Here is a 52,991-nt window from a genome sequence, read left to right as displayed (position 1 = left end):
CGAGCCTGGCGCCCGTTCTCAGCCCGTTTGTCCGGCCTCCCCCGTGCAGAGAGAAAGTTACGCGGACAGCCCAGCGAAGGCAAATCAGGGTTCATCACTGGTTCGGGCCACGATCACGCAACCGCCCCCGGCCCAGCCGAGGACGTGGGCCGCCTCGACGTGCCAGAGTGTCAGTCATGGATGAGTCCGGGCACGGGGCCAGGGTGTTCGCCGAGGAGGCGCTACTCGGCCTCATCGGGCCGTTCTGGCAGGTGGTGATCGGTGCGGTCGTGCTTGTCGTACTCGTGCTCTCGGTGGGACGACTGGCCCGCCGGGGTAAGTCCCGGATGACCACGGCCCTGCTGGTCACCGCGGCGGCCATCGCCGGGTTCGCGGTGATCGGCGTCCTGCTGGAGGGCTGAGGCTCAAAGCCGGCGGTTGGCCAGGCTGGGCAGCTCGGCACGGACCGTTGCGAGCCGGTCGAGGTCCAGGTCGACGACGGAGACCCCCGGACCGTCCGGCACCTGGGCGATGATCGTCCCCCACGGGTCGACCACCATGCTGCGGCCGAAGCAGGTGCGACCCGGCTCGTGGTCGCCGGTCTGGCCGGCTGCCGCCACGAAGCACTGGTTCTCGATCGCCCGGGCCCGCAGCAGGACCTCCCAGTGGTCCCGCCCGGTGTGCATCATGAATGCGGCCGGAACCACAAGCAACTGCGCGCCGCCATCGGTGGCGAGCAGCCGGTACAGCTCCGGGAAGCGCAGGTCGTAGCAGATCGACAGGCCAACCCGCAGGCCCTCGACGTCGACCACCACCGGTTGGACCCCAGGCGCGACACTCGCCGACTCCCGGTAGGAGACCCGACCGGGGATCTCCACGTCGTACAGGTGGATCTTGCGATAGCTCGCGGCCAGACTGCCGGAACGGTCGAAGACAAGCGACGTGTTCCAGGTGTGTTCCGGGTCCGGGCCGGCCTCATGGAACGAACCGGCCACCAGCCAGATCCCGAGCCGCCGGGCGATCCCGGCGAAGAAGCTGCCCACTTCCCCGTCCACCGGCTCCGGTTGCGGCAGCCCGGCGGCGGGACCGAGGTAGTCGACGTACTCCGGGAGGACGGCGAGATCCGCGCCGCCGGCGGCGGCGCGCTCAAGTAGGGCCTCCGCGGCCGCCAGATTGGCCTTACGGTCGTCCCGGGCGTTCAGCTGGCAGACGGCGACACGCATGAGCCAAGGGTACGGCTGGAAGGCCGCACGCGGACAGCGTCAAAGTTCGACCAGCGCCGGCTGGAACGCGGCCACGATGCCCGGCTGGTGGCCGGCGGCACCCGCCGAACACGATCACGCCGGCCGCATCAGGACTGAGCGGCCGGCGTGACGGTGCGGAGGATCAGGCGGACTTCTCTTCGCGGTCCCGCCGGGCCCGACGCCCGGTGAACTCACGCGGCACGATCGTCGGGTTGACGTTCTCCAGGACAACCTCGCGGGTGATCAGCACCCGAGCGGCGTCGGGATTGCTCGGCACCTCGTACATCGCGGAGAGCAGAACCTCCTCGATGATGGCCCGCAGACCACGGGCACCGGTGCCCCGCAGCATCGCCTGGTCGGCGATGGCTTCCAGCGCCGGCTCGTCGAACTCGAGCTCGACACCGTCCAGCTCGAACAGGCGCTGGTACTGCCGAACCAGGGCGTTGCGCGGCTCGGTGAGGATGCGCACGAGGGCGCTGCGGTCCAGGCTGCGCACGTTGGTGATCACCGGCAGCCGGCCGACGAACTCGGGGATGAGCCCGAACTTGAGCATGTCTTCCGGCATGACCTGGCTGAAGATGTCATCTGTCGACCGCTCGGACACCGATCGGAGCCGAGCGCCGAAGCCGGTGCCGCCCTGCCCGGTGCGGGACTCGATGATCTGATCGAGGCCGGCGAACGCGCCACCGCAGATGAACAGCACGTTCGTGGTGTCGATCTGGATGAACTCCTGGTGTGGGTGCTTGCGGCCACCCTGCGGCGGCACGTTGGCCACCGTGCCCTCAAGCATCTTGAGCAGGGCCTGCTGCACGCCCTCACCGGAGACGTCTCGCGTGATCGACGGATTTTCCGACTTACGGGCGATCTTGTCGACCTCGTCGATGTAGATGATGCCGGTCTCGGCGCGCTTGATGTCGTAGTCGGCGGCCTGGATCAGCTTGAGGAGAATGTTCTCCACGTCCTCACCGACGTAGCCCGCCTCGGTCAGGGCGGTGGCGTCGGCGATGGCGAACGGAACGTTCAACATCCGGGCGAGGGTCTGCGCCAGGTGGGTCTTGCCGCACCCTGTCGGGCCGAGCAGCAGGATGTTGGACTTGGCCAGCTCGACGGCGTCATTGCCGGAGCCCGGCGCGCCCGCCGCCTCAGCCTGGATCCGCTTGTAGTGGTTGTAGACCGCGACGGCGAGCGCCTTCTTGGCCTGATCCTGACCCACCACGTAGGTGTCGAGGAACTGGCAGATCTCCATCGGCTTGGGAAGCTCTTCCCACTTCACCTCGCCGGACTCGGCCAACTCCTCTTCGATGATCTCGTTGCAGAGATCGATGCACTCGTCGCAGATGTAGACCCCTGGGCCCGCGATGAGCTTCTTGACCTGCTTCTGCGACTTGCCGCAGAAGGAGCATTTCAGTAGGTCGCCGCCGTCACCGATCCGTGCCACCTACGTTCTCCCTGCACTCATCGGCCGGAGACCCGGCCCTGACCTGCGGACGCTGCGTGCCGCCCGGCTTAGTTCGCCCCGCCGGCTCAAGCGGCGAAGCGGTACGGACCCGACGTTACCCGCTGGCGAGGCATTCTCCGACCCCCAAAACGGGTGTGTCAGAGGTCGGCCGGGAACGAAAGCCCCGGCCAACCTCTGACCCGATGCTGCTCAGCGGGCGGCGTTGGCCGCCAGCAGACCCTTCTTGCGACTGGTCAGGATCGTGTCGACCAGCCCATACTCCTTGGACTCCTCGGCCGTCATGATCTTGTCACGGTCGATGTCCTTGCGGACCTGCTCGATCGGGCGGTTGCAGTGGCGGGACAGCATGTCCTCCAGCTGCGTACGCATCCGCAGGATCTCCCGGGCCTGGATCTCGATGTCCGAGCCCTGCCCGTAGCCGCCCTCGGTGGCCGGCTGGTGGATGATGATCCGCGAGTTCGGCAGAGCCATCCGCTTACCCGGGGTGCCCGCCGAGAGCAGCACCGCCGCCGCGCTGGCCGCCTGCCCGAGGCAGACCGTCGAGATGTCCGGACGGACGTACTGCATGGTGTCGTAGATCGCCGTCATGGCGGTGAATGAGCCACCCGGCGAGTTGATGTACATGATGATGTCGCGGTCCGGATCGGTGCCCTCGAGCGTCAGCAGCTGGGCCATCACGTCGTTGGCCGACGCGTCGTCCACCTGGACGCCGAGGAAGATGATCCGGTCCTCGAAGAGCTTGTTGTACGGGTTGGATTCCTTGACCCCGTACGACGTGCGCTCGACGAACGACGGCAGCACGTAACGGTTGTGCACGGCCGCGAACTGGGGCGGCAGGCTCAGATCGGTCATCGTCAGCTCCTCAGCTCAGGGTCCCGGCGCCATCCGGAACCTGAGCGGCTCCGATGATCACCTTGTCGATGAAGCCGTAGTCCATGGCCTCCTGGGCGGTGAACCAACGGTCCCGGTCCGAGTCGGCCTCGATCTGCGACTGGCTCTGGCCGGTGTGGTGCGCGACCCGCTCCTGGAACATCCGCTTCGTGTAGAGCATCTGCTCCGCCTGGATGGCGATGTCGGATGCCGTGCCGCCCAGACCACCGGACGGCTGGTGCATCATGATCCGTGCGTGGGGCAGGGCGTACCGCTTGCCCTTGGTGCCCGCGCAGAGCAGCAGCTGACCCATCGAGGCAGCCATGCCCATCGCCACGGTCGACACGTCGTTGTCGATGAACTGCATGGTGTCGTAGATCGCCATGCCGGAGTAGACCGAGCCACCCGGCGAGTTGATCCACAGGTTGATGTCGCGGTCCGGGTCCTCCGCGGCGAGCAGCAGCAGCTGCGCGCAGATGCGGTTGGCGACCTGGTCGGTCACCTCACTGCCCAGGAAGATGATGCGTTCCTTGAGCAACCGGTTGTAGACCGAGTCGTCGAGGTTGCCAATGGAGTCGCCACCGCGCGCGTCAATCGCCCGGAGCGACTTCTTGGGGATGTGCATGTCGGTCATGGCAGCCCTTCGCTCTCCGTACCGTCTTTCCCGACAGTAACCGCTGTGCGGGGCGGCAGAGTCCCGGTCGGGGCAGTGTTCGCTCTCAGCGCAGCTATGTCGGGCGTACCCGCGGCGCGGGCTTCCGGGCCGTACCCCGGAAAGGGAAACGGCCGCCGTCTGCCGCTCAGCGGCGGACGGCGGCCGCACCCGACGATCAGTGGTTGTGCTCTGCCTCGTTGGCGGCACGCAGCGCGTCGAGGGTGACCTCGTTGCCGGCCGAGTCCTTGATCGTGATCTTCTCCATGACGGCAGCGAGCGCCTTGCCCCGCCGCACGTCGCCGAAGACCGCAGCCGCCGCGCCGGAGCGCACCAGCTGGTCGTAGTACTGCTGCGGGGCCATCCCGGCACGCTGCGCCCGGTGCACGATCTCGTGCCCGAACTCGTCGTCGGAGACCTGCACGTCCTCCGCGTCGGCCAGCGTGTCCAGCAGGAGCTGAACCTTGACGCCCTCGGTCGCCGCCTCGGTCAGCTCGGCGTCGATCTGCTCCTCGGTCTTCTCCTCGGCCGCGAGGTACTCCTCCAGGGAGGCGCCGATCCGCTCGAGCTGGTCGATCATCGCCTGCTTGCGGCTCGCGACCTCCTCGCGGACGACACCCTCCGGGGCCGGGATCTCGGCGGCCTCGACCAGCTGGGCGAGGGCCTTGTCCCGAGCGGCGTAGATCTGCTCGACCTGCTTGCCCTGGTTGACCCGGGCCCGCAGGTCGCCGCGCAGCTCCTCGATCGTGTCGAACTCGCTCGCCATCTGGGCGAACTCGTCGTTCAGCTCCGGCAGCTCCTTCTCCTTGACCGTGCGCACGGTCACCGCCACCTCGGCGTCGCGACCGGCGAAGTCGCCGCCGACCAGCTGGGTGGTGAAGGTGGTGTCGTCGCCGGCGGCGAGGCCGACCACGGCCTCGTCGAGGCCCGGCAGGAGCTGCTTGCTGCCCACCTCGTGGGAGATGTTGCTCGCCTGGCCGCCCGGCACGTCCTCGCCGTCGACGGTGGCGTTCAGGTCGATCTGGACGTAGTCGCCCTCGGCGGCGGCCCGCTCGACGGTCTTGAGGGTGGCGAAACGCTCCCGCAGGTTCTTCACCTGCTCGTCGATCTCGCTCTCGTCGATCTGCAGCTCGTCGACGGTGACCTCGATGGTGGCGGCGTCCGGAATGGTGATCTCCGGACGAACGTCGACCTCGGCGGTGAAGTTCAGCGAGTCACCATCGTTGAACTCGGTGATCTCGACCTCGGGGCGCCCCAGCGTCTTCAGGTCGTGCTCGCGCACCGCGGCGAGGATGTTCTCCGGGATGGCCTCCTGGACCGCCTCGTTGAGGACGGTGCCCCGGCCCACCCGCTGGTCGATCACCGCGGTCGGCACCTTGCCCCGGCGGAAGCCCGGAACCTGGACCTGCGAACCGATCTCCCGGTACGCCTTCTTGAGGCTCGGCTCGAGCTCGACGAACGGCACCTCGATGGCGAGCCGCACGCGCGTCGGGCTCAGAGTCTCGACGGTGCTCTTCACAGGCGTACTCCTTGACGGATCTCAGTTGAGTCTGGGCGTGATTCAGCCCATCGAGTGTAGGCGAGCCGGCCTGACGCTCCGGCATCGCCCGGGAGCCGCACTGGGCGGCACCCGGAGCGGCCCGGTCGCGGACGACAGTCGGGGTGGCGGGATTTGAACCCACGGCCCCTCGCTCCCAAAGCGAGTGCGCTACCAAGCTGCGCCACACCCCGTGGCGACGTGCAGTCTATGCCGTCGCCACGCCTCAGTCGGTGCCGGGGCATCCTCCACCCGGATAGAACTCCCAAAAGCTACCATTCCACCCCACGCTTCGGGCGTCAAGATCCGCACAGTTTCAGGGATGTGGGGGCCTCACGGCGCGAATCTTGGGTGCTGTGACGCGGCGCTGGGGACCGGGCGGCCACCGCGGGGCGGTGGCGCGGTTACGCGTCGGGCAACGGCATTGGGTACGCTGTAGGCGCGTCCCGTTTCGGCGGGGTGCAACGCGGGCGTAGCTCAATGGTAGAGCTTCAGTCTTCCAAACTGACTACGCGAGTTCGATTCTCGTCGCCCGCTCCACGCACGAAGGCCCAGGCAGACCGCGTTCGCGGCACCTGGGCCTTCCGCTTCTCCCCCAGCTTCGACCGTCCGGGTATCCGCGTGCCATTCAGCGGCGTACGGCCCGCCACAGCCGGCGGTAGAAGTCGAGGTACGTCTCCTCCACGTGCTCGGCGTACCGGATCGTCTCGGGGTGTCGGGCCGGCAGTTGGCTGATCGGCACGTTCATCGCCGCGTGGTGCTCGATGTGCAGGTTGTTGCCGTTGGTGAACCAGGTGCTGAACCAACTGCCACGGATCGAGCGGGTGTTGCGCAGCACGTCCGTGCTGTCGGTGTCGCAGAGCACGTGTTCCGGAAGCTCCACCAGGAAGTGCGCCGGCACCGCGAGCAGGAGGGGCAGCAACCACAACCGGAGGACCTGCTCGTGGTAGCCGGCTGCGGCCAGGACGGCCACGAGGACCACCGTGGCGCCGAGGATCACGTGCTCGGTGACGACCCGGCGACGCATCGTCGGGCTGATCTCGCCGAACTCGTAGCGCCAGCGACCCGTCGCCGCCCGGACGACGTCGCGGCCGACGTGCGCCAGCCGCGAGTAGTCGAACAACCCGCGCAGCAGCATGCCCAGGGTCAACGGCACGCGGGTGTCGAAGCCGAAGAACTCGGTGTCCTGTGGTGTGCCGAGGAACCGGTGGTGTTGCAGGTGCCGGACCCGGTAGTGGCTGTAGACCACGAACATCGGCAGGCCGAGGGGCACCCCGACGAGCCGGTGCGGCCAGGACGCCCGGAACGCCGAGTGGTGCAGGGCCTGGTGTTGCAGCTCGACCGCGTGGGTGTACATGGCGGCCAGCAGCACCACGCCGACGACTATGGCGAGGGGTTCGGGGCGCAGGGCGAGCACGCCGCCGAGGGCGGTGAGGACGGTCAGCACGGCCAGCTTGGCGATGAAGACCCGTTCGTCGACGACGGAGGTACGTGCTCGGGCGAACAGCAGCATGGGGGGTGCCACGGTTGTCATGGGGGATCTCCGTAGTGGGGCGTGCTCAGCGCCCGCTGAGCAGCACGACGTGGGTGCCGGTGAGAGATGTGGTGCGGGCGTGGCGGAGCAGCCCGGCGAGCGCGACCGACCCGGCGGCGGTGGGGTGGGCGCCGTGCTCGGCGAGCAGCGTCTGCGCGTGCAGAAGCTCGTCGTCGTCGGCGCCGTGCACGAGGCCACCGGTCGCGGCGACCGCGTCCATCGCCTCCGGCCCCTGCAGGGCGTGCCAGTTGACCAGCGGCTGGTTGTGGTCGGTGGTGGCGACGCCGTCCGGTGGCAGCATCTGGTACGGCCCGGGCCAGCAGGTGACGACCGGGTTGTTGCCGGCAGAGCCGACACCGTGGATGGGCACCGACCACCCGAGCGCGCGTAGCTGCCGGTGCACCGCGATGATCGTCGTGCCGTTGCCGACCGGGATCCACAGCGCCGTCGGCGGCTCGGGAAGCGCCCGGTGCAGGGCGTGGGCGACGACGCCGTGACCGGCGAAGACGGCATCGACGTACGGGCCGTCGACGTTGCCGTCGATCGAGCCCTCGTCAAGCGCGAGGCGGCGGGACTCGTCGACGGCGTCCTCGTAGCTACCCGGTACGAGGTGCACGTCGGCCCCGGCGGCCCGCATGAATGCGCCGCCGTCACTCCAGCCGGTCGGGAGCACCACAGTGCAGGCCATCTGAGCGGCGGAGCTGGCCATCGCCATGGCCCTGCCGTAGTTGCCACAGGTGGCGATGACGACCCGGCGGTAGCCGTCGGCCGCCGCGCGGGCCACCACCGCGCGGGCTGCGGGCTCCTTGTGGCTTCCGGAGGCGTAACGGGTCTCGTCCTTGATCAGGACACGGGTGCCGGGCACGAGTTCCCCGGCGTCGATGAGGGGCGTGCCGTACGCGTCGACGGGCGCCGCGGGCAGAACTTGGGTGGACACGAGGTTTCCTTAGCGGGTGAGCGGGGCGGCGGCGATGAGCAGGGCGTCGGCTTCGCGCTGGAGTTCGTCACGCGAGCCGATCTCGGCGGGGGGCAGGGCGTCGGGGAGGTGGTCTTCGAGCAGGCGTAGGCGGGGGGTGAACCAGCCGCGTACGGCCCAGGCCAGTTGCAGCAGCCCGCTGACGACGACCAGCAGGGCGAGCCCGCGTCCGGGGCCGGTGCCGAGCAGGTGGCCGACGGAGCCGGCGAGCGCACCACCCGGTTCGAGCAGCGGCTGGACGTAGCGTTCGGCGAGCGGTCCGACGATCAGGTAGCCGATCGGCATCGTCAGCATCATCACCGTGATGAAGATCGACAGGACCCGTCCCTGGAGTTCGAAGCCGACCTTCGTCTGCACCAGGGCGATCCAGTGCCCCTCGGCGAGGGACTCACCGAAGGTCACCAGGAACATCCCGGCCACCACGAGGATCGGCGCGTTGCCGAGGCCGACGATGGCCATGGCCAGGCTGCCGATGCCCATGAAGATGATCAGGCCGTTGGCCCGTCGGGCGGTGCCGCCCCACAGACCCATGGTCAGGCTGCCCACCAGCCCACCGAGACCGCCGGCGCCCAGGGCGAGGCCGAGCACCGCGGGGCTCTGCTCGATCAGCAGCATCGGCGTGATCACGGCGAAGCCGAGGGTGTAGAAGGCGTGGTCGATGACGAAGAACCGCAACGCGGCGCGCAGCCCCGGCCGGCGGGTGATGTACCGCCAACCGGCGGTGACCTCGGTGCGGAAGGTCTCCTCCCGGCGGTGGAACATCAGATCCGGGAAGCGGACCGCCAGCAGGGTGAGCACACCGACGGCGAACGTGCCCATGTCGATCGCGATGACGCCCGGCACGCCGATCAGCCCGACCAGCCCGGCGCCGAGCATGGGGGCGAAGACCAGGCCGATGCTGACCCCGAGCTGGCTGATGCCGTTGGCGTGCCCCAGGTACCGCTTCGGCACGAGTTGGGCGACCGCGGCGAGATAGGCGGGCCGCTGGAAGGCCCCGGCCAGAGACGTCACCGACACCGCGAGGTAGACGTGCCAGAGCTCCAGACCACCCCCGGAGAACACGACCGCGGCGAGCGCCGCCATCGCCGCCGCCGAGGCGCCGTCGCTGGCGAGCATGACGGTGCGCCGGTTCCACCGGTCGGCGACGGCCCCGGCGATCGGCCCGACGAGAATGCCGGGCAACAGACCGACCGCGTTCACCACGGCGAAGTCGGTGATCGACCCGGTCCGCTGGAAGACCCAGATGCTGAGTACGAGGGCACTCAGACCGCTGCCGATCATGGACACCAGTTGGCCCAGTGCGACAAGCGCGAACCGCGACAGACTGGGCTCGGCGGCACCGCGCTTGGGCGTGGGCTCCGGCGCCTCGTCACGCACGGTCGGCGCGGCGGGCTCGACGAACGACACGAGTGCCTGCGCGAGCGGCTCCGCGTGGCTCTTGACGAAGAAGTGGCCAGCCTTGGGCAGGACGGCCAGGTCCACCTCGTCGGCGAAATGTCCCCACTCCTGGTGGCGTTCCTGGTAGTGCTCGGTCACCCGGTCCCGGGAGCCGACGACGGCGAGCACCGGCGTACGCAGCGGGTCGGGATCGCGCTGGTACGCCGCTGTGAAGTACTCCTCGGCGTCGCGGGCGTCGTGCCGCACGTTGCGCAGGACGAACGCCTCCTGGGCCGGGTCGGCCACGTCGGTGAAGCCGCCGCGTCCGCGCAGGTACGCGAGGTACTCCCGATCGGAGGTGAAGCGGTCGGTGGGCACCAGGCGGTAGAACCAGTCGAAGAAGCGACCGGGGAGCCGAGCCGTGGGGAACCCGGCGCCCAGCGCCACGCCGACCAGCGGCACCCCCGCCTCCTCGGCCTGCCGCGCGAGTTCGACGGTCACCGCGACGCCCAGGCAGTGGCCGTACAGCAGGATCGGCCCGTCGATGTTGCGCAGCTCGGCCAGGACGAGGCCCGCCACGGTCTGCGCCGGCAGCAGGTCCTCGTCCGGCCGGGAGTGGTCGTGGCCGGGCATCTCCACCGCCTGCAACGCCCAGTTCGACGGGAGGGCGGCGGCGAGCGGCTGGTAGGCGATCGCGCTGCCCCCGGAGTACGGCACGGCCACCACCGTGACGCCACCGGTGGACAGGTCGGCGTCCGACGGCGTCAGCCGGTGCAGCAGCGTGCGCTCGGCGAGCGCGTCCGGATCGCGGTCGTGCAGCGCCGCGGCGAGTCGACGCACGGTCGGGTGCTGGTAGAGGTCGAGCAGGGCCGGGGCGGGCTCGATGCGCCGGATGACCCGCAGGGCGGCGAACGAGTCACCGCCGAGGGCGAAGAAGCTGTCGTCGATGGTGATCTCGGCGATGCCGAGCACCTCGGACCACACGGCCGCGATCTGCCGTTCCAACGGAGTCCGCGCGGCCGTACCGGCAGCGTCGGCGCTCGCGTTCGTGGGTGCGGGCAGCCGCCGCCGGTCGAGCTTTCCGTTCGGGGTCAGCGGCAGCGCCGGCAGGCTCACCAGCCGAGCCGGAACCATGTGCACGGGCAACGTGGTGGCGAGCGCGTCGCGGATCGCCACCTCGTCCACCGGCTCACCCAAACGGGGTACGACGTAGCCGACGAGCTGGGCGACGCCGGACGGCAGCGGGTGCACCGCGACGGCGCACGCGGTGACGTTCGGTAGCGCGCCGAGGGCTGCCTCGACCTCACCCAGCTCCACCCGGTAGCCGTTCACCTTGACCTGGTCGTCGAGGCGACCGAGGAAGTCGACGTCGCCGCCGAGGTGGTAGCGGGCCGAGTCGCCGGTCCGGTACATCCGGGCGTCCGGCTCCGGGGCGTACGGGTCGGGGACGAAGCGATCGGCGGTCAGCTCGGGGCGGTCGTGGTAGCCGGGCGCCACGCCCAGCCCGCCCAGGTACAGCTCGCCCACGACCCCGGGCGGCACCGGCTGGCGGTGCGCGTCCAGCACGTAGACCCGGTTGTTCGGGAATGGGCGGCCGATCGGCAGCGGCGCCTCGTCGGCGAGGTGATCGACAGGGCCGTCGAAGTAGACGTTGTCGACGGTGACCTCGGTGACGCCGTACGCGTTGACCACCCGGTTGTCTCCTCCGACCAGGCGGCGGGCCAGCTCGTACTCCCGCACGTGCCACTTCTCGCCGCCGCCGATGAGCAGGCGCACGAAGTCCAGGCGCTGCCCGGTCTGGTCGGCGTACGCGAGCAGGTTGCGCAACACCGCCGGGACCAGCTCGGTGCACTGGACCTGCTCGGAGCGCATCAGCGCGTAGAGGTCGGCCGGGTCGAGGAGGGTCTCCCGGGGTACGACGACCAGCCGACCGCCGGTGCAGTGTGCCCGCAGGGTCTCCCCCACGAACATGTCGAAGGAGAAGCTGGCCGCCTGCTGGTAGGTCCACCCGGGTTCCAGGTGGTACGCGTGCTGCCACATGGCCGCGGCGTGGACCAGGTTGCCGTGGTTGACGACGACGCCCTTGGCCTTCCCCGACGAGCCGGAGGTGTAGATGACGTACGCGGCGTCGGTGCCCGAGTTGACCAGCGGCAGGTCGGTCCGGTCGGTCGGCAGTGGGCCGCGCAGGTACTCGTCGTCGACGAAGACCACGGCCCGGCTGTCCTGGCGCATGTAGTCGAGGCGCTCCGGGGGGTACGCCGGGTCCAGCGGCACGTACGCCCCGCCGGCCTTGAGCACGGCCCACATGGCGGCGAACAGGTCGATGCCCCGGTCGAGGCAGATGGCCACCCGGTCACCCGGCCGTACGCCCTCGGCGCGCAGCCGGCGGGCCAGCTGATTGGCGCGGCCGTTCAGCTCGCCGTAACTGATCGTGGTGTCCCGGAAGGTCAGCGCGGGCGCATCCGGGGTGGCCGCGACCTGCCGCTCGAAGAGCTGATGCAGGGCGGTCGCGTCGGGCACCGGGATCGCGCTGTCGTTCCACCCGTGCACGATCCGCTGCTGCTCGTCGGCGCTGAGCAGGGCGAGCCGGCCCACCGTCTGCTGTGGTGCGTCGGCTGCGGCGTCGAGCAGGGTGAGCAGGTGACCGAGCAACGCCTCGACGCGGGCCGCGTCGAAGAGTTCGGTGGCGTAGTCGATGTTGAGCACCGGGCCGTCGACCGGAAAGTCGAGGCTGACCGAGAGGTCCACCAGGGTCGCGGCCGGCGGCAGCTCCCCCGCGTGCCGTACGCCGGGATGCTCGGCCTCCGGCACGTTGTGCACGGTCAGCACGACCGGGCTGAGCCGGTTGCGGTTGCCGCTGCCGGGCCGCCGCAACGCGTCGATCAGGTCGGGCAGGGCGAGGCCCTGGTGGTCCAGGTCGCTGAGGACGGCCTGTCGGACCCGGCCGAGCAGTTCCGCGAAGGACGGGTCACCGGCGAGGTCGCCGCGCAGCGGGAGGATGTTCAGCAGCGGCCCGACCACACCCTCCAGCTCCGGGCTGGTCCGGCCGGCCACCGGGGAGAGGATCGTGATGTCGCTGCGCCCGGTGTAGCGGCCCAGCACCGTCTGCAGGCCGGCGAGCACCACCATGAACAGGCTCGCCTGGTACGCCTGGCCGCACTCGGTCAGCCGCCGCAGCAGCGCCGGGTCGAGTCGACGGCTGATCCGGTCCGAGGCGAAGGAGCGGACCACCGGGCGTGGCCGGTCCGCCGGCAACTCCAGGTCCAGGTCGGCGTCGTCGAAACGGCTCTGCCAGTACGCCGTCAGTGTCGTGTCGGCCTTCGCGGCGGCGTACCGGCTGGCCAGGTCGGGCACGGCGGCCGGGCGGGGCAACCCCGCGGCCGCGCTGAGGTCCGCGTCGAGCTCTGGTTGGCGCACCGCCGCCTGGTAGAGCGCGGCCAGTTCGCCTGCGATGACGGTGCCCGACCAGCCGTCGTACACCAGGTGGTGGATCAGCAGGACGAGTTCGTCGTCGCTGCCGGTGCGGACCAGCACAGCACGGGCCAGCGGCCCGTTGGCCAGGTCGAACTTCTCGACGGCGATGGCGTCGACGGACGCGGTCCGGGGTGCCTCGGAGAGCGGGATCACCGCGTCCGCGTCGATGACCAGGCGCGGTTCGGCCCCGTCGTCGGGGAAGCGGGCCCGCAGCAACGGATGACGGCGGGCCAACTCGCGCAGGCCGCGAGTCAGGGCGTCGGCGTCGATCCGGCCGTCCCAGCGGAAGCGGGCGCCCAGGGTGTGCGCGGGCAGGGCGGCACAGATCCGTTCGGCCACCCAGAAGTCCCGTTGCAGGGGGCTCAGGGAGGGCGAGACGTCGGCGGGTGCAGCGTCGATCGGCGTAGCGTCGGGGTCCGACGACGCGGGGAGCAGCGCGGCGATCGCGGCGAGCGTCGGCGCGGCGTACAGCTCGCTGAGCGTGAGGTTCACCCCGTGGCGCTGCCGCAGGGCGCCGATCAACCGGATCGCGGCGAGGGAACTGCCACCGAGGGCGAGGAAGTCGTCGTCGGGACGTACCGCGCCGACGCCGAGCAGGGTGCCCCACAACGTTGCCACCTCGGCCTGTGCCGGCGTCAGCCCGGCCGCCATGACAGCCGGTGACTCGTCGACGCTCGCCGCCAACGCCCGTCGGTCGACCTTCCCCTGCGCGGTGATGGGGAACGAGTCGTGTCGGGTCAGCACGGCGGGGATCAGGTAGGCCGGCAGCCGGCTGGCGAGATCCGCGCGTACCGCCGAAAGGTCCACTGTGGCATGGGCCACGACGTGACCGACCAGACGCTGCTGCCCGTCGCGGTCCTCCACCAGGACGACCGCGTCGGTGACGTGCGCGACGTCGCGCAACGCGGTCTCGATCTCGCCCAACTCGATGCGGAAGCCGCGGATCTTCACCTGGTCGTCGGCGCGGCCGAGGAACTCCAGGGCGCCGTCGGCGCCGCGGCGGACCCGGTCGCCGGTCCGGTACTCCGGCCGGCCATCCGGCCCGGGACGGAACCGGTCCGCGGTGAGGTCCGGCTGGTGCAGGTAGCCGGTCGCCACGCTGGCACCACCGATCAGCAACTCGCCGACCTCCGCCTGGGCGCCGGAGTCGTCGACGATGCGGCAGGTGACCCCGTTCAACGGGTACCCGATCGGCACCACGTCACCGGTCCACGAGGTCAGGTCGGCGGCCGTGGCGACCACTGTCGTCTCGGTCGGCCCGTAGGTGTTGAGCAGCCGCACCGTGCTGCCGGCCACCGCCTGCCAGCCACGGACCAGGTCGGCTCGGGCGGCCTCGCCCCCGATGATGACCAGCCGAACCGTCGCGGGAAGGCTGGCCTCGCCCCGCACCAGGGCGGCCGCCAGTTCGTGCCAGTACGCGGTCGGGAGGTCGAGGACGGTGATGCCGAGGGCCGCGCACCGGTCCAGGAAGAGGTCCGGCCGGCTGATCATGTCGTCGTCGCGGAGAACCACTGTGGCCCCGCTGACAAGCGGCGGAAAGAGCTCCTCGACGCTGGCGTCGAAGCTGAGCGAGGCGAACTGCAACATCCGGTCGGCGCTGGTCAGCTCGTACCTGGTGACGGCGGCATCGCAGAAGCTGGTCAGTGCCGCGCGTGGCACCAGCACACCCTTGGGGCGACCGGTGGATCCGGACGTGAAGATGAGGTACGCGGTGTCCGAGGTCGACCGCTGCGCGTCGGGCAACGACGACACCCCGTCGTCGTCGATCACCACGCGGGGGCAGGCCTCGGCGAGCATCAACCGGATCCGGTCCGCCGGATACGCCGGGTCCAGCGGTACGTAGCCCGCTCCGGTCCGGAGGACCGCGAGGATCGCGATGATCGCCTCGCGACTGCGGGGCAGCCGGATACCGACCAGGTCTCCACTGCCGACACCTGCGCTGACCAGCTCGACCGACAGGGCCTCGACCTGCTCCACCAGAGCCGCGTACGTCACCTCGGCCGACTGCTCCACCAGCGCGATGGCAGCGGGAGAATGGCTCGCCCGCTCGGCGATGGCCGCCCAGATCCCATCCGGACAGACGCTGTCCAGCGTGATGTGGCGACCGTCGATTGCCTGACTCACGGGACCTCTTCCTTTAGCGATCAACTTCGCGCCAAAGGTTAGGGGGAACTGCCATCGGTGAACGTGAACGCTGCCCGAATCATGAGCTAAAAGGCCGGCCTCGAAATTCCGGATATCTTCACCTGTCCGGATACGCCAAGGGTGTGGCTCGAATCCCGCAAACTCCAAGGCGCGACAACGTACCCGCCATGTCGAGGGCGGTGACGGGCGCTAAGCCGATGGTGATCACAGACGTAGACGTGCTTTCATGTCAGCACGCCTGCGCCAACCCGGGACATCGATGACTGAGCAACCCACACCTGATCACCTCGTTGTGGTCGACGTGTTGACGCAGGGCCTGAGCCACCTGCTACGCGACGAGGATCCGGAACTAGCCCGATGGATCGAGGAACTGGTCGCGACGCTGAAGAGTCCCCGGCAGACGACACTGGCCGGTTGGAACAGCTTCCTCGACCCCGGAGCCGACTCCACCTGACCCGGTCGGAGTTCACCCGACTGGCCGACGGCCGGGCGGATCCGGCCTCCATCCGCGGTCTGCGGCGTGCCCAACGTAATCGCACGATGCTCGTCCTGAAGAGCCTCGCCGGCACCGACGACGCCCTGGCGGCGTCGGCGCACCTGCTGGGCCAGGCCCACCGCCTCGACCCCGACGCGGTGGACGTGCTGCTCGATCATCCGTGGCTGGCTGTCTGGGCGGTCGACCGCGTCCGGCACGGCACCACCGGCCGACCGGACTACCTCCCGTTCGCGGCGCTCGCGGCGGCCGCCCTCACCGGCTGGTCGGACGCGGCGGTACCGATAACCCCGTACCGAGGGCTGGTGCCCGTGCCAGGGCTCGGGGTGCTGCGCCGACGCGGCGGCGGGACGCCGATGACGCCGGCCGACCTAACTGGGCGGCACTGGACACCCGCCCGCTGGTGGCGCTTCACTGACCAGTCGGTCACCCTCGACCTGCGCGTCGACGACCTGGACCCCTACCGCGACTGCTTCGGGCGACCGGTCGCCGCCCGGCTCCCCCCACAGCGCGCCGCCGACCTGGAACGGTCCGTCGGGCACGCCTGGCACCTGCTCGTCGCGTACGCCCCGGAGCATGCCGCCGAGATGGCCGCCGGGATCAGCACGTTTGTGCCGCTGGCGGGCGGCACCGGGCGCGGGCACAGCATCACGCACGCCGACGGCTTCGGGGCATTCGCCGCCGACGCCGACCTCGACCCGGTGGAACTGGCCGTGACGATGGTGCACGAGCTGCAACACAGCAAGTTCAACGCCGTCCTCAGCCTGGTTCAGCTCCACGAACCGACAGATCCCGCGCGGTACTTCGCGCCCTGGCGTCCCGACCCGCGCCCGATCGGCGGGCTGCTGCACGGCACGTACGCCTTCACGGCCGTCGCCGAGGTGTGGGCCGCGCTGCGCGCGCATCCGGGCCTGGCGGTCCAGGCCACCGCGCGGTTTGCGCTGGTGCGGGCGCAGCTGGAACGCGCACGCGTGGAGTTCGCGCGGGTTGGAAGCCTCACCTCGGCCGGGCGACTGTGGACAGATCACCTGGCCGAACGGATCAGCCACCTGACCGACGTGCCGATCCCGGCCGCCGCGGTCGCCGCCGGGCGGCGGGAGGTGGCCGAGGCGGAGCGGGCGAGCCGACGGACGATCAGCACGGGATGAACTCCCGGGCCGCCGCATGGCACCGCCCGTGCGCGAGGTGTCAGGTCAGCCCGACGGTTTCGATGTCGCACTCGATGCGCCGCTGACCCCGGGCGGCGTCCACCTCCGGATGGTCCGGCCCGAACAACGCCTCCAGCCCTGCGGCAGCGCTGTCGAGCAGCTCGCGGCCCCGCGCCTCCTCGCCCACCTCGATCAGGTCGACCGCCGCGTTGACCGCACAGTAGAGCGTGTACGGATGCGCAGGCCCGCGCAGCCGGCGGGAGTCCTCAAGGATCGCCTCGGAGAGCACCTGCGCCTGCTCCAGCCGGTGCGACCGGACCAGGTTGATCGCCTGCGCGGAACGGGCGCTCAGCAGGTACGGGTGGGTGGGCGGCAGCGCCTCGCCCATCGCCTGCAAGGTGGCTGCACCCAACTCCCGCGCCTCGCGGTCGAAGTTGCGGGCCCGCAGGATCACCCCGAGGTTGACCGCCGCGCAGAGCGTGACCGGGTGCCGCTCCCCGAAGGCGGCGCGGAAGGTGGCGTGCCCCTGGGCGGCCAGGGCATACGCGTGGGTGGCGTCGCCCGCGGCGCGCATGGCGTTGGCGCAGGTCATGGCCGCCTCCGCAGCGAGCACATGGTCGGTCCCGAAGCGGCGGGTCACCAGCCGGTAGTTGGCCGCGCCCTCGGCCACGGCGGCGTCGAGCCGACCGGTCTTGCGGAGGCAGGCGATGTGGATGCAGGTGGCGCGCAGCACGGTGAGGTGCTCCTCGCCCAACAGCGCCCGCTGCACCGGCAGGGACCTGTCCAGCAACTCCAGCGCGTCGGCGTACCGGCCCAGGAGGTAGAGGTCGCGTGCCTGGGCCTCCTGGGCCAGCACCAGCGGGTAGGTGCCGTCCTCCGGGGTCGCGCCGGCATGCCGTTCCACTTCGAGGTTGAGCGCGTACGCCCCTTCGAAGTCGCCGATCAGACGAAGGTTGATCGCCATCGAGTTCATCACCCGCAGCGTGCTCGGATGCCCGTCGCCGAGCACCCGGCGGTGCACGTCGAGGTTGCGCTGGTCCAGGTCGGCGGCGGCCGCGAAGTCGCCGATCCGCCGCAGGTCCGCGCCGACGCTGTTCGCCGCACCCAGGGTGTACTCGTGCTCCTCACCGAGGCTCGTCCGCATCCGCTCCAGCGCCTCCAGGCCGAACGCGGCCGCACGCGGGTCGGCGAGCAGCCGCAGGGCGTCCGCGTACCGGCGCATCGCCAGCAGGGTCAGCGGATCGCCACTACGTTCGCCTTCTGGGCCGGGCTGGTCCCAGGCGGCCAGGATCTCCTCCGCGAAGTCCCGGCAGCCTTCGAAGTCGCCCAGGTTGTAGATGTAGCGCAGTTGGTCCATCGCCGTCCGGCGGGCGTCGAGGTCACCGTGGATCAGGCCGGCGACGCGGACGTGCGGCGCGATGTCGGCATGGCGTGGCCACGTGCTCCGGTCGTCCGGGAAGCCCGGGTTGGCGGCGGCCAGCAGCCGGCGGGCGTTCGTCAGCGCGCTGTCGTCGCCCTGCTCGGCGAGCCCCTCCCGGAGGACCGCCTGCACCAACCGGTGCACCTGCACGTGCCGGCCGGCGTTGTCCGCCTTTGCGAGCCCAAGCGACGCCAGTTGCCGAATCGCCCGGGCGATGTCGTTGCGCTCCTGCAGGCTGGTGCGCAGCGGTTCGTCCAACCCGGCACGCCGCCCCTCCCAGAGCAGGCGCATCGGGATCGGGTCGGGGCTGAGGAAGGCCAGCATCTGGATCAGCTGCGCGGCGGCGAGATTCTGCTCGCGCACCGCGGCGAGCGCCATCGACACCACAGTCAACACGGTGCCCCGGTACTGCCGGGGCTGGCCCTCACCCAGCAACTCCCGGGCGTGCTCCTTGAGGTCGACGAGGTATTCGTCGACCGACGAGAGCATGGTGAGCAGCCAACTGGCGGCCTGTTCCAGGGCGAGCGGCAGGTCACCCAGCTCCGCGGCGAGTCGGCGGGCGTCGTCGGCGGTGGTCGCCGGACGCCGCTTGAGCAGGAGCTCCACGCTCTCGGCCCGGGTGAACACATCGACATCCAGGGTCAGGGCGCTCGCCGACCAGGCCATGTTCCGTGACGTGACGAGGATGTGGCCGCGCTCGCCGACGAGGTTGGACGAGGGCATGAGCGGCGCCAGCTCGTGCGGGTCGTCGGCGTTGTCGTAGACCAGCAGCCAACTGAGCGAACTCGTCGACAGGGAGTCGAGCACCGTCCGCACGGTCTGCTCCAGGCTGGTGCTCGCCGCCAGGCCGAGCCGCTCGCCGAGCGCCGCGATCGAGGTACGCAGGGCGCTGAGATCCTCGGCAGCCATCCACCAGATCAACTGGTAACGGTCCGCGTACCGGTAGGCGAACTCGACCGCGAGCTGGGTCTTGCCGACCCCACCGACACCGCGCAGTGCCGCTTCCGGCAGCACCGAGGCCCGGTGCTGCGAGGAGAGCAGTTCGTCGAGTTCGACGAGCTGCTTCTCCCGGCCGGTGAAGTACAGGTTGCGCGGTGGGACGCCGCCCCGGATGAGAGTGCGGGATCGCTGGGGCGTCGTCTCCTCGATGATGATCGTCCTGCGCATGTCGGATTCAGGTTCCTCTCCACCGGCCTCGGCCGGTGCCGCCTGGTGCGGGGATCGTATCGACGTCCAGTGCGCCTTCGCAGCCACGCGCACATCGTCGAGGTCGGCGGTGGTGAGCCGCAGGGCCGCCGCCGCATCCCGCAACCACTGCTCCAACGGCCGCCCGTCCGACTCCAGGCCGGCGAGGACCAAACCCGCCAGCGCCACCGCGGCGGGAACCTGCCAGTCACCCACCGGCTGCCAGCCGACGGCGTCCACGAGCGCGGGCAGATCCTCCTGCGACAACGGCCGATCCGCGACGGCCGTGACGGCCGTGGTCAACACCTCGGCCGGGACGTCCGTGAGCACCTGCGCGAGGAGCCAGGAGAGGTAGACCTGCTGGGCGAGGGTGACCGCGGCGGCGCCCGGATGGAAGTTGGCGATGACCTCCAACAGCATCGCCAGGCCCCGGGGCTCCTGCGCGCAGGCGCGCACGATGCGGTAGACGTCGTAGCGGACCTCGGAGTGCCGGTGCACCGACAGTCGCTTGCGCAGCTCCCCCTCCACCTCATCGAGGTAGAGCGAACGGGTGTCGCCGTCATTTATCGAACTCATCGACAGCAGCGCGTCGCAGATGGCTTGCACCTGGGCGCTCGGCATCCGGGGCGTCGTCACCGATTGTCCTCCGTACCGGTCAGGAGTCCGAGGCTCTCGGCAAGGTCACGGAAGGCCCGCAGTGGCGTACTCCGGGACCCTTCCGTCAACAGCAGGACGCGATAGAGAGCCGCGATCCCATCCTCGTATTCTAAGCCCGTCCGAATCAGTCCGAACATGTCGAGACCCAGTGGTCCGAATGGTTTCACCATCCGACTGATGTGCGGCGGCAGCGACTGAATGACCAATTGACGACTGTCGGGGTGTCGGAGTACGGGGATTTCCTCCAGCAGACGGGCCAGCGCCATCTTCTGCGCGAACGAGAGTGGTGCGGGTGCCGGCCGGGGGGTCCTGCGGGCAACGGCCGGCAGCAGGCCGGGCGGCAGCAGGGCCGGCCACTGCCCGACCGGCAGCATCCAGCCGACCAACTGCTGGCCGACGCTCGTCCTGGCCAGCACCATGCCCACCACAGCGCCATCCGAGGCGTACACCCCGGCACCACTGAACCCGCGGTCGATCGCCGCCGTGGCGGAGGAGATTCGATCGAGTTGGCGCCAACCGGTGCTGGCGTCGACCGGGCCGACGGCCCGCGCCAGCACCAGGACCGACGCCGGGGTGTTCGCCGGGAAGCCCACGATCCGCACGTCGAACTCGTCGTCGCCGCGATCGGCCAGGGTGGCGGGGGTGGAGGGCAGCGGTGTGGCGCAGCGCAGGACCGCCAGGTCACCGTCGCCCGCCGGGCCGACACTCCGGGACCACGTCACCTCGGCGGCGACCGGCGATCCTGGGCTGCTCGGTGTGTCGACGAGCAACCCGGGCTGGTCCGGCCCAGTGCCGTCGTCGACGACATGCCAGCAGGTCAGCACCAGGTCGGCGGTCAACTGGACGCCCGCGCCGACGACCGACGGGGAGCGCCCGCCGAGTACCCGCACCCGGCCCGCGAGCGACCGGGTGCCGGTCATCCGCGCTCCGCCGACCACTCGACCCGGACGGTTGGTGGTCGGTGGCCGGCGCTGCGGTCAGCCATTCGCGACATTCTCCGCCGAACCGGACTCGTCCGCACCCGGCGACGACATCGCGGTGACGCCCGTGGTCCAGATCAGCTTGACCTTGAGGTGGCCCTGCGCGCTGGTGCGGGCGACGACGGCGCCGGCCTCCGCGGTGAGGGTTACGCCGATCTCGACCTCCACCTGATCGGGGCGCACCGACATCCCCCGGACCACGCCCAGCGCCCCGTCGAGCGCGGGCTTGACTTGGGCCAGCGCCATTTCCAGCGTTTGCCGGGCGGGGCGGATCCGATCGAGCAGACCGACCCGTTCCAGATCGGTGCCAACGTGCTCCTCGACGAGGATGACACCCTGATCAGTCTCGAAACGAAGGAGATCCGCCACGCGACAAATTCTCACCGAAAGATCGTTCGGAATCGGTGTCAGATCACTGACAGCAGTCATTGGGTGCACCCTGCGCCGACACGGGACACTTCTGCTTGCCATCCGGACAGCGGCCTGTCAGCCTGGCGGAATGCAGGACACGGCAACCTTCGAGGATCTCCTCCGCGAAGGCGCTAACGCATCCGTCGACGGTTGGGACTTCTCCTGGTTTCACGGCCGCGCGACAGAACAGCGTCCGTCCTGGGGATATTTGAAACTCATGGCAGCCCAGATGAGGGTGGCCCGCGCCGCACTGGACATCCAGACCGGCGGCGGCGAGGTGCTCTCCGAGGTGCCCGCATTTCCACCGGTGACCGTGGCCACCGAGCACTGGCCGCCCAACCTCCAGCTGGCCCGGCGCGCGCTCGAACCGCGCGGCGTACGGGTGGTCGACGTCGCCGAGGACGCTCCGTTCCCGTTTCCCGACGAGACGTTCGACCTGGTGGTGAGCCGGCACCCAAATGTCGTGCTCTGGGACGAGATCGCGCGGGTCCTCACGCCCGGCGGGCGCTACCTGGCCCAGCAGATCGGCCCCGGGTCGAACCGGGAACTTGCCGAGTTCCTCACCGGGCCCCGGCAGGTCGGCGACGAACGCAGCCCGGCCCGCGCCGCCGCCGACGCACAGGCCGCCGGCCTGGTCATCGACGAGCTGCGGCACGAGGCGCTGCCGACCACCTTCAACGACGTCGCGGCCGTGGTGCACTTCCTCCGCAAGGTCATCTGGACGGTGCCGGACTTCACCGTGGACCGCTACCGGGCCCGCCTCGCCGATCTGCACGACCACATCCGCAGCCATGGGCCGTTCGTGGCACACGCGCAGCGCATCCTGGTCCGGGCCCACAAACCCCAGCGCTGAGACGATGCTGTGGGGCTGGTCCCCGAACTGGTACCCGTCGGCCACGGATGAACTGCGGCCGGCCGGGTAAGCGGCAACCTTGCCTGGTGGGGAGACGACCGGTGTCGCGGCGTGCCGCGACCGGGCGCACGGGCGGGCGGCCCACGGCCGCCCGCCCGGCGTTCCCCGGGATCAGTTCGAGGAGATCCAGTTCCAGGCCGAGACGACCCACTCGGTCTGCTGGAGCCACGCCACACCGAGGCCGGCGAGGAACACCGCCGTCGCCAGGTGGGCACCTCGTGCGCTGCGCCGGACCCGACCGAGCTGCCGCTCCAGCACCAACCTGCCGACCAGCCGGAACAGGGCGAAAAGGCCGACCGCCACCAGCAGGCTGAGCACCAACACCAGCAGCGGGCCGCTCAGGTCACCCTGGCCGGACAGAGCCCAGATCCCCCAGCAGACGAACGCGAAGAGCCCGCCCGCCGCGCTCCACTCGCCGCCGACACGTAGCTGCGCCATCCGCGAGCTCAGCGAACGGCGTGCAGCCGGCTCGCCGGGCCAGCCGGTGCCGGTCGGCTCGTGCTCGACCACCGGGAACGGCTCGGTCCGCGGGCTGCGCGGCTGACCCACCGCAGCGACACCCCGGCGGAACCCGTCGCGCTGCGGCGGCACCCCGACGCCGGCCTGCGGTGGCACCTCCACGGTCCGCTCCGCCCACGGCTGCGTCTGGTCTGCCATCTCGTCCTCCCCCTGACCGACGGCAACAGCACCGCCTGGATTCGAGGGTAGCCAGCCGGCAAATCGGTCGCCGACCCCGGCCGGCACGCGAGGCCACACAACGCTGCCGGATCATCCCGGGCAGGGTACGGTCGGCTGATGGGTGACCCCGACCGACGACGGCGACGGCTGCGCCACCACGCCGACACCGAGCCGGCCCGGCCGGGCGCCGATGGCCCAACGGTCAGCACAGCGGGCGTGCACGACGGTGACGACCCGCCGCCGCGTCGCAGGAGTGCGGGCGGCGACGAGCGCGACGGCGAGCGAGGGCTCCGTGGGCTGGTCGGTTCCGGCTCGTCCCAGGTGGGGCTGAGCGCCGCGCTGCGGGCCCGGGACGCGGCCCGCCCCGACGACGACGACCTGGCCGAGGCGGAGGCCCGGGTGGTGGTCGTGCGTCGAAACTGGGTGCCCCGCGAGGAGCTGCCCCGCTCGCCGCGCTGAGCGCCGTCGCGTCAGGGCAGCTCGGGCAGCTCCCGGGTCCGCTCGTACTCGGCCACCTGGGCGATCCGGCGGGCGTGCCGCTCGTTGCCGGAGAACGGCGTGTTCAAGAACGCCTCGACGATGGCGGTCGCCTCGTCCAGCGTGTGCTGACGGGCACCGATCGCGACGACGTTCGCGTCGTTGTGCTCGCGGGCCAGCTGAGCGGTCTCGACGCTCCAGGCCAGCGCGGCGCGGACGCCGGCGACCTTGTTCGCGGCGATCTGCTCGCCGTTGCCGGACCCACCGATGACCACCCCGAGGCCCGTCTCGTCGGCCACCACCTGGTCGCCGGTGTGCAGGCAGAACGTGGGGTAGTCGTCGTCCGGGTCATAGCCGTGCGGGCCGACGTCGACGACGTCGTACCCCTGCTTGGCCAGGTGGTTGGCCAGGTGCACCTTCAACTCGAAACCGGCGTGATCGGATCCCAGGTAGACGCGCATACCGGGCAGTCTGTCAGGCCGTGCTCTCCGACGTCGCGGGGGCGGCGTCGGAGAGCCGAGTTCGTCACACGGTCGTGCGGGTGGCGCTCAGCGCGGCAGCTCGGCGACGACCAGACCGCCGCGCGCCTTGGGGGTGAACCAGGTGCTCTTGCGGGGCATCTTCTCCCTGGCCAGGTTGACCGCGACGAAATCCGCCACGGTCACCGGCGCGATCAGGATGGCCAGCTCGGCCCGCCCGGCGTCGACCTCACCGGTGAGCCAACTCGCCGGGTAGTCACCGCCGACGTAGGTGATCCGCTTGTCGCCCGGGTCCAGACCGAGCGCGTCGCGCAGCACCAGCCGCTCGACCAGAGCGTGGTCCAGGTTCTCCAGGCGGGCGGAGGCCGTGGCGGGCAGGCGCACCGCGTACCCCTGGCCGTCGAGGCGGAGGTGCACGGTGCCGCCGGCCGCCGGAACCTCGACCGGGCCGTCGATCGGCTCGACCTCGGCGCCCGCGGCCCGCAGCCGGTCGAGCAGCTCGGCCGGCGTGGTGGTCAGCTCGCTGACCAGCCGGTTGTACGGCTGGATGGCCACCGACGCGGGGGTCGTGACCACGGCCAGGAAGCGCGGCAGCCCGCCGGTCTGGGCGGCCAGGCTGCGGTGGTTGCCGTCCGCGACGACCAGGTCCCCGCCACCGGCGAGCGCGGTAAGCGTGGCCTGCTCCGGGCCGGGGCCGAGCAGCCAGATGGCGTGCGTGCGCCCCGCCTGGTCGGTGTCGGTCGCGGCGGGCGTGCCGGCCGTCTCGGTCGCCGACGCGAGCGCGGCGTGCAGCTCGTCGCCACGCCCGGTCTGCAGCAGGAGTACGGGTGAGAGCAGGTGGCCCAGCGCGTCGGCCAGCGCCACCCGCTCGCGGACCTTGGCGATGAAGACGTCCTCGTTGCGGATTACCAGACCCGGCTCGTCGGCCCGGGTGGAGATCTGGTCGGTGTCCACCATCGCGAACAGCCCGTACGCCGGCTCCTCGCCGGGTGCGGTGATCCGGTAGAGCACCACCACCTGCTCGGCGGGGGTGTAGCTGCCGTCGGCCTTCGCCTCGGTGAGGCGGGCCACCGCGTCCGGCAGCGCGTCGAGGAACGACTTGCCCAGGCTCTGCGGAGCTCGGTGCGGCATCTCGATGCCGAGGGCACTGTGCGGGTTCGACTCGATGATCGCGGTGATCTCCGCGTCGTCGGCGAACTCGTCGTAGTTTTGCGCGCCGGTGCCGCCAGTGGTGACCCAGGCCCGGGTGATCGGATGCACGACCGTCATGCCCACTGACGCTACCGGCGACGGTGTCGCCGCCAACGGGGACCCGCGGGGCGTCCACCAGATGAAAGCGCCCGACCGGGGCCGGAGTGTCAGCTAGCGCGGTCGGAGGTGCCCCGCCGGTGCTTACCCGCGCTCGCCGGTCCACCGTTGCCCCGCCGACCGGACCCGATCGGCCCGGTGTTCACGGCGCGGCGAGGTGACGCGGGCGGCCCCGGCACGGGACGGTCCGGGGGCGGTGCCGGCACGGGCCGCGGACTCAGCGGCGGCGTCGGCACCGGACGCGGAGGCGCTGGCGGCGGGGGCGCGGGTTCTGCCGGAGCCGCCGCCACAGCCGGCGTCGGCGCTGCTGCCGGCACCAGCGCCGACAGCGGATCGACCGACGCGGGCGGGGTGAGCCGAGAGGTCACCGGGACCCGGGCCACGCCCACCACGATGGGCGGCGCGAGCAGATCCACCAGGTGGGCGGGTAGGTCCGGGCGGAGCGTCGGCCAGCGGGAGTCGTCAACGGACCAGTAGGCCGCGCCAGGAGACTCGATCACCCCCTGCCGGGTCAGCTGATCGTCACCGGACGCACGGTGCTTGGCCATCGGGATTGCCTCCACGAACTGCGGGTGCGGCCCTGCGGGTCGCTGCGGCGGACACCGAGGGAAACGACGCCGCCCGCCTCCCGGTGACGCCACCACCGCCCGGCGACCTCGGCGCCGCACTCGGCGTCCGACGCGACGCGCCCCCGTCCGAGCTGCTGTTGCGGCACGGACGAGGGCGCGGTGATCGCCGATCAGTCGAAGATCGGGCCCTGCTCGCGGGTGCGCTTGAGCTCGTAGAAGCCCGGGGTGCCGGCGACCAACAGCACGCCGTCCCAGAGTCGGCCGGCGGCCTCCCCCTTCGGCGCCGGAGTGATCACCGGGCCGAAGAACGCGACAGGCGTGCCGTCCGGGCCGGGCGCGTGCACGACCGGGGTGCCCACGTCCTGCCCGACCGGACGCATGCCCGCCTCATGGCTGGCCCGCAGCGCCTCGTCGTAGTCGGTGCTGTCGGCGGCCGCGGCCAACGCCGGGTCCAGGCCGGCGTCGGTGAGCGCGGCGACGTAAAGCTCCGGACCCCGCTCCTGCTTGTGCAGGTGGATCCGGGTGCCGAGCGCGGTGTAGAGCTGACGCAACACGTCGGTGCCGTAGCGCTGCTCGGCGGCGATGCAGACCCGCACCGGACCCCAGGCGGTCTTCAGGAACTCCTTGTACTCCTCGGGCAGCTCGTCCCGGCCGTCGTTGAGCACGGCCAGGCTCATCACGTGGAAGCGGATGTCCACGTCACGGACCTGCTCGACCTCGAGCAGCCAGCGGGAGGTGATCCACGCCCATGGGCAGGCCGGGTCGAACCACATGTCGGCGGTGACACGATCGGTCACGGTGAGGTCCCTTCGCGACGGGTGGCGCCGGCGGTCGGCGTCTCAGGAAATCTTCACCCCGCAGCGCATCGACCGGCACCCGAATGAGAGCGTGACCTCGGCCACCGCGGGCTGCCCGTACATGGAAGACTCGAATCGGGCCAGCCGTCACGAGCGGTAGGCAGACGGGCGCCGCCGGGCGTACGGCGACATGTGGGATGGAGACGAACAGTGCCGGGAGTGCGCAACCTGACGCAGGTCGAGGCGACCGAGCGGGCACGCCTGCTCAACGTGACGGGGTATGACATCAGTCTGGACCTGTCCAGCGCCGTGCTAGCGGCCGACGGCCGCACCTTCCGGTCGACGACCGAGGTCCGGTTCCGCTGCTCCGACCCGGGCGCGAGCACATTCATCGAGCTGGCCGCCGAGTCGGTGCGATCCGCGACCCTGAACGGCGCGCCGGTCGACCTCTCTGACTGGTCGGCCGAGAAGGGCCTGACCCTCTCCGGGCTGGACAGCGACAACACCCTGGTGGTCGACGCCGACTTCGGCTACTCCAACAGCGGTCAGGGTCTGCACCGGACGGTCGACCCGGTGGACGGCGAGACGTACCTCTACAGCCAGTTCGAGACGGCCGATGCGCAGCGGGTGTTCGCCTGCTTCGACCAGCCCGACCTGAAGAGCGTCTACACCTGGCACGTCACCGTGCCGGCCCACTGGCGGGCAGTGTCCAACATGCCGGTGCAGCGGGAGGAGCCGGCGGGTGAGGCGCTCAAGACGCTGCACTTCACCGAGTCGCCCCGGATGAGCACGTACATCACGGCGATGTGCGCGGGGCCGTACCACGAGGTGCGCGACACCCACGACGGCATCGAGCTGGGGGCGTTCTGCCGGGCGTCGATGGCGCAATACCTTGACTCCGACGACCTGTTCCTGATCACCAAGCAGGGCTTCGACTTCTTCCACGAGAAGTTCGGCGTGCGCTACCCGCTGCCGAAGTACGACCAGCTCTGGGTGCCCGACTTCAACGCCGGCGCGATGGAGAACTTCGGCTGCGTGACGCACGCCGAGTCGCACTACCTGTTCCGTTCTCAGGTCACCGACTTCGAGTACGAGCAGCGGGCCAACACGATCCTGCACGAGCTGGCCCACATGTGGTTCGGTGACCTGGTCACCATGCGCTGGTGGAACGACCTGTGGCTGAACGAGTCGTTCGCCGAGTGGGCCAGCCACTGGTGCAACACCAACGCGACCCGGTTCACCGAGGCGTGGACGACGTTCCTGTCCATCCGGAAGAACTGGGGCTACCGGCAGGACCAGCTCTCCTCCACCCACCCGGTCTACACCGAGATGCCGGACATGGAGGCCGTCGAGGTCAACTTCGACGGCATCACCTACGCCAAGGGTGCGAGCGTGCTCAAGCAGCTCGTCGCGTACGTGGGCGAGGAGCCGTTCGTGGCCGGGCTGCGGGCCTACTTCGGCAAGCACGCCTGGGGCAACGCCACCTTCGACGACCTGCTCACCGAGCTGGAGGCCGCATCCGGGCGGGAGCTGCGCAAGTTCGCCGCGCAGTGGTTGGAGACCGCACAGGTCAACACGCTGCGGCCCGAGGTGACCATCGGCGCGGACGGCACCTACGAGCAGGTGCTGGTGCGGCAGGAGGCGCCGGCGGCGTACCCGACGCTGCGGACGCACCGGATCGGCGTGGGCCTGTACGACCTGACCGACGGTCGGCTGGTCCGTCGTGAGCGGTACGAGGTGGACGTGACCGGCGAGCTGACCGATCTCGCCCCACTGCGTGGGGTCCGGGCGGCCGACGTGCTGCTGCTCAACGACGACGACCTCAGCTACACCAAGCTGCGCCTCGACGAGCGCTCGATGGCGACCGTGGTGCGGCACATCGGCGGCTTCGACTCGTCGTTGGCCCGCGCGCTCTGCTGGACCGCCGCATGGGACATGATCCGCGACGCCGAGCTCTCCGCTCGCGACTACGTGGCGCTGGCGCTGAGCGGGCTGCCCGCGGAGACCGACATCAACCTGGTCACCGCCACCCTGCGGCAGGCGACCACCGCGCTCACCCTGTACGCCGACCCGGCCTGGGCGCCGACCGGCTGGGCCGACCTGGCCCGGACCGCCCGGGACACCCTCGCCGCCGCCGAGCCCGGCAGCGGATTCCAGTTGGCCTGGGCCCGTGCGTTCACCTCGGCGGTCCGCTCCGAGGAAGACCTGGCGACGCTGCGCGGTTGGCTGGACGGCACCGGCATCCCGGCCGGGCTGACCGTGGACACCGAGCTGCGCTGGTCGGTCCTCGCCGCGCTGGTGGCCAACGGTGCCGCCGGTGCCGCCGAGATCGAGGCGGAGCTGAGCGGCGACCGCACGGCCAGCGGCGAGCGGGAGGCCGCGTACGCGCACGCGTTGATCCCGACCGCGGAGAACAAGGCCGCCGTGTGGGCCCTGCTCACCGGCCCGGACGCGCTGCCCAACTGGCGTCACCGGGCACTGTTGCAGGGCTTCGCCCACCCGGCGCAGGTGGAGCTCGTCGCCCCCTACCGGGAGAAGTACTTCGCGGCGGTCGCTCAGGTGTGGGCCACCCGGGACAGCGAGCCGGCGCAGGAGTTCGCCCAGCTGGCGTACCCGACCTACCTGGTGCAGGACGACACGGTGGCGGCCACCGACGCGTGGCTGGCCGGTGACGGGCACCCCAGCCCGCTGCGTCGGCTGGTCGCCGAGGGCCGCGACGGCGTGGTGCGTGCCCTCAAGGCCCGCGCGAAGGACGCCGAGAGCGCCTGAGCAGCGTGGTCCGGGGCCGGCGGGTTCTCGCCGGACCCGGACCAGCACTTCTGAAGACCGTGCTCGAACATGGAAATAGGGGCCTCAGCCGCAGCCGAGGCCCCTATTTCCTGGATCGAGCATGATCTTGCATGCCCGCGAGTCGTCTGTGTGGCTCAGCCCTTGCCGGCGTGGCTGGCGAGCTGGTCGAGACCGTTGATGATGCCGCCGGCCAGGTCACCGCCGCTGAACGCGCCAGCCATGGAGAGCGCGGCCAGCTTGGCGTACGTGTCGGGGATGCGCTTGCGGGCGTACCGCCCGGTGACGATCTCCAGCTGACGCTGGTTGGGCGACACGGCGATCAACACCGACTTGTCGGGGTCGGCGAGCTGGCGGTGCAGCCGCTGGGCGTGCTCACGGATCGGCTCGTCGAGACCGCCGACGAAGACCGAGAAGACCAGGCCGGTGCCCTGGTCGGCCAGGCGCAACGCCTCGTCGATGCGCAGCAGCTGGCGGGTCGAGAACGGCCCGTCCAGCACCTCGGGCGGATTGTCCGACCCGGCCTGCTTCTCACCAACGGTCACTTGCGCCTCCGGTTCCACCGGCCGGCGCCTCGACGCTGGCCTGCTCAAGCTTGTGGCTGGTCAGCGCGGGCGCCTGCGCCCCCGCCGTCAGCGCGGTGCCGGCCGAGTCGGCCAGCTGCTCCGGGCGGCCCAGGAACCAGACCGGAGTGAAGTCGAAGGGCCGGCCTGGCCGGTAGCGCTTGGCGCCACCGCCACCGCCGGTGGCACCCCCACGGCTACCGGCGTACGACAGGCCGCCGATGACCAGCACCGCGGCCAACGGGATGCCGACGAAGACCAGCAACGTCTCGGTAACAGACAATCCCAACGCCCCCAGGCGGAAGAAGGACGACCTCGAACAACCGGGTCGGATGGACGATCATGCTGCCGACCGCCCGACTCCGTCACCATTCACGTTAGCGGAGTCGACGGCCCGCCAGATTGCGGGGTGCCGATCCCATCCGTCACTCGAGTGCTCCAGTTGCGCAGCGGTCGCGATGAGTCGCGCGTCGTCGCCGTACCGGCCGGTGAGCAGCACCCCGACGGGCAGTCCGTCGGTCGTGGTGCCCAGCGGCAGGGAGACGGAGGGATCGCCGGTGACGTTGAAGATGGCGCAGTAGGGCGAGAACCGGCGTTGCCGGTCGAAGTCGGCCGCCGGGTCCGCGTCGGCGGTGAACCAGCCGACGGGTGCCTGCGGGGTGGCCAGGGTGGGACAGAGCAGTAGGTCGCAGCCAGCGGTGCGGCGAGCACCGAGGCGGACCTGCGCCTGCAACTCCCCGAGGGTGGCGGCCAGGGTGCCGGCGGAGATCTGGGCGCCCCGAGCCCGCAGCAGTCGGGTCAACGGCAGCAGCTCCGATTCCCGCTGCGGTGGCACCGGGCTGAGCGCCAGCACGTACCAGAGGATCTCGAACAGCGGCCACGCCGCCGGCCCGAGCGGCGGCGGCACCTCGACCACCTCGTGGCCGGCCGCCGTGAGCAGCGCGGCGGCCCGGTCCACGGCGGCCACGCAGTCGGCGTGCACCGGCTCGTCGGCGAGCATCGGCGTGGTGAACCGGCCGATCCGCAGCGGGCCGGGCTCGGCCCGGCGCGCGACGGCCAGGTAGCCGCCGGGCGGCGCGGGCGGCGGCAGGTAGGGCTCGCCGGCGACCGGGACGGCCATGACGTCGAGCAGCGCGGCGACGTCGGTGACCGTCCGCCCGAGTGGGCCGCTGGTGGGCAGGCCGAACGCGCCGGAGCCGATCGGCCCGCCGGAGACGAGACCGCGGCTGGGCTTGTAGCCGACCAGGCCGCAGAGCGACGCCGGGATGCGCAGCGACCCGCCGCCGTCGGAGCCCTGGGCGACCGGGACCAGCCCGGCCGCGACCGCCGCCGCCGCGCCGCCGCTGGACCCACCCGCCGTGTACGCCAGCTGCCACGGGTTGCGGGCCGGTGGCGCGACCCGGCCCTCCGAGTAGAGCGAGCAGCCCAGCTCGGAGGTGGTCGTCTTGCCCAGGCTGACCAGACCGGCGGCCTTGATGAACCGGACCACGTCGGCGTCGACCGGCGGGACGAAGTCGAGGAAGGCGGCCGAACCGAAGGTGGTGCGGACCCCGGCGGTGAGGGTCAGGTCCTTGATCGCGGTCGGCACGCCGTGCAGTGGGCCGCGCTCCTCGATCGGCACGGCGTCGGCGGCGCGTGCGGCCTGCCGGGCGAGCTCCGGCGTGACGGTCACGAACGCCCCCACGGTGTCGCCGAGCGCCGCCACCCGGCTCAGGGCATGCTCGACCAGGTCGACGCTGGTCAGCTCGCCGCGGGTGATCGCGGCGGCCTGCTCCAACGCGGTCAGGTCGTGCGGCTCGGCCATCCCGTCATCCTGCCGGCCGTCAGCCCTCCGTGCAGCCGACACGCGCTGGCGATCGGAAACGGACCAACCGGACGCCTGGGCTCAGCCGTGCAGGAAGCGCAGCGCGTTGCGGGAGAGCAGCTTGTCGCGTTGGTCGTCGGTGAGGAAGTCGGCCGCGTGGACCACCGCGCCGGCCGGCCGTTCGCCCAGCGGGTACGGGTAGTCGCTGCCGACCAGCACCCGGTCCTCCCCCAGCGTGTCGACCAGCAGCCGCAGCGCAGGCGGCGCGAAGACCACCGAGTCGACGCTGAACCGGTCGAGGTAGCTGCTGGGCGGGCCGGCGGACGCACCCCGGACCAGGTCGCCACGGCGGTGCCAGGCATTGTCGGCACGGCCGAGCCAGAACGGGAAGCTGCCGCCACCGTGCGCGAAGCAGATCCGCAGCGTCTCGGGCACCCGGTCGAAGACGCCGCCGAGGATCATCGCCAGCACCGACAGGTGCGTCTCGGCGGGCATCCCGGTGAGCCAACGGGCCATCCAGCGGTCCAGTCGCGGCCCACCCGGCATGTCCCACGGGTGGACGAAGACGGGTGCGCCCACCTCGGCACAGTGCTGGAGGAAGGTGACCACGCCAGCGTCGTCCAGGTCCCGGTCGCCGACGTGGTTGCCGATCTCCACGCCCACGTGCCCGGCGGCGAGGCTGCGATCCAACTCGGCGCAGGCGGCGTCCGGGTCCTGGAGCGGCACCTGGCAGAACGGCACCAGCCGGTCACCGCCGGCGGCGGTGACCTCCAGGGTCAGGTCGTTGAAGATCCGGGCGACCTTCACCGCCTGGTCGGCCGGGCGGTCGTAGCTGAAGAAGACCGGCGTGGGCGAAACCACCTGCACGGCCACGCCGTCGGCGTCCATGTCGGCCAGTCGGCGCGACGCGTCCCAGCACTCGGCGCCGACCGGGCGGAACTCCGACTCCCCCACCATGATCATGGCGGCCCGCTCGGAGTCGACCCGCAACCACGGCCAACCGGACCCGCCGCACGCCGCACCGAGGTCCGGCCAACCCTTGGGTACGACGTGCGTGTGCACGTCGACAACACCTGCGCGCATCAGCCCTTGCCCGGGTGCAGGGTGCCGCAGTTCGCGCAGGTGCGCGCCGCCTCGTCGGCGTAGAACGCCTGGAACACCGGGGGTAGGTCGGCGGCGATGTCGCGCACCTGCAACTCCACCTCGTGCACCTTGCTGCCGCACTCGGGGCAGTACCACTGGAACGTCTCCAGCGTGCCCTCCTCGCGGACGCGCTCGACGACCACGCCGATCGACCCGGCCTCCGGCCGCTGCGGCGAGTGCGGGGTGTTACGCGGCAACATCCACATCTGACCCTCACGCACGTGCACCGTACGCGGCCCCTCCGGGGTGACCAGGTTGATGTGCATGTTGCCCTTGACCTGGTAGAAGAACTCCTCGTACGGGTCCACGTGGAAGTCGGTGCGCTGGTTGGGGCCACCCACCACCATCACGATGAAGTCGTCCCCGCCGGGGAACATCTCCTTGTTGCCCACCGGAGGCTTCAACAAATGCTGGTTGTCCGCGATCCAGCCCGGAAAGCTGAACGGCTCGGCGATCTCACTCACGACTGACCTCCCGAGGGAAGAAGGGCCACGGCCTGAATCTCGATGAGCAGGTGCGGGTGCGGCAGCTGGTGCACCGCCACCGTCGTACGGGTCGGCCCGGACGCGTCGAAGAACTCGGCCCACACCTCGTTGTAACCACCGAAGTCGTTCATGTTGACCAGATACGTGCTCACCTGGACCAGGTCGGTGAGGTCCGCGCCGACCGACCGCAGCAGGTCCCGCACGTTCTCGATGACCGCCCGCGTCTGCACCCGGATATCGAGGTTGGTCGTGCCGAACCCGTCCACCTCGACACCGGCGAAGCTGTTGTCCGGCCGCCGCGACGACGTACCGGAAACAAAGACGAACCCACCCGCCACCTTGACGTGCGGGAAAGCCCCCCGCGGCACAGCCTTCCCCGCCACCACGCGGGCGCTCACGACGAGGCCCGAAGTGACGCCGTGCCGAGCTTCTCCACGACCGCACGGACGTGGGCACCGGGACGCAGCGGCACAGCGGCCGTAGCGGCACCGGCAAGGAAGACCCAGCCCGACTCCAACCGCACCCCGTGCCGACCCGCCAACCGGATGCCCTCGTCGAGGGCCCGGCGCGGATCACCGAGGATCGCCGCCGTCGAGCCGACCTGCGCCACCCGGCCGTCGACCTCCAGCAGCACGCCCAGATTGTCCAGCCCCGCCGGCACCGGCGACCACGGCCCGATCACGAAGGCAGCGGCCGAGGTGTTGTCCGCGATGACGTCCGGCAGCGAGAAGCGGAAGTCCGCGTACCGGGAGTCGATCAACTCGATGGCCGGGGCGACCGCGCGGACCGCCGTGGCGAAGTCACCGACCGGCTCGCCCGGCTCGGGCAGCCGGTCCAGCAGGAACGCCACCTCCGGCTCGACCCGGGGGTGGATGTACGCGGTCGGGTCGACGGCACCGCCGTCGGGCACCCGCATCGCGTTGGTGAGCCGCCCCCAGATCACCTCGTCCACGCCGACCTGGGCCATCTTCGCCCTGCTGGTCAGCCCCATCTTCAACCCGACCAACCGCTCACCGGCGTTCAGCCGGCGTTGCAGCAGCGCGGCCTGCACGGCGTACGCGGTGTCCACGTCGAGGCCGATCTCGGCGGCGAGTTGCGGGATCGCGGTGGCCGTGTCGGCCGCCGCGCCCAGCTTGTCGGCGATCCCGGTGATGTCCACGCCGATCATGAGGGCTCCTTTTCGGCCAGGTCGAGTGCCACGTCCACGATCATGTCCTCCTGGCCACCGACCATCCGGCGGCGGCCCAGCTCGACCAGGATCGACCGGACGTCTACTCCGTACTTCGTGGAGGCCCGTTCGGCGTGCCGCAGGAAGCTGGAGTAGACCCCGGCGTATCCCAGGGAGAGCGTCTCGCGGTCCACCTGGACCGGCCGGTCCTGGAGCGGGCGAACGATGTCGTCGGCGGCGTCCATCAGCGCGAACACGTCGCAGCCGTGCTTCCAGCCGTGCAGCTCGGCGACCGCGACGAAGACCTCCAGCGGGGCGTTTCCGGCGCCCGCGCCCATGCCGGCGAGGGAGGCGTCGACGCGGACGGTCCGGCCGTGCGCCGCGTCGGGGCCGACCGGCGCGGAGCCGGTGACCCGACCGTGCTCGACGGCGAGCACGCTGTTGGCCACCCCGAGCGACAGGTTGTGGTGGGCGTGGATGCCGATCTGCGTCTCCGGGGCGAGGACCTGCCGGTACGCGTCGACCCGCTGCGCCACGTCGGACATCAACAGCCGGCCGCCGGAGTCGGTGACGTAGACGCAGTGCGCCCCGTACGACTCCATGAGCTTGGCCTGCCCGGCCAGCCCGGTCGCGTCGTTCATGTGCGACATCATCAGGAACCCGGCCACGTCCATGCCGTTCTCCCGGGCCCAGGAGATGTGCTGGGCGGAGATGTCCGCCTCCGTGCAGTGGGTGGCGATCCGGACGCTCGTCACCCCGAGCGCCTTCGCGGCCTTCAGGTCGGCGATGGTGCCGATGCCCGGCAGCAGCAGGGTGGTCAGCTTCGCCGTGGTCAGCACCTCGGCGGCCGCGGAGATCCACTCGGCGTCGCTGGCGGCGCCGTGGCCGTAGTTGACGCTGGAACCGGCGAGCCCGTCACCGTGCGCCACCTCGATGGCGGCCACCCCGGCGGCGTCCAGCGCGGCGGCGATGGCACGTACCTGCTCGACGGTGTACTGATGGGCGATGGCGTGCATGCCGTCGCGCAGCGTCACGTCCTGGATGTACAGGTCGGTCATGGCGCGGCCACCTCCGAAGCACGCAGGGCGACCAGCCGCTCCGCGGTGCGCAGCGCGGCCGAGGTCATGATGTCCAGGTTCCCGGCGTACGCGGGCAGGTAGTGCCCGGCGCCGGAGACCTCCAGGAAGACCGACACCTGCAGGGCGGTGAGTCGCCGCCCGAGCGTCGGCAGGTACGCCTCGACCCGGTCGAACTGCACGTCCTGCTTGAGCCGGTAGCCGGGGACGTACTCCTGCACGGCCGCCACCATCTCCGCCACCGAGGCGGCGATGGCGTCGGTGTCGGCGTCGGCGTCCGGGCAGAGGCAGTAGACGGTGTCCCGCATGAGCAGCGGCGGGTCCGCCGGGTTCAACACGATGATCGCTTTGCCCCGCTCGGCCCCGCCGACCACCTCGATGGCCCGGGCCGTGGTCTCGGTGAACTCGTCGATGTTGGCCCGGGTGCCCGGACCAGCCGACTTCGACGCGATCGAGGCGACGATCTCGCCGTACGCCACCGGGGTGACCCGGCGTACCGCAGCGACGATCGGCACCGTCGCCTGCCCACCGCAGGTCACCATGTTGACGTTCGGCTCGTGCAGGTGCTCGTCGAGGTTGACCGGTGGCACCACGTACGGGCCAAGCGCGGCCGGGGTCAGGTCGACCACCGTGCGGCCGTGCGCGCGCAGCACCTCGTCGTGGCGTCGGTGCGCGCCGGCCGAGGTAGCGTCGAAGACCAGCTCGACGTCGGCGAACTCGGGCAGCGCCACCAGCCCGTCCACGCCGCCGGCGGTGGTGGCGACGCCGAGCCGGCGAGCGCGCGCCAGGCCGTCGGAGGCCGGGTCGATGCCGGCCATCGCCACCATCCGCAGACTCTCACTCAGCCGCAGCACCTTGATCATCAGGTCGGTGCCGATGTTTCCCGATCCCAGCACCGCCACGTTAGTGGTCACTCGCCGCCCCTGTCGCTGAAGGATGTCCGCACCGAGCCGAGGCCGGAGATCCGGGCCTCGTACGCGGCACCCGGGGTGACCGGCACCATCGGGCCGAGCGCCCCGGAGAGCACCACGTCCCCGGCGCGCAGCGGGTCACCGGCGCGCGCCAGGGTGCCGGCCAGCCACTGCAGGGCGTGCAGCGGATTGCCCAGGCAGGCCGCGCCCGCGCCCACCGAGACCGGCTCGCCGGCTTGCTCCAGCACCATTCCGCACAGTCGCAGGTCGACGTCGGCGAGCCGGCGCGGCGTGGTGCCGAGCACGAAAAGCCCGCTGGAGGCGTTGTCGGCGACGGTGTCCACGATGGAGATGTCCCAGGCGGCGATCCGCGAGTCGACGATCTCGATCGCCGGCAGCACGTGGTCGACCGCGCGGATCAGGTCGACAGTCGTGAGCTGCGGGTTCGGCAGGTCCTTGTCGAGCACGAAGGCGATCTCCGCCTCGACCCGCGGCTGGAGCAGCCGGTCGATGGGCACCTCCACCCCATCGCCGACCGCCATGGCGTCGGTCAGCATGCCGAAGTCTGGCTGGAACACCCCGAAGGCCTCCTGCACGGCCCGGGAGGTCAGCCCGATCTTCGCGCCGACCCGGCGTTCGCCACGGCCCTGCCAGGCCCGCGCCTGGAGCTGCTGCACCCGGTACGCGGACTCGACGTCGCCCTCCGGCAGCAACCGGCCCCGAAGCGGGGCGCACGGCTTGCCGGTGCTGCGGGCGTCCGCCAGCTCCCGGTTGGCGGCCTCGATGTCAGCTTCCATGCCTGCTCCCTCGCTATGGCTCACGACAGGTCCACGCAGACGTTAGTGAGTTCGGAGTAGAAGTTCAGCGAGTGCACGCCGCCCTCGCGACCGATGCCGGACGCCTTCACCCCACCGAACGGGGTGCGCAGGTCGCGCAGGAACCAGGTGTTGACCCAGACGATGCCGGCGTCCAACCGGGCGCCGGCCCGGTGCGCGACGCCCACGTCCCGAGTCCACACGGTCGCCGCGAGGCCGTACTCGGTGCCGTTCGCCAGGGCGTACGCCTCGTCCTCGGTGTCGAACGGCGCGACGTGCACCACCGGGCCGAAGATCTCCTCCCGGTTGGTGCGGGCGTCCGGGCCGAGCCCGGTGAGCACGGTCGGCTGCACGTACGACCCGCCGTCGCGAGTGTCGCCGAAGGTGGGCGTGCCGCCGCCGATGAGCACCTCGGCGCCCTCGGATCGGGCCAGCTCGTACGCGCCGAGCACCTTCGCCCGATGCTGGTGGGAGATCAGCGGCATGGTGGCGGTGGCCTCGTCGGTCGGCCAGCCGTACGCCAGCTCGCCGGCCCGCTTCGCCAGCCGGGCGGTGAACTCCTCGAAGACCGGACGCTGCACGTAGATGCGCTCGGTGCAGAGGCACACCTGCCCGCCGTTGGTAAAGCTGGACCGCACCGAGCCGGCCACCGCCGCATCCAGGTCCGCGTCGGCGAAGACCAGGCCGGCGTTCTTGCCGCCGAGTTCGAAGCTGACCGCCTTCACCCCGTCGGCGGCGGCCCGCATGATCGCGCCGCCGGTGGCCGACTCGCCGGTGAAGGTGATCGCGTCGACGCCCGGGTGGCGGGTGAGGAACTCGCCCGCCGACTCCGGCCCGAACCCGTGCACCAGGTTGAACACCCCGGCCGGTACGCCAGCGGCGGCCATCACCTCGGCGAGCAGCGTCGCCGAGGCGGGAGTCTCCTCGCTGGGCTTGACCACGACGGCGTTGCCGCAGGCCAGCGCCGGAGCCACCTTCCAGGTGAGCAGCAGCAGCGGCAGGTTCCACGGCACGATGACCGCGACCACGCCGACCGGCTTGCGCAGCGCGTAGTTGAGCGCCCGGCCGCCGGTCGGGGTGACCGTCGTGAACGACTCGGTGGGGGCGGTCGCCACGATCTCCGCGAACGCCCGGAAGTTCGCCGCGCCGCGAGGGATGTCCAGCGTGCGGGCCTGGGAGATGGACTTGCCGGTGTCGGCGACCTCGGCGGTGACCAGGTCGTCGAAGCGGCGCTCCAACTCGTCGGCGACCCGGCGCAGCACCTCGGCGCGCTCGCGCTCGCCCATTCGGCCCCACGGCCCCCGCAGCGCCGCCCGGGCGGCGGCGACCGCGTCGTCCACCGTGGACCGCGACGCCTCGACCACCTCGAAGACCTGCTCCCCGGTGACCGGGCTGGCCTTGGTGAACGTCGACCCACCGTCGACGAACTCACCGGCGACGAAGTTGCGCAACAGTTGCGGCCCAGCCGGCGCGTGGCCGGTCATCAGTCGGGGATCCCAGTTGCCGGTCATCCGCGCCTCCCTCGGCTCAGTGCCGCGCCGATCGCGCCGACCAGCAGCAGCGCGGCCCCACCGACGACCGCCCCGAGCACCCGGTGCTGTCGGCGGACCCGGCGACGCACCTGGGCGTACGGAGTGGTGGAGAACGACACCAGCTCGTACTGCGAAACGTACCGGCCGGGCAGTGCGCGTTCCAGTGCGTGCTCCACCCGCCGCCGGGTCTGGAAGATCGGGGAGGCGACCTTGTCCCGCATCTCCACGAAGTTGGTAAGCGCCATCGTCGCGATGGCCTCGGCGTTCTCCTGTCGGCGGCGCTGGAACAGCGGCAGCGCCGCCATCCAGTCGTCGGCGCACTCGTCCAGGCAACGGTCCAACTCGACCACGTCCTCGAAGGCGCAGTTGGCGCCCTGGCCGTAGAACGGCACGATGGCGTGCGCCGCGTCGCCGAGCAGGCCGACCTTCCCGTTGACCTGCCAGGGGGTGCAGCGCACCGTCCCGAGCACGCCGACCGGGTTGTGCTGGTAGTCGTCGACCAGGTTCGGGGCCAGCGGCACCACGTCCGGGTAGTGCTCGGTGAAGTGCCGTTCGATCTCCGCCGGGCTGGTCAGCGAGGCGAAGCTGCCGGCACCGTCGTTGGGCCAGAACAGCGTGCAGGTGAAGGAGCGGTCCGGGTTCGGCAACGCGATCATCATCGAGGTGCCGCGCGGCCAGATGTGCAGCGCGTCCGGATCCAGGGCGAAGTCCCCGCCCAGCGGCTGAATCGTCAGCTCCTTGTAGCCGTAGTCGAGGAAGTCCACGCTCTCGTCCAGCAGCCCGTACGCCAGCAGTTGCCCGCGCACCGCGGAGCCGGCGCCGTCGGCGCCCAGCACGACCGACGCCTTGGCCGCGACCGGGCCCTGCGGAGTCTCGAAGCTCAGCGCGCCGTCGGTCGGGTCGAGCCCGACCAGCCGGTGGTCGAAGACGACCCGCACCCCGGGCAACGCGGCAGCCTCGTCCAGCAGGGCGTTGTTGAGCGCACCCCGGCTGATCGAGTTGATCGCCCGGTCGCCGGCCGCGCTGTACGACTGGAACTGCTGCTCGCCCTCGACCGGGTGGATCATCCGGCCGCGCATCGGCAGCGCGTCGGTCATCACCTGCTCGGCCAGCCCGATCCGGCGCAACGCGTCCAGGCCACGCTCGGAGAGCGCCAGGTTGATCGAGCGACCTCGCTCAGCGGTGCCGGCCCGCGGGTCGGACCGGCGCTCGTAGAGGGCCACCGGGTAGCCGCGCCGAGCCAGGAAACAGGCGGCCAGACAGCCGGCCAGCCCCGCACCGATGATCGCGATCTCGTCGCGCCGCGCGGTCACCGGGTCACCTGACCGACGGTCGCGGCGAGCGCCGCCGCGGCCCGCCAGCAGTCCAGGTACGTGGAGTAGAGCGGCACCGGGGCGAAGCGGACGACGTCCGGTTCGCGGGCGTCGGCGATGACGCCGTGTTCGTACCGAAGGCGTTTGGTCAGCTCGGCGGCGCTGCCGGCACCGATCCGCACGGAGAGCTGGCAGCCTCGCCGGGCCGGGTCGCGCGGGGTGACCACGCGCAGCGGCCGGTCCGCGACGACCTCGTCGAGCAGTGACTCCAGCCAGCCGGTGAGGCGCTGGCTGCGGGCCCGCAGCGCGGTCATCCCGACGGCGTCGAACAGCTCCAGCGAGGTACGCACCGGGCCCATCGCGAAGATCGGCGGGTTGGAGATCTGCCAGGCCTCCACCGTGGCTGGTGGCCGGGACACCGGCGTCATCTCGAACCGGGTCGCCGCCGCGGTGCTCCACCACCCCTCGAAGCGAGGCAGGCTCTCATCGCCGAGGTGCCGCTCGTGCACGAAGACACCGGCCAGGGCACCCGGGCCGGAGTTCAGGTACTTGTAGGAGCACCACGCGGCGAAGTCGACATCCCAGTCGTGCAGGGCCAGCGGCACGTTGCCGACCGCGTGCGCCAGGTCCCAACCGACCACCGCGCCGGCGGCCCGCCCTGCGGCCGTGATCGCCGGGATGTCCAGCAACTCGCCGGTGAGGTAGTTGACCCCGCCGAGCAGCAGCAACGCCACCCGGTCGCCCTCGGCGGCCAGGTAGTCGGTCACGTCCTCGGTGCGCAGGGCGTCCTCACCCGCGCGCGGCCGCAGCCGGACCACTGTGTCGTCCGGGTCCAGGCCGTGGAACCGGGCCTGGCTGCGCACGGCGTAGCTGTCCGAGGGGAACGCGGCGTCCTCGATGACGATGCGGGTGCGCGCGCCGGCCGGGCGGTAGAAACTCACCATCAGCAGGTGCAGGTTGACCGTGAGCGAGTTCATCACCACGGTCTCCGCGGGCCGGGCGCCGACCAGTCGCGCGGCCGGCGCGGTCAACAACTCGTGGTACGGCAGCCAGGCGCGCTCCGCCTCCAGGTGCCCCTCCACGCCGAGCCGCCCCCAGGCGTCCAGGTCCGCCAGGAGTTCGTCACGGGTGGCCCGAGGCTGCAGGCCGAGCGAGTTGCCGGCCAGGTACGCCGACTCGGGGTGGTCGCCGCCGTCGGCCGGTGGCACGTGGAACAGGTGCCGGTGGCCGGGGTCGGCCTCGTCGAGGCGGTGCGCCTGCGCTTCGCCAGCGGCGAAGCCCAGCAGCTCAGCTTCTGGGTTCGTCATGCTTCTTCTCGCTCTCCGGTCACATCGCGGTGCGGGCCGACCACAGCTCCGGGAAGACCACCCGGGCCATGCTGCGCTGCAACCACGCCAGGCCGGCGGAGCCGCCGCTGCCGACCTTGGCACCCATCGTCCGCTGCACCGCCTTGACGTGGTTCCAGCGCCAGTCACCGAACTCCTCGGCGACCGCGCTCAGCGCCTCGCCGAGCAGCCGCAGGTGGTTGTCCGGGCTCAGGTCGTCGTAGATCCGTACCCAGGCCGCCTCGACCAACGGCTGCGGCTCGTGCTCGGCGGCCAGGTCCCGGTCGAGCAGGTCGGCGGGGAGGTCGAAGCCGTTGCGGGCGAGCAGGGCGAGGACGTCGTCCCAGAGGCTCGGGGTGGTCAGCGCGGCGCTCAGCTCGGCGTGCACCTCGGGCTGCCGGCGGAACGGGCGGATCAACATCGGGTCGCGCAACCCGAGCAGGAACTCCAACTGCCGGTACATCGCCGACTGGAAGCCGGAGGCTTCGCCGAGCAGGTTGCGGAACCGGTTGAAGTCGGCCGGGCTCATCCAGCGCAGGCCATGCCAGGCGGCGTTGAGCCCTTCCAGGTGCAGCTTGGCTCGGCCCAGCGGGGCCAGCGCCGCCCAGATCTGGTCGGCGCGGATCAGCCGCTGAGTCTCCCGCAGCTCGTGGCAGGTCAACCCGAAGTACAGCTCCATGATCTGGCTGACCATCAGGAAGGACATCTCGCCCGGGTCGCTGCTGAGTGGGTGCTGCATCTTGTGCAGGGCGCTGGCCTGCACGTACGCGTCGTACGGCACCCTGTCGGCGAACTCCAGCGTCGGCTCGCCACCGGTGCGCTCCGCCTGTGCCGCACGCTGCCCGGGAGTCACCGGTCGCACCGCGGCGCGGCGGTTCGGCGCCCACCGCTGCGTCTGATCCACCATCTCGTTCTCCCTCCCCGGACTAGCCGACGTCATGATCTCGCGGTCGGATCGGCCTGCGGAATGCCGAATCAACGGCTCTCGCCGCCTTCTCCTGGCGAACCAAAGGCAACTAGGCGAAGTTGGTTCACGAAAGTAAGGTCTGAGCGTGGACGACATGGACTGGGCGCTGCTGCGCGAGTTGCAGGCCGACGCGCGGCTCTCCTTCAGCGAGTTGTCCCGGCGGGTGCACCTGTCGCCCCCGTCCGTCGCGGAGCGGGTCCGCAGGCTTGAGGAGACCGGGGTCATCACCGGCTACCACGCCCATGTCGACCTGAGCCGCGCCGGCCGTACCGTGATCGCGCTGATCCGAATGTCCTGCTACGGCGCGCGCTGCATCCTGCACGACCCGGCGGTGGCCGGCTGGCCGGAGATCCTGGAGATCCACCGCATCACCGGGGACGCGTGCAGCGTGCTGAAGGTGGCGGCCGGCTCGATCGGCGCGTTCGAGGGGGTCATCGACCGGCTCGCCCCGTACGGCCAGCCGTCGAGCACGATGGTCCTCTCCTCCCCGCTGAACTGGCAGCCCATCACCCCCCTCCCCCGCCCGCGCTGACCCCTGCCACCCTGCGGGTTTGCTCCCGCGCCAGCGGGAAAGCAGCGCGCGTGCCCAGGGGAGGGTTCCGGCGGTCGTCGCCGGTTGGGGGGAAATCATGCAGGGAATCCGCACGATCAACCGCGCGCTCTCGGCCGTACTGACACTTGTGGGGCTCGTCGGGGCGTTCGTCCTGTTGTCCGTCGCACCCGCGCAGGCCGGCGAGAACGTCTTCGTCGAGGTGACACCGAGCAGCGCCCAGGCCGGCAGTCGGGTCAACATCAAGGCGAGCTGCGACAACGACAACAACGACCGGCAGTCCAGCGTGCACTCCGAGGCGTTCGGGCACGAGACCCTGAAGCCGGACAAGGGCTTCCTGACCGCGCGGGTCACCATTGCGCGGGACAAGCCGGCCGGTGAATACCCGGTCGAGCTGCGCTGCGAGAACGGCGAGACCTCGTCGACCACGCTTACCGTGTTGAACATGGCCTCACCCAGCAAGGGGCCGGCGACCGGGGGTGGCGGAATGGCCGGCGGTCGCGGCGCCGGCTCGCTACTGGTGCTCGGTGGCGTGGCGCTGGTGGCCACCGCGATCGTGCTGGGAATGGCCGGCGGCCGACGTCGACCGGGGGCCGGCTCCTGAGCCGGATGACCCATGACCCGCAGATCCCCGCGGGCGCGGCCGGATCGCCGCGCCCGCTTCCGGGCCGGGCCGACGCTGCGCGCGTCCGGCCGGCTGGTCGCCCGCGCCTCCCGGCGGCTGCGGCGGGTCGCCGGGCAGGCCGTTTCGGCCAGCGTCGCGACCACCGATCCGGCCACCCGCCCGCTGCCACCGAGGCGTCCCACCGGGTCGTCGACCGCCCGACACCGCTTCGGTACGAGCCCAGGGCTGCCGGTGTTGGCCATCGCCGCGCTGATGGTGCTGATCGTGGCGCTGCTCGGCGTCGAGCAGGTGACCGGCATGAGACTGCTGCCGGACCAACTCAGCGCTGGCCTGCGACCGCCGCCGAAGAAGTTCCCGGTGCTGCCGGCCAGCCCTCCGACCAGCCTCGCCATCGAGAAGATCGACGTGCGGGCGCCCGTACACGACGTGGGCATCGCCTCGGACGGCACGATCGCCGTACCGGACGCGGCCCGCGCCCAGGAGGCCGGCTGGTACGACCAGGGGCCCACCCCCGGCCAGTACGGCCCGGCCGTGATCGTCGGGCACGTCGACACCACCAGCGGACCGGCGGTCTTCCACAAACTCCGCGAGCTGCGCCCGGGTGACCAGGTCGAGGTCACCCGCACCGACCGGAGCGTGGCGGTCTTCGAGGTGAACTCGGTGGAGAAGTTCGACAAGGGCCAACTGCCGGTCGACGAGGTGTACGGCGACTTCAGCCGCCCGAGCCTCCGACTGATCACCTGCGGCGGCAAGTGGGTCGGCGGCGAGACCGGCTACGCGGACAACGTGGTGGTCTTCGCCTCGCTGGTCAAGGCGCGTGACGGTTGAGGGCAGGCAGACCGGGGCTACAGGTCAGTCCTGGCCAGGGCTTGCCACCGGAAATCCTGCGGCCTTGGAGAGCCATCGGATCAGCGGGCGCACCGCCTCGCTCTAGGAATCAGGCGGCGGCTTCGGGCTCCCGCAGGTCGAGCCAGTCCGCCCAACGCGGGTCGGGGGCACGATGCCCGAGCACCCGCCAGGCGGTGCCCTTCGGTGGGGCCGGCAGCGCGTGTAACCGCCAGCCCATCTCCGCCGGGGTCTTGTCACCCTTGGTGTGGTTGCACCGGGCGCACGCGGCGACCACGTTCTCCCAGGCGTGCCGGCCACCCCGGCTGCGCGGGAACACATGGTCGATGGTCTCGGCCGGGCCCCGGCAGTAGGCGCACCGCCACCCGTCCCGCGCGAAGATCGCCCGCCGGGACAGCCCGACATGCGTTCGGTACGGCACCCGGACGAAGCGCGTCAACCGGACCACGGAGGGCACCGGGAGCGCGTCGCGGGCGCTGTGCAGGATGCCGTCACCATCGGCGACGCAGACAGCCTTGGCGGAGAGGACGAGGATCGCGGCGCGACGCACCGACACGACACACAGCGGCTCGTAGGTGGCGTTGAGGACCAACGCGCCGGAGCCCACCGTGGGTCGTATGTCAGGCATCGCGCTCACCCTCCCGGTTCAGCGGCTGCTGCGAACCGCCGCCGACCAGGGCAGGGCACGACGACCCTCACTGTCGGCGTCGGGCCGATCACCGACGTCCGTTGCGCCAATAGTCCCTGATCGGACCCCGGATTGCACGCACTAATCTTGCTTCTGGTAAGCGGATCACCCGGATCGGGACGGATCGACGCTTCGGCGGGCGACGCAAGGACTCGGTCGTACTCGGCGTGCAACTCCAGACGGCGGGCGTGGCGGGAGCGGTCGGCAACGCAGCCACCGCGAACCCAAGCTGAAGTGATCGGCAGGTGGATCATGACCTTCCGCTCGGACGGTTCGCGCGAGTTGTACGCCGCTGCTTGCTTCAGGGTCGGCCGCTGAGCCTGTCGCAACCTCGGACGAACCCCCGTCAGGCCCGTGTCCAGCTAACTGGTGGCGGTCCGCGTCAGCAAGCAGATCTCGCCCCTTCGTCGAGGTTCCGGAACCACACCGCATCTTCACCCACAGCCCAACGAACCTGAGTTTGGTTGAAACGCGAGCCACGTCCAACGCCTTGCCCGGTGGACCAAAGCCGAAGCCCTCAGGGCACAATGCAATCGGTGGGACGGGTACTGCTGCTGGGTTAGCGACTCATGATCGGGCGGACGTCGCACTACTTCCATGCTGCCACCGTGAGCGGCTTGCGCTATCGATAACAACCTCTCCCGATCGCCCGCGCGTCCAGCATGAGCAATATACGGAAAATTAGGCCAAAATTATGCCCCAGGCCATCAGTAAGATCGAGATCACGATTGCTGCCGTGATGCCGTCGCCTGCAATGAGGTTCCGAAAGGCTGGACCGCCGAATGCCCATGAGCAAATAACCGCCGCGAGGAGCGCCAATCCGATGAAAAATCGCCTTACACCCGGCTTGCGCGGCGGCAGCGACAACCCTGTGTACAGGCCCCAGAAAATCAGGATGTACGAGAGCGCGGCACCGCCACGGACCACGTCCTTGATCGAAGGGCTTCCGGCCAGCCAGGAGCAGAGGGTTGCGAAGGAGAGGACAAGTCCGGCCATGACTCGCCTAATTGCCGGAAGCTGCCGCCGCCTCTCGGCCTCCTCGTCGGCCGTCCGCTTTGCTTCCGCAGCCCGCAGTGCACCTGCAAACCGTGCAAGCACTACCGTGCGCTCCGTTGCAGCTCGTTGCTGAGCAGCCCTGGCCTCCGCTCCTTCGACGGCCCGCTGCCGCCCCTGAGCGGCAGCACGCTCTTCAAGACTTCGTTGTTCCGCCAGTCGCTTCGCAGCGGCCCGTTCTACCGCAGCCCGCTGAACCGCTTTCCGTTGCGCCGCAGCCCGTAGCAGGGCGTTCCGTTCCGCAACAGCCCGGGCTTGCTCGGCGGCCTCACGTTCGGCAACCCCGGGAAGTGTGCGCAGGAACGCTCGGGCGCTCCGGTTCTCCGGCGTCATGGCACCGGTCAGTGAGTACTTGAACAACCGGATGTCCATCTCGTTCGCGTACTCGACGGCCTGCGCGCTGAACCCAACGCCCGAGAAGAAGAACAGGTCCTGGTTCACGCTTCGTCCTCGGGCACCCACGAGGCGCTGCAGCACTGGTCGGCCAACCTGCGCAGCTTCGAACTTCACCTGTGCAAGCGCGCCGCGCGATCGGACGTCCACCCCCGCGTCGGCGCCGCCTTGCGTAACCCGCGCGTCACGGAAGCCCCAGAATCGCATCCAAGCAGCAGCGTTGGACTCAGCGCTTCCCCAGCTGTCGATTGACTGACGAGGCGGTTCCGTCAGGGGCTCCCACGCTCCGATGCTCACCATGCAATTCTTCAAGATCGACGATCGGGTTGGGCAAGCAGCCTCGGGTGCTACAGCCCGGCCTACCCTGGCCGATCTGACGACTGGCATTGACCATCCGAGGCGACCGCGTTCAGCCTGGCTACGTCCTCGTAGGTGACCGACGCTTCGGTGGTCAGCATCGACCGATCGGCTGGACAGCGCAGCGTTCGACGGCTTGCATGGTCACCGGCATGATCGACAAGCTCTTCGCCTCGATGGTGCGCCACCGGCACGTCGTCTTGGTGGTCGGGCCTCGCCCCCACGTCGGCCCAGATCGGCGCGATGGTGCGCCGGGCCAGGCAGGGCGACGAGTCGATGTTCGACGTGGGTCTCGGCGTCCCCATGGTCCTGCTGGTCGTGCTTCTGGCGATCGAGGCGTGGCGGGGTCACGGGGTGCGGCTCCATCCGCACGGGGTGCGGCAGATCGGCCCACTCAGCTCGCTCACCGTGCCGTGGGCGGCCCTACCGACCCCGCGGATCCCCCCGGATGCCGACCGCCCCGCCTGGCTCCCCATGGCGTACGCGCAACCCCAACTGGTGCGGTGGCGTGGCATCCCGTGGAGCCGGAGGCGCTGCACACGGACAGCGTCGACGCGGGATTTCTCGCCGCGGTGATCGGGCACTACGTCGATCACCCGGAACACCGGGCTGCGATCGGCAGCCCGGCCGAGTACGAACGGCTCCTCGCCGAGTTGCCCGAGCGGAACGGCTGAACGGGCGTCAGACCCCCGGCTGGTGGGTCGGCGGCGGGCGCTCGGGCCCCTTGCGGTACGAAGACATGGTGAGTGCCGCCAGCGTGACGCCCCTAGCCCTGTCCGACGCCGTTTCCGTGAGCTGTCAGGGCAGCACCTCCTGCGAGTGGCTGTACCGGATCACCGGGTCCGCCTGGTTCGCCGAGGGCAGCTACTGGATCCTGCTCAAGCCGCTGCGGGTGCTGCTGATCGTGGCGTTGGCGATGGTGGCCCGCTGGGCACTGCACCGGACCATCGACCGGTTGGTCCGGACGACCACCGATGGTGCGGTGCCGACGATGCTGCGGCCGCTGCGGGAGCGAGTGCCCAGCGCCCCGGTCGACCCGGCCGAGTTCGTGCCCGAGCGGCGACGGCAGCGGGCCGAGGCGATCGGTTCCGTGCTGCGCAGCATGACGACCGCGTTCGTCTTCGGCATCGCGCTGCTGATGATCCTGCGCGAGTTCAGCTTCGACCTGGCGCCGCTGCTGGCCAGCGCCGGGATCGCCGGCGTCGCGCTGGGCTTCGGTGCGCAGAGCCTGGTAAAGGACCTGATCGCCGGCCTCTTCATGCTGATCGAGGATCAGTACGGCGTGGGCGACAACGTCGACCTGGGCGAGGCGATGGGTGTGGTCGAGTCGGTCGGCTTGCGCGTCACCACGGTGCGCGACGGTCGCGGTGTGCTGTGGTACATCCGCAACGGCGAGATCATCCGGGTGGGCAACAAGAGTCAGGGCTGGGCCCTCGTGGTGGTGGACCTGCCGATCGGCTTCAACAGCACCGAGGAGGCCACGGCGGTTCTGCGGACCGCGGCTGCCTCGGTCGCCATGGACCCGGAGCTGTCGCCGGAGATCGTGGAAGCCCCCGAGGTGCTGGGCGTCGAGCAGGTGACGGTGGACGGCGCGGTCATCCGGACGGTGGTGAAGACGACCGCGGACGGGCAGTTCGCGGTGGGCCGGGAGCTGCGTCGACGCCTCGCGGAGGCGCTGGAGAATTCGGGGATCACCGCGCAGATCGCGGCCAACCGGATCTATCCCGGCCTGACGACCCGACCGTTGCCCGAGGGCGAGACTGGTCAGGGCGGCGCCACCTGACCCGCAACGCTGTCCGTCAATTCGGGGGTCGCGGGCCGGGCGGCCCCTCAGGTATCGTCCGTTCGTTCAGTCGGGGAGGCGACGAACGGCCCGTTCGACCTAGCTAGTTGTCAGACGATCGGGCAGAATCCAGAGCACGCGTTCCCACCAAGCGTGATCTCATCCTCGCTGATCCCTAGATCTGACGAGAGCTTCCGGTCGGGCTGCCACGAGCGGCCGAGCCGGAGCCGATGGAGGCGACGGTGCCCGACGAGCGACCTTCCGCGGAAGGCCCCGCTACTTTCCGCGAAGTGTTCGCCCAGCACGAGTTCCGGGCTGTGTTCGTGGCCGGTGCGCTGTCCTGGGTCGGCGACTATGTCGCGAAAGCCGCCGTCACCCTGCTCGTCTACCAGCAGACCCAGTCCGTCGCGCTCTCCGCGACTGCCTTCGCGGTCAGTTTCCTGCCCTGGCTGCTCGGTGGCCCCGTGCTCGCCGCACTCGCGGAGCGGTACCCGTACCGACGGGTGATGGTGGCGTGTGACCTCATCCGGATGGTGCTGATGCTGCTCATCGCCATCCCGAACCTGCCGTACCAGGCGGTGCTGGTGCTCATCTTCGCCGCCACGCTGGCCAACCCGCCGAGCCAGGCGGCGAAGTCCGCGCTGATGCCGCAGTTGCTCACCGGGGACCGGCTGGTGGTGGGGCTGTCGCTGAACAGCAGCGTCGGGCAGGCGGCCCAGGTCGTGGGGTACGTGTTCGGCGCCGCCGTCGCGGCGATCGCCCCTGAGGTGGCGCTGCTGTTCAACGCGGCCACGTTCGGCATCTCGGCGTTGCTGGTCCGCCTCGGTGTTCGCAACCGCCCGGCGGTGATGAACCCGGCGCACCGCAGCCACCTGCTGCGGGAGACCCGTGAGGGGTTCGGCATCGTGTTCCGCACACCTGTGCTGCGGGCCATCGCGGTGCTGGTGTTCAGCGCGATGCTCTTCTCGATCGTTCCCGAGGGGCTGGCCGCGGCCTGGGCCAACGACGAGAGCCGCGGCGCGATGAGCGCGGGCACGGCACAAGCCGCGATCATGGTGGCCAACCCGGTCGGCTTCATCCTCGGTGGGTTGCTGGTGAGCCGCCTGTTCGGGCCGGCTCGCCGACTGAAGCTGATGCGGCCGCTGGCGGTGCTCGCCCCGCTGGTACTCGTACCGGTGCTACTCGACCCGCCGCCGCTGGTGGTGGCGCTGCTCGCCGCTCTGTGCGGATTCGCGGTCGCCGGGATGCTGCCGATGGCCAACGGGTTGTTCGTCCAGGCGCTGCCGAGCGGGTTCCGGGCCCGCGCCTTCGGTGTGATGGCGACCGGTGTCCAGGTCATCCAGGGCCTCGCAGTGCTGGTCACCGGTGTGCTCGCGGAGCGGTTCCCCATTCCGGTGGTGGTCGGGGTCTGGAGCGCAGCCGGGGTGGTTCTCATGGCGGTGGCTTCGCTGCGCTGGCCCGACCAGCAGATGGTGGACGACGCGATCGCTGCGGCCGCTGCGGCCAACGTCGATCCGGCCGCCGAGCCCGGCGGCCCCGCCAGCGACGGCACGGCGGCGGACACTGCCGACCCGTATGCCGGTAACGGCGACCGCCGGCATGCGGTCACCTGACCGGTCGAGCCGACTCCGACCGGAGCGGGCCGGGCGTCCGGCATTCGGGGGCGTCGACAGGGCGTGATCCGACGCACGCTGTGCGGGTCGGGTCGGGTCGGCGCGTACCTGGCAGGATGGAACGGTGAACCCCGCAGGTGAATCCGACCGGCCCGGTGCGTCGATGACTCTCTTCGAAGCGGTCGGCGGCGAACCCACCTTCCGCAAGCTGGTGGACGAGTTCTACGTCGGCATCGCCAGCGACCCCCTGCTGCGCCCGATGTACCCCGAGGAAGACCTGGGCCCGGCCGCAGACCGGATGACCCTCTTCCTGATGCAGTACTGGGGCGGGCCGAACACGTACTCCGCCCAGCGTGGGCACCCGCGGCTGCGGATGCGGCACGCGCCGTTCCGGATCGGCGCGGCCGAACGGGACGCCTGGCTGCGGAACATGCGCCGCGCCGTGGACCGGCTCGACCTTGAGCCGGAGATCGCCGGCACGCTCTGGGACTACCTGGAGCGGGCCGCGTACTTCATGGTCAACGTCGAGGACGACCCGGCCAACGGCGTCTGACCGCCGGCCCCACAGCCCGCGTCAGAGCAGAGCGCCCTCGTCGTGCAGCCAGTCCACAAAGCTGGTGGCGACCGCCGCGCCGCAGTCGAGCATCTCGACCAGCAACGCGTCGTGAGTGCCGGCACCGAGCGGCACCTGAAGCTCGGCGTAGATCGGTAGCTGCCCTCGTTCGGTCGGGTCACCGATGTACGCCTTGCAGAACCGGCGGGTGTGGTTCCACTCGTTGACCACCCGGTAGGCCCGGTCGGCCCAGTCCGGCGGGACCGTGGCGTGCGGACGTGCCCGCATGACCAGGATCTCGTCCTCCGGACCTTCGAGGGTGACCAGCACGGCGTGCCGCTCCCACATGGCCAGCAGGTTGCCGTCGCCATCGGCCAGATAGCGCACGTCGAGCAGGTCGAGCGCGTCGCAGACCCTGCGCAAGCTCACCGGCTCGACGGTGGCGGGCATCTCGGTCAGCACGGGCCGCTCGTTGGAAGGGCAGTCGTCCCCCGGCTGGCGAGGGCTGGGCGGCCCGATCCGGACCGCACTCTCGACTGTGATCCCGCTTCGGGTTTCCGGATCGCCGCCGTCGGCGGGACCGGGGCGCCATGACCACCACGGCATCGCTCGCGCACCTCACTCCCCAGCGGATCCAGCCGCCTACGGTGCGTTGGATCCGAGGATGGACGGTACCCGGACAGCCGGGTTGAAGCACCCCCCCAACGACCGCCCCTGACCAGAAGAATGACCCTGGGTCATCCGTTCGGACGAGCACTCAGGGGTGTCACGACAAGATCCGTGGCCTTCTGCAACCATGCCGCTCCGTGCGGTCCCACCAGGCCAACCCAACGACCGGCCACCCGCACCTGAACGGCAGGATCAGCGCTGCCGTCGGCGGCGCCGAGGAAGCCCATCCGGACCACCCCCTGCACCAGACGCTGCGGCACCTCCACCGGCGCGGCGGGCGTTCCGTCCGGGGTGATCAGCACCGCCACGTGGTCGAGCAACGCGTCGCGCAACGCCCGCTGTCCCACGGCACGGCCGGCGACACCGTGCTCGCTCGCCGTCCGGAGGGTGCCCGCCGCCGCGTCCGCGATCCGGCGCAGCTCGGCAACGGGCAGCGCCTCCACCTGACGGCTGCGCGCCGGTGGCAACGGCCACCGCCACTGGGCGTCGCGGCGGGTCGGCAGGGCTGCGCCACCACGCTCCAGCTCGGCGAGCAGCTCCGCAGCGGCCACCGTGACGTCCTCGACGGCACCGTCGGCGGGCCCACCGGCCACCGTGCGGACCACCAGGACCTGCCACGGCAGCCGAGCCCACAGGGCGACCCGGCCGGGCGCACCGGCCGGCCGCAGCCGGACCGGCGCGACCGGATCCAGCCGGACCAGCCGGGCCAGAAAGGCACCCGCGTCGGCCACCCCGGCGACACCATGGGTGGGCGTCGACGCCGCCGTCCGGCCCGGCTCAGCCGTGCCCGGCCGGGTCACCCCACGCCGCCCTGCGGTGCGTACGTGAGCAGGAAGTCCCGCTCCTCGGTGGTGATCCGCCGGGGCACCTGACGGGTCAGGTCGAACGGCACGAGCACCGAGCGGGCACGACTGGCCAGCACCTCCCCGTCGTACAGCTCGTAGGCGACGGTGAACCGGGAGGCCCGGATCTCCTCCACCCACAGCTCGATCCGCACGGTGGGTGCCGCCTCCGCGGTGGACCGGCCGAGCGCGTAGTCGACCGGGCGCAGGTAGTCGACCTCGTGGCGGCGGATCACCACCCCGTCGGCGAACGAGCCGACCCCCCAGGCCCGGCCACCGGCGAACATCAGCGCGACCCGCGCCTCCTCGTAGAGGGTGAGGAAGCGCGAGTTGTTGACGTGGCCGTACGCGTCCAGGTCGGACCAGCG

Annotated in this window: 48 protein-coding genes and 2 tRNA genes (1 of these 50 only partly in view); 14 read left to right on the top strand and 36 right to left on the bottom strand. The window is 70.9% G+C overall.

What is annotated here, in order from left to right:
- Positions 1 to 176 precede the first annotated feature (176 nt).
- Positions 177 to 401 (top strand): hypothetical protein, encoded by a 225-nt coding sequence (locus IF46_RS0111360; protein ID WP_030488275.1) that lies wholly within the window; start codon positions 177 to 179, stop codon positions 399 to 401.
- 3 nt (positions 402 to 404) lie between these two features.
- On the opposite strand, the gene IF46_RS0111355 is transcribed toward IF46_RS0111360, so the two are convergent.
- The 6 genes from IF46_RS0111355 to IF46_RS0111330 form a co-directional block, all read right to left on the bottom strand.
- A complete protein-coding gene (locus IF46_RS0111355) occupies positions 405 to 1,202 on the bottom strand; it encodes a carbon-nitrogen hydrolase family protein (RefSeq protein ID WP_030488274.1) in 798 nt (265 codons plus the stop codon).
- A gap of 163 nt (positions 1,203 to 1,365) precedes the next feature.
- Positions 1,366 to 2,661 (bottom strand): ATP-dependent Clp protease ATP-binding subunit ClpX, encoded by a 1,296-nt coding sequence (gene clpX, locus IF46_RS0111350; RefSeq protein WP_030488273.1) that lies wholly within the window; start codon positions 2,659 to 2,661, stop codon positions 1,366 to 1,368.
- 210 nt (positions 2,662 to 2,871) lie between these two features.
- Complete coding sequence (locus IF46_RS0111345) at positions 2,872 to 3,534, bottom strand: ATP-dependent Clp protease proteolytic subunit (RefSeq protein WP_030333536.1); 663 nt, start codon at positions 3,532 to 3,534, stop codon at positions 2,872 to 2,874.
- Between the two features lie 10 nt (positions 3,535 to 3,544).
- On the bottom strand, positions 3,545 to 4,186 hold the full coding sequence (locus IF46_RS0111340; RefSeq protein WP_007464111.1) for an ATP-dependent Clp protease proteolytic subunit: 642 nt from the start codon (positions 4,184 to 4,186) through the stop codon (positions 3,545 to 3,547).
- Positions 4,187 to 4,382: 196 nt separating this feature from the next.
- The gene (tig, locus tag IF46_RS0111335) at positions 4,383 to 5,723 is read right to left on the bottom strand and encodes a trigger factor (protein ID WP_030488272.1); all 1,341 of its coding nucleotides are present in this window, start codon (positions 5,721 to 5,723) and stop codon (positions 4,383 to 4,385) included.
- A gap of 138 nt (positions 5,724 to 5,861) precedes the next feature.
- Positions 5,862 to 5,935: transfer RNA gene (locus tag IF46_RS0111330), tRNA-Pro, on the bottom strand.
- Positions 5,936 to 6,207: 272 nt separating this feature from the next.
- Here IF46_RS0111330 and IF46_RS0111325 point away from each other — a divergent pair.
- Positions 6,208 to 6,281: transfer RNA gene (locus IF46_RS0111325), tRNA-Gly, on the top strand.
- An 88-nt stretch (positions 6,282 to 6,369) separates the two neighbouring features.
- Here IF46_RS0111325 and IF46_RS0111320 read toward each other — a convergent pair.
- The 3 genes from IF46_RS0111320 to IF46_RS0111310 are packed head-to-tail and all read right to left on the bottom strand — an operon-like array spanning position 6,370 to position 15,226.
- Positions 6,370 to 7,275, bottom strand: coding sequence for a fatty acid desaturase family protein (locus tag IF46_RS0111320; protein WP_030488271.1), 906 nt, complete (start codon positions 7,273 to 7,275; stop codon positions 6,370 to 6,372).
- A gap of 25 nt (positions 7,276 to 7,300) precedes the next feature.
- Positions 7,301 to 8,212 carry a pyridoxal-phosphate dependent enzyme gene (locus IF46_RS0111315; RefSeq protein ID WP_084597869.1) on the bottom strand — a complete coding sequence of 304 codons (912 nt, stop codon included), beginning with the start codon at positions 8,210 to 8,212 and terminating at the stop codon, positions 7,301 to 7,303.
- Between the two features lie 9 nt (positions 8,213 to 8,221).
- A complete protein-coding gene (locus IF46_RS0111310) occupies positions 8,222 to 15,226 on the bottom strand; it encodes a non-ribosomal peptide synthetase/MFS transporter (RefSeq protein WP_198041420.1) in 7,005 nt (2,334 codons plus the stop codon).
- 280 nt (positions 15,227 to 15,506) lie between these two features.
- Here IF46_RS0111310 and IF46_RS34760 point away from each other — a divergent pair, with 280 nt between their 5' ends.
- Positions 15,507 to 15,701: a hypothetical protein gene (locus IF46_RS34760; protein ID WP_198041419.1), complete on the top strand. Its 195-nt coding sequence runs from the start codon at positions 15,507 to 15,509 to the stop codon at positions 15,699 to 15,701.
- A gap of 86 nt (positions 15,702 to 15,787) precedes the next feature.
- Entirely contained in the window at positions 15,788 to 16,888 is a 1,101-nt protein-coding gene (locus IF46_RS33245) for an HEXXH motif domain-containing protein (protein WP_051723840.1), read from the top strand.
- Positions 16,889 to 16,928: 40 nt separating this feature from the next.
- On the opposite strand, the gene fxsT is transcribed toward IF46_RS33245, so the two are convergent.
- The 3 genes from fxsT to IF46_RS0111285 are packed head-to-tail and all read right to left on the bottom strand — an operon-like array spanning position 16,929 to position 21,559.
- Complete coding sequence (gene fxsT / locus IF46_RS0111295; RefSeq protein ID WP_157562901.1) at positions 16,929 to 20,129, bottom strand: FxSxx-COOH system tetratricopeptide repeat protein; 3,201 nt, start codon at positions 20,127 to 20,129, stop codon at positions 16,929 to 16,931.
- The gene (locus IF46_RS0111290; RefSeq protein WP_157562899.1) at positions 20,126 to 21,070 is read right to left on the bottom strand and encodes a trypsin-like peptidase domain-containing protein; all 945 of its coding nucleotides are present in this window, start codon (positions 21,068 to 21,070) and stop codon (positions 20,126 to 20,128) included. Before IF46_RS0111290 ends, fxsT begins: the two co-directional genes overlap by 4 nt.
- A 57-nt stretch (positions 21,071 to 21,127) precedes the next feature.
- Positions 21,128 to 21,559, bottom strand: coding sequence for a CU044_2847 family protein (locus IF46_RS0111285; RefSeq protein ID WP_157562897.1), 432 nt, complete (start codon positions 21,557 to 21,559; stop codon positions 21,128 to 21,130).
- Positions 21,560 to 21,629: 70 nt separating this feature from the next.
- Between IF46_RS0111285 and IF46_RS0111280 the strand changes: the two genes are divergently transcribed.
- Positions 21,630 to 22,394 (top strand): class I SAM-dependent methyltransferase, encoded by a 765-nt coding sequence (locus IF46_RS0111280; protein ID WP_030488264.1) that lies wholly within the window; start codon positions 21,630 to 21,632, stop codon positions 22,392 to 22,394.
- Between the two features lie 171 nt (positions 22,395 to 22,565).
- Here the strand turns inward: IF46_RS0111280 and IF46_RS0111275 are convergent, their stop codons facing one another.
- Positions 22,566 to 23,111 (bottom strand): hypothetical protein, encoded by a 546-nt coding sequence (locus IF46_RS0111275; protein ID WP_030488263.1) that lies wholly within the window; start codon positions 23,109 to 23,111, stop codon positions 22,566 to 22,568.
- 138 nt (positions 23,112 to 23,249) lie between these two features.
- On the opposite strand from IF46_RS0111275, the gene IF46_RS0111270 reads away from it, so the two are divergent.
- Positions 23,250 to 23,591 carry a hypothetical protein gene (locus tag IF46_RS0111270; RefSeq protein WP_030488262.1) on the top strand — a complete coding sequence of 114 codons (342 nt, stop codon included), beginning with the start codon at positions 23,250 to 23,252 and terminating at the stop codon, positions 23,589 to 23,591.
- Between the two features lie 11 nt (positions 23,592 to 23,602).
- Here the strand turns inward: IF46_RS0111270 and IF46_RS0111265 are convergent, their stop codons facing one another.
- From IF46_RS0111265 to IF46_RS0111250, 4 genes are all read right to left on the bottom strand, one after another.
- Positions 23,603 to 24,070, bottom strand: coding sequence for a ribose-5-phosphate isomerase (locus tag IF46_RS0111265; protein ID WP_030488261.1), 468 nt, complete (start codon positions 24,068 to 24,070; stop codon positions 23,603 to 23,605).
- An 87-nt stretch (positions 24,071 to 24,157) separates the two neighbouring features.
- Entirely contained in the window at positions 24,158 to 25,357 is a 1,200-nt protein-coding gene (locus IF46_RS0111260) for a DUF1015 family protein (RefSeq protein ID WP_030488260.1), read from the bottom strand.
- An 89-nt stretch (positions 25,358 to 25,446) separates the two neighbouring features.
- Positions 25,447 to 25,944, bottom strand: a complete 498-nt coding sequence (locus IF46_RS33240; RefSeq protein ID WP_198041417.1) for a hypothetical protein — start codon at positions 25,942 to 25,944, stop codon at positions 25,447 to 25,449.
- A gap of 191 nt (positions 25,945 to 26,135) precedes the next feature.
- Positions 26,136 to 26,762, bottom strand: coding sequence for a DsbA family protein (locus IF46_RS0111250; protein WP_030488258.1), 627 nt, complete (start codon positions 26,760 to 26,762; stop codon positions 26,136 to 26,138).
- Between the two features lie 219 nt (positions 26,763 to 26,981).
- Between IF46_RS0111250 and pepN the strand changes: the two genes are divergently transcribed.
- Complete coding sequence (pepN, locus tag IF46_RS0111240; RefSeq protein WP_030488257.1) at positions 26,982 to 29,531, top strand: aminopeptidase N; 2,550 nt, start codon at positions 26,982 to 26,984, stop codon at positions 29,529 to 29,531.
- Between the two features lie 155 nt (positions 29,532 to 29,686).
- On the opposite strand, the gene IF46_RS0111235 is transcribed toward pepN, so the two are convergent.
- From IF46_RS0111235 to IF46_RS0111170, 14 genes are all read right to left on the bottom strand, one after another.
- Entirely contained in the window at positions 29,687 to 30,094 is a 408-nt protein-coding gene (locus IF46_RS0111235; RefSeq protein WP_030488256.1) for a DUF5130 family protein, read from the bottom strand.
- On the bottom strand, positions 30,081 to 30,377 hold the full coding sequence (locus IF46_RS0111230) for a hypothetical protein (RefSeq protein WP_030488255.1): 297 nt from the start codon (positions 30,375 to 30,377) through the stop codon (positions 30,081 to 30,083). The genes IF46_RS0111235 and IF46_RS0111230 overlap by 14 nt, the downstream gene beginning before the upstream one ends.
- Before the next feature lie 75 nt (positions 30,378 to 30,452).
- Positions 30,453 to 31,916, bottom strand: a complete 1,464-nt coding sequence (locus tag IF46_RS0111225) for an amidase (RefSeq protein ID WP_030488254.1) — start codon at positions 31,914 to 31,916, stop codon at positions 30,453 to 30,455.
- 81 nt (positions 31,917 to 31,997) lie between these two features.
- Entirely contained in the window at positions 31,998 to 32,999 is a 1,002-nt protein-coding gene (locus IF46_RS0111220) for an amidohydrolase family protein (RefSeq protein WP_030488253.1), read from the bottom strand.
- Positions 32,999 to 33,523, bottom strand: coding sequence for a 3-hydroxyanthranilate 3,4-dioxygenase (locus tag IF46_RS0111215; protein WP_030488252.1), 525 nt, complete (start codon positions 33,521 to 33,523; stop codon positions 32,999 to 33,001). Before IF46_RS0111215 ends, IF46_RS0111220 begins: the two co-directional genes overlap by 1 nt.
- Positions 33,520 to 33,942 carry a RidA family protein gene (locus IF46_RS0111210; protein ID WP_030488251.1) on the bottom strand — a complete coding sequence of 141 codons (423 nt, stop codon included), beginning with the start codon at positions 33,940 to 33,942 and terminating at the stop codon, positions 33,520 to 33,522. The genes IF46_RS0111215 and IF46_RS0111210 overlap by 4 nt, the downstream gene beginning before the upstream one ends.
- A complete protein-coding gene (locus IF46_RS0111205) occupies positions 33,939 to 34,712 on the bottom strand; it encodes a 2-keto-4-pentenoate hydratase (protein ID WP_030488250.1) in 774 nt (257 codons plus the stop codon). The genes IF46_RS0111210 and IF46_RS0111205 overlap by 4 nt, the downstream gene beginning before the upstream one ends.
- Positions 34,709 to 35,770, bottom strand: a complete 1,062-nt coding sequence (gene dmpG, locus IF46_RS0111200) for a 4-hydroxy-2-oxovalerate aldolase (protein WP_030488249.1) — start codon at positions 35,768 to 35,770, stop codon at positions 34,709 to 34,711. Before dmpG ends, IF46_RS0111205 begins: the two co-directional genes overlap by 4 nt.
- Entirely contained in the window at positions 35,767 to 36,702 is a 936-nt protein-coding gene (locus tag IF46_RS0111195; RefSeq protein ID WP_030488248.1) for an acetaldehyde dehydrogenase (acetylating), read from the bottom strand. Before IF46_RS0111195 ends, dmpG begins: the two co-directional genes overlap by 4 nt.
- Complete coding sequence (locus tag IF46_RS0111190) at positions 36,699 to 37,496, bottom strand: 2-keto-4-pentenoate hydratase (protein WP_030488247.1); 798 nt, start codon at positions 37,494 to 37,496, stop codon at positions 36,699 to 36,701. Before IF46_RS0111190 ends, IF46_RS0111195 begins: the two co-directional genes overlap by 4 nt.
- A 20-nt stretch (positions 37,497 to 37,516) precedes the next feature.
- A complete protein-coding gene (locus tag IF46_RS0111185) occupies positions 37,517 to 38,998 on the bottom strand; it encodes a 2-hydroxymuconic semialdehyde dehydrogenase (protein ID WP_030488246.1) in 1,482 nt (493 codons plus the stop codon).
- 23 nt (positions 38,999 to 39,021) lie between these two features.
- Positions 39,022 to 40,359: an FAD-dependent oxidoreductase gene (locus IF46_RS0111180; RefSeq protein ID WP_030488245.1), complete on the bottom strand. Its 1,338-nt coding sequence runs from the start codon at positions 40,357 to 40,359 to the stop codon at positions 39,022 to 39,024.
- A complete protein-coding gene (gene kynU, locus IF46_RS0111175) occupies positions 40,356 to 41,666 on the bottom strand; it encodes a kynureninase (protein WP_051723838.1) in 1,311 nt (436 codons plus the stop codon). Before kynU ends, IF46_RS0111180 begins: the two co-directional genes overlap by 4 nt.
- A 19-nt stretch (positions 41,667 to 41,685) precedes the next feature.
- Complete coding sequence (locus tag IF46_RS0111170) at positions 41,686 to 42,591, bottom strand: tryptophan 2,3-dioxygenase (RefSeq protein ID WP_420063557.1); 906 nt, start codon at positions 42,589 to 42,591, stop codon at positions 41,686 to 41,688.
- 145 nt (positions 42,592 to 42,736) lie between these two features.
- Here IF46_RS0111170 and IF46_RS0111165 point away from each other — a divergent pair, with 145 nt between their 5' ends.
- From IF46_RS0111165 to IF46_RS0111155, 3 genes are all read left to right on the top strand, one after another.
- On the top strand, positions 42,737 to 43,183 hold the full coding sequence (locus IF46_RS0111165) for an Lrp/AsnC family transcriptional regulator (RefSeq protein WP_030488242.1): 447 nt from the start codon (positions 42,737 to 42,739) through the stop codon (positions 43,181 to 43,183).
- A 97-nt stretch (positions 43,184 to 43,280) separates the two neighbouring features.
- Positions 43,281 to 43,805, top strand: a complete 525-nt coding sequence (locus IF46_RS0111160; RefSeq protein WP_030488241.1) for a hypothetical protein — start codon at positions 43,281 to 43,283, stop codon at positions 43,803 to 43,805.
- 75 nt (positions 43,806 to 43,880) lie between these two features.
- Positions 43,881 to 44,654 (top strand): class F sortase, encoded by a 774-nt coding sequence (locus tag IF46_RS0111155; RefSeq protein ID WP_030488240.1) that lies wholly within the window; start codon positions 43,881 to 43,883, stop codon positions 44,652 to 44,654.
- Between the two features lie 109 nt (positions 44,655 to 44,763).
- Here the strand turns inward: IF46_RS0111155 and IF46_RS0111150 are convergent, their stop codons facing one another.
- Both IF46_RS0111150 and IF46_RS32465 read right to left on the bottom strand, forming a co-directional pair.
- Complete coding sequence (locus tag IF46_RS0111150; RefSeq protein ID WP_030488239.1) at positions 44,764 to 45,300, bottom strand: HNH endonuclease; 537 nt, start codon at positions 45,298 to 45,300, stop codon at positions 44,764 to 44,766.
- A gap of 741 nt (positions 45,301 to 46,041) precedes the next feature.
- Positions 46,042 to 47,106, bottom strand: coding sequence for a restriction endonuclease (locus IF46_RS32465; protein WP_084597867.1), 1,065 nt, complete (start codon positions 47,104 to 47,106; stop codon positions 46,042 to 46,044).
- Positions 47,107 to 47,666: 560 nt separating this feature from the next.
- Between IF46_RS32465 and IF46_RS34355 the strand changes: the two genes are divergently transcribed.
- The 4 genes from IF46_RS34355 to IF46_RS0111120 all read left to right on the top strand — a co-directional run bounded on the left by IF46_RS34355 (position 47,667) and on the right by IF46_RS0111120 (position 51,112).
- Positions 47,667 to 47,837, top strand: a complete 171-nt coding sequence (locus tag IF46_RS34355) for a hypothetical protein (RefSeq protein WP_157562895.1) — start codon at positions 47,667 to 47,669, stop codon at positions 47,835 to 47,837.
- 65 nt (positions 47,838 to 47,902) lie between these two features.
- Positions 47,903 to 48,946 (top strand): mechanosensitive ion channel family protein, encoded by a 1,044-nt coding sequence (locus IF46_RS0111130; RefSeq protein ID WP_030488237.1) that lies wholly within the window; start codon positions 47,903 to 47,905, stop codon positions 48,944 to 48,946.
- Between the two features lie 230 nt (positions 48,947 to 49,176).
- Positions 49,177 to 50,559: an MFS transporter gene (locus IF46_RS0111125; protein ID WP_030488236.1), complete on the top strand. Its 1,383-nt coding sequence runs from the start codon at positions 49,177 to 49,179 to the stop codon at positions 50,557 to 50,559.
- Between the two features lie 124 nt (positions 50,560 to 50,683).
- Positions 50,684 to 51,112 carry a globin gene (locus IF46_RS0111120; RefSeq protein ID WP_030488235.1) on the top strand — a complete coding sequence of 143 codons (429 nt, stop codon included), beginning with the start codon at positions 50,684 to 50,686 and terminating at the stop codon, positions 51,110 to 51,112.
- 21 nt (positions 51,113 to 51,133) lie between these two features.
- On the opposite strand, the gene IF46_RS0111115 is transcribed toward IF46_RS0111120, so the two are convergent.
- From IF46_RS0111115 to IF46_RS0111105, 3 genes are all read right to left on the bottom strand, one after another.
- Complete coding sequence (locus tag IF46_RS0111115; RefSeq protein WP_030488234.1) at positions 51,134 to 51,718, bottom strand: YbjN domain-containing protein; 585 nt, start codon at positions 51,716 to 51,718, stop codon at positions 51,134 to 51,136.
- Positions 51,719 to 51,849: 131 nt separating this feature from the next.
- Complete coding sequence (locus tag IF46_RS0111110) at positions 51,850 to 52,581, bottom strand: hypothetical protein (protein ID WP_051723836.1); 732 nt, start codon at positions 52,579 to 52,581, stop codon at positions 51,850 to 51,852.
- A protein-coding gene (locus tag IF46_RS0111105) for an acyl-CoA thioesterase (protein ID WP_030488232.1) crosses the window boundary here: on the bottom strand, positions 52,578 to 52,991 show its 3' portion. Its footprint extends 33 nt past the window's final position; the window shows 414 of its 447 coding nt (coding positions 34-447); its start codon lies off the right edge, out of view; it ends in the stop codon at positions 52,578 to 52,580. Before IF46_RS0111105 ends, IF46_RS0111110 begins: the two co-directional genes overlap by 4 nt.

Origin of the sequence: Micromonospora chokoriensis, from assembly GCF_000718555.1 — a bacterium.
Lineage (GTDB): Bacteria > Actinomycetota > Actinomycetes > Mycobacteriales > Micromonosporaceae > Micromonospora > Micromonospora chokoriensis_B.
Note: the sequence above shows the minus strand (reverse complement) of the source record. Positions and strands in the feature narration are given on the sequence as shown.

Coding starts and splice junctions, on each gene's coding strand:
- IF46_RS0111275 (WP_030488263.1), bottom strand. CDS start 23,111: ATGGCAGACCAGACGCAGCCGTGGGCGGAGCGGACCGTGGAGGTGCCA.
- IF46_RS0111270 (WP_030488262.1), top strand. CDS start 23,250: ATGGGTGACCCCGACCGACGACGGCGACGGCTGCGCCACCACGCCGAC.
- IF46_RS33245 (WP_051723840.1), top strand. CDS start 15,788: ATGCTCGTCCTGAAGAGCCTCGCCGGCACCGACGACGCCCTGGCGGCG.
- IF46_RS0111170 (WP_420063557.1), bottom strand. CDS start 42,591: ATGGTGGATCAGACGCAGCGGTGGGCGCCGAACCGCCGCGCCGCGGTG.
- IF46_RS0111260 (WP_030488260.1), bottom strand. CDS start 25,357: ATGACGGTCGTGCATCCGATCACCCGGGCCTGGGTCACCACTGGCGGC.
- IF46_RS0111160 (WP_030488241.1), top strand. CDS start 43,281: ATGCAGGGAATCCGCACGATCAACCGCGCGCTCTCGGCCGTACTGACA.
- IF46_RS0111285 (WP_157562897.1), bottom strand. CDS start 21,559: ATGACTGCTGTCAGTGATCTGACACCGATTCCGAACGATCTTTCGGTG.
- IF46_RS0111225 (WP_030488254.1), bottom strand. CDS start 31,916: ATGGCCGAGCCGCACGACCTGACCGCGTTGGAGCAGGCCGCCGCGATC.
- IF46_RS0111355 (WP_030488274.1), bottom strand. CDS start 1,202: ATGCGTGTCGCCGTCTGCCAGCTGAACGCCCGGGACGACCGTAAGGCC.
- IF46_RS0111280 (WP_030488264.1), top strand. CDS start 21,630: ATGCAGGACACGGCAACCTTCGAGGATCTCCTCCGCGAAGGCGCTAAC.
- IF46_RS0111345 (WP_030333536.1), bottom strand. CDS start 3,534: ATGACCGATCTGAGCCTGCCGCCCCAGTTCGCGGCCGTGCACAACCGT.
- IF46_RS0111220 (WP_030488253.1), bottom strand. CDS start 32,999: ATGCGCGCAGGTGTTGTCGACGTGCACACGCACGTCGTACCCAAGGGT.
- IF46_RS0111115 (WP_030488234.1), bottom strand. CDS start 51,718: ATGCCGTGGTGGTCATGGCGCCCCGGTCCCGCCGACGGCGGCGATCCG.
- IF46_RS0111190 (WP_030488247.1), bottom strand. CDS start 37,496: ATGGAAGCTGACATCGAGGCCGCCAACCGGGAGCTGGCGGACGCCCGC.
- IF46_RS0111360 (WP_030488275.1), top strand. CDS start 177: ATGGATGAGTCCGGGCACGGGGCCAGGGTGTTCGCCGAGGAGGCGCTA.
- kynU (WP_051723838.1), bottom strand. CDS start 41,666: ATGACGAACCCAGAAGCTGAGCTGCTGGGCTTCGCCGCTGGCGAAGCG.
- IF46_RS0111125 (WP_030488236.1), top strand. CDS start 49,177: ATGGAGGCGACGGTGCCCGACGAGCGACCTTCCGCGGAAGGCCCCGCT.
- IF46_RS0111150 (WP_030488239.1), bottom strand. CDS start 45,300: ATGCCTGACATACGACCCACGGTGGGCTCCGGCGCGTTGGTCCTCAAC.
- IF46_RS34760 (WP_198041419.1), top strand. CDS start 15,507: ATGACTGAGCAACCCACACCTGATCACCTCGTTGTGGTCGACGTGTTG.
- IF46_RS0111340 (WP_007464111.1), bottom strand. CDS start 4,186: ATGACCGACATGCACATCCCCAAGAAGTCGCTCCGGGCGATTGACGCG.
- dmpG (WP_030488249.1), bottom strand. CDS start 35,770: ATGACCGACCTGTACATCCAGGACGTGACGCTGCGCGACGGCATGCAC.
- IF46_RS0111290 (WP_157562899.1), bottom strand. CDS start 21,070: ATGACCGGCACCCGGTCGCTCGCGGGCCGGGTGCGGGTACTCGGCGGG.
- IF46_RS0111130 (WP_030488237.1), top strand. CDS start 47,903: ATGGTGAGTGCCGCCAGCGTGACGCCCCTAGCCCTGTCCGACGCCGTT.
- IF46_RS0111185 (WP_030488246.1), bottom strand. CDS start 38,998: ATGACCGGCCACGCGCCGGCTGGGCCGCAACTGTTGCGCAACTTCGTC.
- IF46_RS0111320 (WP_030488271.1), bottom strand. CDS start 7,275: ATGACAACCGTGGCACCCCCCATGCTGCTGTTCGCCCGAGCACGTACC.
- IF46_RS33240 (WP_198041417.1), bottom strand. CDS start 25,944: ATGGCCAAGCACCGTGCGTCCGGTGACGATCAGCTGACCCGGCAGGGG.
- IF46_RS0111205 (WP_030488250.1), bottom strand. CDS start 34,712: ATGATCGGCGTGGACATCACCGGGATCGCCGACAAGCTGGGCGCGGCG.
- IF46_RS0111265 (WP_030488261.1), bottom strand. CDS start 24,070: ATGCGCGTCTACCTGGGATCCGATCACGCCGGTTTCGAGTTGAAGGTG.
- IF46_RS32465 (WP_084597867.1), bottom strand. CDS start 47,106: ATGGTGAGCATCGGAGCGTGGGAGCCCCTGACGGAACCGCCTCGTCAG.